The organism is Polaromonas sp. (assembly GCF_039932935.1).
Lineage (GTDB): Bacteria > Pseudomonadota > Gammaproteobacteria > Burkholderiales > Burkholderiaceae_C > Polaromonas.
The window spans coordinates 1-55,749 of sequence record NZ_JBDTPB010000047.1 but is presented as its reverse complement, the minus strand read 5'-3'; the positions used below and the strand labels follow the sequence as shown (position 1 = coordinate 55,749).

Annotated in this window: 53 protein-coding genes (1 of these 53 only partly in view); 27 read left to right on the top strand and 26 right to left on the bottom strand. The window is 62.7% G+C overall.

Going from position 1 to position 55,749, the window contains the following annotated elements:
• The 4 genes from ABI546_RS08475 to ABI546_RS08460 all read right to left on the bottom strand — a co-directional run.
• Positions 1–888, bottom strand: the 5' portion of a protein-coding gene (locus ABI546_RS08475) for an FAD-binding oxidoreductase (protein WP_348046009.1). It extends 438 nt beyond the left edge of the window; only the first 888 of its 1,326 coding nucleotides appear in the window; its start codon is at positions 886–888; the stop codon falls past the left edge of the window.
• Positions 889–997: 109 nt separating this feature from the next.
• Positions 998–2,425 carry an aldehyde dehydrogenase family protein gene (locus ABI546_RS08470; RefSeq protein ID WP_348046007.1) on the bottom strand — a complete coding sequence of 476 codons (1,428 nt, stop codon included), beginning with the start codon at positions 2,423–2,425 and terminating at the stop codon, positions 998–1,000.
• Positions 2,426–2,445: 20 nt separating this feature from the next.
• Entirely contained in the window at positions 2,446–2,799 is a 354-nt protein-coding gene (locus ABI546_RS08465) for a cupin domain-containing protein (RefSeq protein WP_348046005.1), read from the bottom strand.
• A gap of 375 nt (positions 2,800–3,174) precedes the next feature.
• Positions 3,175–3,972: a sigma-70 family RNA polymerase sigma factor gene (locus ABI546_RS08460; protein WP_348046003.1), complete on the bottom strand. Its 798-nt coding sequence runs from the start codon at positions 3,970–3,972 to the stop codon at positions 3,175–3,177.
• A gap of 68 nt (positions 3,973–4,040) precedes the next feature.
• Between ABI546_RS08460 and ABI546_RS08455 the strand changes: the two genes are divergently transcribed.
• Positions 4,041–4,622, top strand: a complete 582-nt coding sequence (locus ABI546_RS08455; RefSeq protein WP_348046002.1) for an ATP-dependent Clp protease proteolytic subunit — start codon at positions 4,041–4,043, stop codon at positions 4,620–4,622.
• Positions 4,623–5,021: 399 nt separating this feature from the next.
• Here the strand turns inward: ABI546_RS08455 and ABI546_RS08450 are convergent, their stop codons facing one another.
• From ABI546_RS08450 to ABI546_RS08435, 4 genes are all read right to left on the bottom strand, one after another.
• Entirely contained in the window at positions 5,022–5,504 is a 483-nt protein-coding gene (locus ABI546_RS08450; protein WP_348046000.1) for an SRPBCC family protein, read from the bottom strand.
• A 76-nt stretch (positions 5,505–5,580) separates the two neighbouring features.
• Positions 5,581–6,249: an SDR family oxidoreductase gene (locus tag ABI546_RS08445; RefSeq protein WP_348045998.1), complete on the bottom strand. Its 669-nt coding sequence runs from the start codon at positions 6,247–6,249 to the stop codon at positions 5,581–5,583.
• Positions 6,246–6,734 carry an SRPBCC family protein gene (locus ABI546_RS08440; RefSeq protein WP_348045996.1) on the bottom strand — a complete coding sequence of 163 codons (489 nt, stop codon included), beginning with the start codon at positions 6,732–6,734 and terminating at the stop codon, positions 6,246–6,248. Before ABI546_RS08440 ends, ABI546_RS08445 begins: the two co-directional genes overlap by 4 nt.
• A 39-nt stretch (positions 6,735–6,773) precedes the next feature.
• Positions 6,774–7,643: an NmrA/HSCARG family protein gene (locus ABI546_RS08435; RefSeq protein ID WP_348045994.1), complete on the bottom strand. Its 870-nt coding sequence runs from the start codon at positions 7,641–7,643 to the stop codon at positions 6,774–6,776.
• A 101-nt stretch (positions 7,644–7,744) separates the two neighbouring features.
• On the opposite strand from ABI546_RS08435, the gene ABI546_RS08430 reads away from it, so the two are divergent.
• Positions 7,745–8,638, top strand: coding sequence for a LysR family transcriptional regulator (locus ABI546_RS08430; protein ID WP_348045992.1), 894 nt, complete (start codon positions 7,745–7,747; stop codon positions 8,636–8,638).
• A gap of 194 nt (positions 8,639–8,832) precedes the next feature.
• Here the strand turns inward: ABI546_RS08430 and ABI546_RS08425 are convergent, their stop codons facing one another.
• Entirely contained in the window at positions 8,833–9,237 is a 405-nt protein-coding gene (locus ABI546_RS08425) for a RidA family protein (RefSeq protein ID WP_348045990.1), read from the bottom strand.
• A 155-nt stretch (positions 9,238–9,392) separates the two neighbouring features.
• Between ABI546_RS08425 and ABI546_RS08420 the strand changes: the two genes are divergently transcribed.
• On the top strand, positions 9,393–10,313 hold the full coding sequence (locus ABI546_RS08420) for a LysR substrate-binding domain-containing protein (protein ID WP_348045989.1): 921 nt from the start codon (positions 9,393–9,395) through the stop codon (positions 10,311–10,313).
• A gap of 56 nt (positions 10,314–10,369) precedes the next feature.
• On the opposite strand, the gene ABI546_RS08415 is transcribed toward ABI546_RS08420, so the two are convergent.
• Both ABI546_RS08415 and ABI546_RS08410 read right to left on the bottom strand, forming a co-directional pair.
• Positions 10,370–11,311, bottom strand: a complete 942-nt coding sequence (locus ABI546_RS08415; protein ID WP_348045988.1) for a lytic transglycosylase domain-containing protein — start codon at positions 11,309–11,311, stop codon at positions 10,370–10,372.
• A 376-nt stretch (positions 11,312–11,687) separates the two neighbouring features.
• Positions 11,688–12,254 (bottom strand): TetR/AcrR family transcriptional regulator, encoded by a 567-nt coding sequence (locus ABI546_RS08410; protein ID WP_348045987.1) that lies wholly within the window; start codon positions 12,252–12,254, stop codon positions 11,688–11,690.
• A 111-nt stretch (positions 12,255–12,365) separates the two neighbouring features.
• Between ABI546_RS08410 and ABI546_RS08405 the strand changes: the two genes are divergently transcribed.
• Together ABI546_RS08405 and ABI546_RS08400 are read left to right on the top strand one after the other, a co-directional pair.
• Positions 12,366–13,406 carry a saccharopine dehydrogenase NADP-binding domain-containing protein gene (locus ABI546_RS08405; protein ID WP_348045985.1) on the top strand — a complete coding sequence of 347 codons (1,041 nt, stop codon included), beginning with the start codon at positions 12,366–12,368 and terminating at the stop codon, positions 13,404–13,406.
• Between the two features lie 264 nt (positions 13,407–13,670).
• A complete protein-coding gene (locus ABI546_RS08400; RefSeq protein ID WP_348045983.1) occupies positions 13,671–14,426 on the top strand; it encodes an SDR family oxidoreductase in 756 nt (251 codons plus the stop codon).
• Between the two features lie 93 nt (positions 14,427–14,519).
• Here ABI546_RS08400 and ABI546_RS08395 read toward each other — a convergent pair whose 3' ends face one another.
• A complete protein-coding gene (locus ABI546_RS08395; protein WP_348045981.1) occupies positions 14,520–14,882 on the bottom strand; it encodes an antibiotic biosynthesis monooxygenase in 363 nt (120 codons plus the stop codon).
• Between the two features lie 155 nt (positions 14,883–15,037).
• On the opposite strand from ABI546_RS08395, the gene soxR reads away from it, so the two are divergent.
• Positions 15,038–15,517 (top strand): redox-sensitive transcriptional activator SoxR, encoded by a 480-nt coding sequence (gene soxR, locus ABI546_RS08390; protein WP_348045980.1) that lies wholly within the window; start codon positions 15,038–15,040, stop codon positions 15,515–15,517.
• Here the strand turns inward: soxR and ABI546_RS08385 are convergent.
• Positions 15,514–16,776, bottom strand: coding sequence for an Nramp family divalent metal transporter (locus ABI546_RS08385; protein WP_348045979.1), 1,263 nt, complete (start codon positions 16,774–16,776; stop codon positions 15,514–15,516). The two genes, soxR and ABI546_RS08385, sit on opposite strands and share 4 nt — an antisense overlap.
• 276 nt (positions 16,777–17,052) lie before the next feature.
• Here ABI546_RS08385 and ABI546_RS08380 point away from each other — a divergent pair, with 276 nt between their 5' ends.
• Genes ABI546_RS08380 through ABI546_RS08355 form a run of 6 tightly spaced genes read left to right on the top strand, consistent with a single transcriptional unit; the run spans position 17,053 to position 21,374 of the window.
• Positions 17,053–17,184 carry a hypothetical protein gene (locus ABI546_RS08380; RefSeq protein ID WP_348045978.1) on the top strand — a complete coding sequence of 44 codons (132 nt, stop codon included), beginning with the start codon at positions 17,053–17,055 and terminating at the stop codon, positions 17,182–17,184.
• The gene (locus ABI546_RS08375) at positions 17,184–18,848 is read left to right on the top strand and encodes a cbb3-type cytochrome c oxidase subunit I (protein ID WP_348045976.1); all 1,665 of its coding nucleotides are present in this window, start codon (positions 17,184–17,186) and stop codon (positions 18,846–18,848) included. Before ABI546_RS08380 ends, ABI546_RS08375 begins: the two co-directional genes overlap by 1 nt.
• A complete protein-coding gene (locus tag ABI546_RS08370) occupies positions 18,838–19,440 on the top strand; it encodes a cbb3-type cytochrome c oxidase subunit II (protein WP_348045974.1) in 603 nt (200 codons plus the stop codon). Before ABI546_RS08375 ends, ABI546_RS08370 begins: the two co-directional genes overlap by 11 nt.
• Before the next feature lie 18 nt (positions 19,441–19,458).
• Entirely contained in the window at positions 19,459–20,058 is a 600-nt protein-coding gene (locus ABI546_RS08365) for a cytochrome c (RefSeq protein ID WP_348045972.1), read from the top strand.
• A gap of 36 nt (positions 20,059–20,094) precedes the next feature.
• Positions 20,095–20,718, top strand: a complete 624-nt coding sequence (locus ABI546_RS08360; RefSeq protein WP_348045970.1) for an SCO family protein — start codon at positions 20,095–20,097, stop codon at positions 20,716–20,718.
• Entirely contained in the window at positions 20,715–21,374 is a 660-nt protein-coding gene (locus tag ABI546_RS08355; RefSeq protein WP_348045968.1) for a hypothetical protein, read from the top strand. Before ABI546_RS08360 ends, ABI546_RS08355 begins: the two co-directional genes overlap by 4 nt.
• 30 nt (positions 21,375–21,404) lie before the next feature.
• Here ABI546_RS08355 and rtcA read toward each other — a convergent pair whose 3' ends face one another.
• Genes rtcA through ABI546_RS08335 form a run of 4 tightly spaced genes read right to left on the bottom strand, consistent with a single transcriptional unit; the run spans position 21,405 to position 25,142 of the window.
• The gene (gene rtcA, locus ABI546_RS08350; RefSeq protein ID WP_348045966.1) at positions 21,405–22,463 is read right to left on the bottom strand and encodes an RNA 3'-terminal phosphate cyclase; all 1,059 of its coding nucleotides are present in this window, start codon (positions 22,461–22,463) and stop codon (positions 21,405–21,407) included.
• Between the two features lie 12 nt (positions 22,464–22,475).
• A complete protein-coding gene (locus ABI546_RS08345; RefSeq protein ID WP_348045964.1) occupies positions 22,476–23,096 on the bottom strand; it encodes a hypothetical protein in 621 nt (206 codons plus the stop codon).
• A gap of 3 nt (positions 23,097–23,099) precedes the next feature.
• On the bottom strand, positions 23,100–24,332 hold the full coding sequence (locus tag ABI546_RS08340; protein WP_348045962.1) for an RtcB family protein: 1,233 nt from the start codon (positions 24,330–24,332) through the stop codon (positions 23,100–23,102).
• 9 nt (positions 24,333–24,341) lie between these two features.
• A complete protein-coding gene (locus ABI546_RS08335; protein WP_348045960.1) occupies positions 24,342–25,142 on the bottom strand; it encodes a hypothetical protein in 801 nt (266 codons plus the stop codon).
• A gap of 646 nt (positions 25,143–25,788) precedes the next feature.
• Between ABI546_RS08335 and rtcR the strand changes: the two genes are divergently transcribed.
• The gene (rtcR, locus tag ABI546_RS08330) at positions 25,789–27,387 is read left to right on the top strand and encodes an RNA repair transcriptional activator RtcR (RefSeq protein WP_348045958.1); all 1,599 of its coding nucleotides are present in this window, start codon (positions 25,789–25,791) and stop codon (positions 27,385–27,387) included.
• A gap of 34 nt (positions 27,388–27,421) precedes the next feature.
• Here rtcR and ABI546_RS08325 read toward each other — a convergent pair whose 3' ends face one another.
• Positions 27,422–28,030: an XRE family transcriptional regulator gene (locus ABI546_RS08325; protein ID WP_348045956.1), complete on the bottom strand. Its 609-nt coding sequence runs from the start codon at positions 28,028–28,030 to the stop codon at positions 27,422–27,424.
• A 76-nt stretch (positions 28,031–28,106) separates the two neighbouring features.
• Here ABI546_RS08325 and ABI546_RS08320 point away from each other — a divergent pair, with 76 nt between their 5' ends.
• The 3 genes from ABI546_RS08320 (at position 28,107) to ABI546_RS08310 (ending at position 31,836) form a co-directional block, all read left to right on the top strand.
• Positions 28,107–29,240: an FAD-binding oxidoreductase gene (locus ABI546_RS08320; protein ID WP_348045954.1), complete on the top strand. Its 1,134-nt coding sequence runs from the start codon at positions 28,107–28,109 to the stop codon at positions 29,238–29,240.
• A 75-nt stretch (positions 29,241–29,315) separates the two neighbouring features.
• The gene (locus ABI546_RS08315; RefSeq protein ID WP_348045952.1) at positions 29,316–30,305 is read left to right on the top strand and encodes a tripartite tricarboxylate transporter substrate binding protein; all 990 of its coding nucleotides are present in this window, start codon (positions 29,316–29,318) and stop codon (positions 30,303–30,305) included.
• A 13-nt stretch (positions 30,306–30,318) separates the two neighbouring features.
• Entirely contained in the window at positions 30,319–31,836 is a 1,518-nt protein-coding gene (locus tag ABI546_RS08310; protein ID WP_348045950.1) for an amidase, read from the top strand.
• A gap of 113 nt (positions 31,837–31,949) precedes the next feature.
• Here ABI546_RS08310 and ABI546_RS08305 read toward each other — a convergent pair whose 3' ends face one another.
• Both ABI546_RS08305 and ABI546_RS08300 read right to left on the bottom strand, forming a co-directional pair.
• Positions 31,950–32,978, bottom strand: coding sequence for a hypothetical protein (locus ABI546_RS08305; RefSeq protein ID WP_348045948.1), 1,029 nt, complete (start codon positions 32,976–32,978; stop codon positions 31,950–31,952).
• 156 nt (positions 32,979–33,134) lie between these two features.
• Entirely contained in the window at positions 33,135–34,490 is a 1,356-nt protein-coding gene (locus ABI546_RS08300) for a glycerate kinase (RefSeq protein ID WP_348045946.1), read from the bottom strand.
• Between the two features lie 127 nt (positions 34,491–34,617).
• On the opposite strand from ABI546_RS08300, the gene ABI546_RS08295 reads away from it, so the two are divergent.
• On the top strand, positions 34,618–34,950 hold the full coding sequence (locus ABI546_RS08295; protein ID WP_348045944.1) for an SMR family transporter: 333 nt from the start codon (positions 34,618–34,620) through the stop codon (positions 34,948–34,950).
• Between the two features lie 12 nt (positions 34,951–34,962).
• Here ABI546_RS08295 and ABI546_RS08290 read toward each other — a convergent pair whose 3' ends face one another.
• Both ABI546_RS08290 and xdhC read right to left on the bottom strand, forming a co-directional pair.
• Positions 34,963–36,198: a urate hydroxylase PuuD gene (locus tag ABI546_RS08290; protein WP_348045942.1), complete on the bottom strand. Its 1,236-nt coding sequence runs from the start codon at positions 36,196–36,198 to the stop codon at positions 34,963–34,965.
• Positions 36,199–36,343: 145 nt separating this feature from the next.
• On the bottom strand, positions 36,344–37,210 hold the full coding sequence (gene xdhC / locus ABI546_RS08285) for a xanthine dehydrogenase accessory protein XdhC (protein WP_348045940.1): 867 nt from the start codon (positions 37,208–37,210) through the stop codon (positions 36,344–36,346).
• 194 nt (positions 37,211–37,404) lie between these two features.
• Between xdhC and ABI546_RS08280 the strand changes: the two genes are divergently transcribed.
• Positions 37,405–37,929 (top strand): hypothetical protein, encoded by a 525-nt coding sequence (locus ABI546_RS08280; protein WP_348045938.1) that lies wholly within the window; start codon positions 37,405–37,407, stop codon positions 37,927–37,929.
• A gap of 306 nt (positions 37,930–38,235) precedes the next feature.
• Here the strand turns inward: ABI546_RS08280 and ABI546_RS08275 are convergent, their stop codons facing one another.
• Positions 38,236–39,288 (bottom strand): tripartite tricarboxylate transporter substrate binding protein, encoded by a 1,053-nt coding sequence (locus ABI546_RS08275; RefSeq protein ID WP_348045936.1) that lies wholly within the window; start codon positions 39,286–39,288, stop codon positions 38,236–38,238.
• 69 nt (positions 39,289–39,357) lie between these two features.
• Positions 39,358–39,711 (bottom strand): hydroxyisourate hydrolase, encoded by a 354-nt coding sequence (gene uraH / locus ABI546_RS08270; RefSeq protein ID WP_348045934.1) that lies wholly within the window; start codon positions 39,709–39,711, stop codon positions 39,358–39,360.
• A gap of 96 nt (positions 39,712–39,807) precedes the next feature.
• On the opposite strand from uraH, the gene ABI546_RS08265 reads away from it, so the two are divergent.
• From ABI546_RS08265 to ABI546_RS08235, 7 genes are all read left to right on the top strand, one after another.
• Positions 39,808–40,473 carry a GntR family transcriptional regulator gene (locus ABI546_RS08265; protein WP_348045932.1) on the top strand — a complete coding sequence of 222 codons (666 nt, stop codon included), beginning with the start codon at positions 39,808–39,810 and terminating at the stop codon, positions 40,471–40,473.
• Positions 40,470–41,411 carry an allantoinase PuuE gene (gene puuE / locus ABI546_RS08260; RefSeq protein WP_348045930.1) on the top strand — a complete coding sequence of 314 codons (942 nt, stop codon included), beginning with the start codon at positions 40,470–40,472 and terminating at the stop codon, positions 41,409–41,411. The genes ABI546_RS08265 and puuE overlap by 4 nt, the downstream gene beginning before the upstream one ends.
• On the top strand, positions 41,408–43,183 hold the full coding sequence (uraD, locus tag ABI546_RS08255) for a 2-oxo-4-hydroxy-4-carboxy-5-ureidoimidazoline decarboxylase (RefSeq protein ID WP_348045928.1): 1,776 nt from the start codon (positions 41,408–41,410) through the stop codon (positions 43,181–43,183). Before puuE ends, uraD begins: the two co-directional genes overlap by 4 nt.
• Positions 43,180–44,421 (top strand): ArgE/DapE family deacylase, encoded by a 1,242-nt coding sequence (locus ABI546_RS08250; protein ID WP_348045926.1) that lies wholly within the window; start codon positions 43,180–43,182, stop codon positions 44,419–44,421. The genes uraD and ABI546_RS08250 overlap by 4 nt, the downstream gene beginning before the upstream one ends.
• A 223-nt stretch (positions 44,422–44,644) precedes the next feature.
• Positions 44,645–45,700: an ABC transporter substrate-binding protein gene (locus ABI546_RS08245; RefSeq protein ID WP_348045924.1), complete on the top strand. Its 1,056-nt coding sequence runs from the start codon at positions 44,645–44,647 to the stop codon at positions 45,698–45,700.
• A complete protein-coding gene (locus ABI546_RS08240) occupies positions 45,697–46,587 on the top strand; it encodes an ABC transporter ATP-binding protein (RefSeq protein WP_348045922.1) in 891 nt (296 codons plus the stop codon). The genes ABI546_RS08245 and ABI546_RS08240 overlap by 4 nt, the downstream gene beginning before the upstream one ends.
• Before the next feature lie 2 nt (positions 46,588–46,589).
• On the top strand, positions 46,590–47,357 hold the full coding sequence (locus tag ABI546_RS08235; protein WP_348046072.1) for an ABC transporter permease: 768 nt from the start codon (positions 46,590–46,592) through the stop codon (positions 47,355–47,357).
• Positions 47,358–47,999: 642 nt separating this feature from the next.
• Here the strand turns inward: ABI546_RS08235 and ABI546_RS08230 are convergent.
• Both ABI546_RS08230 and ABI546_RS08225 read right to left on the bottom strand, forming a co-directional pair.
• Entirely contained in the window at positions 48,000–48,473 is a 474-nt protein-coding gene (locus ABI546_RS08230) for a DUF1854 domain-containing protein (protein WP_348045920.1), read from the bottom strand.
• 14 nt (positions 48,474–48,487) lie between these two features.
• Positions 48,488–50,848: an ABC transporter ATP-binding protein gene (locus tag ABI546_RS08225; RefSeq protein ID WP_348045918.1), complete on the bottom strand. Its 2,361-nt coding sequence runs from the start codon at positions 50,846–50,848 to the stop codon at positions 48,488–48,490.
• Positions 50,849–51,159: 311 nt separating this feature from the next.
• Between ABI546_RS08225 and cphA (ABI546_RS08220) the strand changes: the two genes are divergently transcribed.
• Together cphA (ABI546_RS08220) and cphA (ABI546_RS08215) are read left to right on the top strand one after the other, a co-directional pair.
• A complete protein-coding gene (cphA, locus tag ABI546_RS08220; RefSeq protein ID WP_348045916.1) occupies positions 51,160–53,367 on the top strand; it encodes a cyanophycin synthetase in 2,208 nt (735 codons plus the stop codon).
• Positions 53,367–55,749: cyanophycin synthetase (gene cphA, locus ABI546_RS08215; RefSeq protein WP_348045914.1), on the top strand; the 2,383-nt coding region annotated here is incomplete at its 3' end. The genes cphA (ABI546_RS08220) and cphA (ABI546_RS08215), both read left to right, overlap by 1 nt.

Here is a 55,749-nt window from a genome sequence, read left to right as displayed (position 1 = left end):
CCGCTGGAACATGGGCAGAAACTGTGTGGAGAAACGAAGCAGTTGCAGTGTGGGGTCGACCCGCCCCCGACCGCTGATGGCCAGCGTGTAGCCGCCATTGCCGCGCCGGGTCATGGACACGGCGGTGGTATGCAGTACGGGCGGCAGCTCGTTGGCGCCCGGCGACACCGCCAGCACCGTCTGCCGGATAGCGGCCTGCGGAAACCGGATGCCGTACTGGCGGCAGAAAGAGGAGGCCCAGGCGCCGCCAGCCAGCACGGCGATCCTGGTACGTATCGTGCCCTTCTCGGTGACCACACCCGATAACCGGCCGCCCTCCATCTCGATACCACGCGCTGCGCAGCCCTGATGCACGCTGCCACCGAGCTTCATGACGGCCTGTGCCACCGCCGGGGCGGCACGAGAAGGGTCTGCCGTGCCATCGGTAGGCGAGAAAACGCCTCCTTTCCATGGCTTGCCGGTCACGCGTCCGCGCTGGGCCGCCTCTTCGGCTGTCAGCATCTGCGTTTTCACATCGACGGTGCGGGCGAACTCGCCCCAGCGCGCCCAGCCTGCCAGTTCCGCCTCGTTGTTGCTGAGGTAGAGCAGGCCGCAGCGTTTAAAGCCCGTCTCTTCACCGGATTCGGCGGTGAACTGTTCCCAGAGGTCCAGGCTTTTTGTAGCCAATGGCAATTCACGGGCATCGCGGTTCTGCTGGCGGCACCAGCCCCAGTTGCGGCTCGATTGCTCCGCACCGATGCGTCCTTTCTCGACCAGCGCGACCTTCAGGCCGCGTTTGCTCAGGTAATAAGCGGTGAAGCACCCAATAATGCCCCCGCCGATGATGACCACGTCGGCGTGTGTCGGCAGGTCTGGTGTGGTCTCTACGGTTGCTAATGGAGCTGGCATGGTCAAGGTGTCCGGTCAGGTAGATGATTATTAAAAAGAGGGTCGGCTGTCACAGCCGCCGAACCGTGGCCATTCGGCTTTGACTGTACTGTCGACGCCATCAGCAACATCAGTAGCCGACGATCGCTTTGGTCTCGAGGTATTCCTCCAGACCGTGGACGCCATACTCGCGACCATTGCCCGAGCGCTTGTAACCGCCGAACGGCGCGTGGCCGTCCCATGCCGGGTAGTTGATATGCACCTGTCCGGCGCGAATACGGCCTGCCACGCGCCGTGCCCGTTCCGGGTCGCTCGACTGCAGGTGTGCACCCAGGCCGTAGACCGTGTCGTTGGCCATGGCGATGGCCTCCGCCTCATCCTGGTAGGGCATGATCACCAGCACCGGACCGAAAATTTCTTCCTGCGCTATTCGCATACGAGACGTCACGTTGGAGAAAATCGTTGGCCGCACGAAGAAGCCGTTCTCCAGCCCCGCCGGCAGGCCTGGCCCGCCACAGAGCAGCTTGGCGCCTTCGTCAAGGCCGGCCTCGATCATGCGCTTTACCCGGGCGAACTGCGCGGCGTTGGCGACCGGGCCCATGGTGGTCTTTTCATCGCGTGGATCGCCCACTTCGATACCTGCCACCGCCGTCAGCGCCAGGGCTTCCACTTCGGCCAGCCGCGACGCCGGCACCAGCATCCGCGTCGGGGCGCTGCATGACTGGCCCGCGTTGCGCATGCCTGCCAGCACGCCCTTGGCAACGCCGTTTTCAAAGTCGGCATCATCGAGAAAAACGTTCGGCGACTTGCCGCCCAGTTCCTGCAGCACGCGTTTGACTGTCACCGCGGCCGCCTGCGCCACCAGCACGCCCGCGCGGGTCGACCCGGTGATGGAGATCATGTCGACCTCCGGGTGCGCCGCCAGCGCCGCACCCACGACCTCGCCGGTGCCTCCCACCAGATTGAACACGCCGGGCGGCACGCCGGCATCGTGCATCACCTGTGCGAAGAGTTGCGCGCTATAGGGCGAAAGCTCGCTCGGCTTGAGTACCACGGTGCACCCGGCCGCAATTGCTGGCGCGACCTTGGCGGTGATCTGGTAGAGCGGCCAGTTCCATGGGGTGATGAGCGCGCAGACACCGATGGGCTCTTTCGCCGTAGCGGTGCCGTCGTCGTGCGAAAGAAAGGCGTAGCGCCGCAATACCTCCATCTGCACACGGACATGCGCGATGGCAAAAGGCACATGTGAAGCCCGGGCGAATCCGATCGCGGCGCCCATCTCGCTGACGATGGCCTGCGCGAACAACTCCGAACGCTCTTCCAGCAGCGCCAGGATGCGGCCGAGCAGGGCGAGCCGCTCTTCCACCGTGCTGCGTGAGAACCCGTCAAATGCACGCCGGGCAGCGGCCACGGCGAGATCGACATCCGCCGCTGAACCGGCAGCGACATGCCCGACGACGCGCTCCGAGAATGGATCAATCACCGCGATTTTCGGTGCGTCAGGGCGGTCCTGCCACTGACCGTCGATGTAGAACCGGGTGTCGTTGTTAGCTGTCATGGTCAAGCCCTGCCGCCGCCTCAGGCGATGACCCAGACCTTGCGCACGGTTTCGATGGTGCGCCAGGTGCCGATGTAGCCCGGCTTCATGATGAAACAGTCGCCGGCCTTGTAGATGATCGGCGCCTGTCCGGCCTCGGTGATCTCCACCACGCCAGACAAGATCAGGCAGAACTCCCAGGCCTCACCCTTGATCGAGTGGTTGACTCCGACCGTTGCCTCGTACACACCGGCACGCACTGCGCCGTCCTTGGCGCTGTCCACATCCCAGTTGCGGCAGACGATGTCGCCTTCGATAACGCGGTCTGCCGGCGGCCGGTATTCACGCGGTTCGCCAAGCTGGTCGAAGTTGAAGGAGACAAGAAGATTTGACATGAAAGAGACCCATCCAAGGTTGGTGATTTGGTCTCTATGCTATTTGTGAGTGCCGCTGCGTTGGTGCTGAAGCGGGTACCGACAACAGCTGGAAATGTGCGATTCATGGGGGTCCGCAGCGTAATCTGCCAGTTCAAGCGGCTACCCGCGTCACGGCAACCTTCAAGATCCCCCGCTACCGACGATATGCCCAAACACTTAGGGATCGACCGAGGCCCGAGGCGAACCCGCGCGGTGTATGGCGGCCTGGTTTACTATCAAATTCATAGCTGCTTGCGCACGCTCGGTAATGGCTAGAGGCCTATTTTGCATATAAACTCCTCTAAAACGCCCAAACCCGGTTCGTACCGAGGCGTGCCTGTAAACACTCAAGCTTCAGGCGTGTTCCGCGACCGTGTTGCAGCCTAAGGGGAGAACGCACAGAAGCACGCCTCCAAGGCAAACCGCGAGTGCCAGTCGACCCTGTACCAGCATCAGGCGTGTGCTTGTGCCGGCCTCTCCTGCTCCGCTTCCCAAGGTTTCAGGGTTGTATGCGCCCGAGGCAGCGAGCGCCATGAGTCGGGCAGCCTGCAGCAGTGCAATGAGCCCGCTCGCGTTGCGCTCAAGCATGGCGAGCCGGCACAGTGTTAACAACGCGTCGTTTTCCGCGTCGAGCCGCTCCTTGGCTTGGCGATCGGTGCCGCCTGCCTCGAACCTCAGCCGGCGCAGCACGCGGTGCATATGTTGGCGTGAAGCGGCCTCGCTGCGCCCCGAGATCTCGCCCAGTTCGGCATGCCCCAGCTCAAACACCTCGTAGAGCAATACGGCAGCCACATCTTCAGGCGCAAGGCGCTGCACCAGATGCAACAAGGCTTTCAGTACATGCTGGTCCTGTTCGGTCAAACGTTCTGGCGAGGCAACTTCCTGCGGGTCGTCTGCCGCGTGGGCGAGTACGCCCTCATACCGCACCTGCCTTCGAACGGCATCGATGCAGAGGTGATGCACCACCGTGGTCAGCCAGGCTTGTTGTCCGGCCTCGCTGCTGGGCAACCCACCCAGCGCAGTCCGCAGATAAGCTTCCTGCACCATGTCTTCCGCGTCATTGCCCTGCCCCATCCAGCGCCGGGCCAACGCCGTAAGACGGCGACGCAGGGCGGTGTCGGTTGCCAGCGGGTGGGAAGGAGTTGGGGTCATGGACGCGGGTGTCACGTTTTGGCGTGCTCATTCGTATTGCATTTGAATCTATCACAGGAGCCCTTCAAATGAACACCGAAAACCCAGTCACCAACCCCACCGACCTGCGCAATACCTTCCTGGAAGAAAAGGCCTTTCGCTCTCGCACCGTACTGGTCTTTGGCGCCATTACAGACAGCACCGCGGCAGATACGGTTCGCCGGCTGCTGGCGCTCGACGCCGAATCGTCCGAGCCTATCCAGATGCTGGTCTCGTCCCCGGGCGGGCACCTTGAATCCGGCGACGCGATTCATGACGTGGTTCGCTTTATTTCAGCGCCGGTGAACATGATCGGTACCGGCTGGGTCGGGAGCGCAGCGACGCATCTCTACCTGGCTGCGCCCAAAGAGCGGCGGTTTTGCCTGCCGCAAACCCGTTTTCTGATTCATCAACCCAGCGGCGGCGCAGGCGGACCCGCCACAGACATTTCCATCCAGGCACAGGAGATCATCAAGGCCAGGGAGCGTATCGCCCGGATGATCGCCCGGGAGACCGGGCAAGCGCTGGAGACCGTGATGCTCGACATCGAGCGCGACCGCTGGCTGTCTGCCGAGCAAGCGGTGGCTTATGGCCTGGTGTCACGCATCGTCGAACGGCGAAGCGATGTGTAGTCAGGTGTTAACGGACACATCGCACTGCGACGGGCCAACTCAGGTTTACTATTAAATTCATAGCTGCTCGCGCAGGTTCAGCAAGGGCTGGAGGCCGATTTGGCTTGTAAAACCTTTGAAAACGGCTATGCAGCTGGGTTGAAGAGGGGCAAACGAAGCGCCTGCTCGACGTCACCATCGATGCTTGCCTTCATCTGACATGGCAGCTTTGCCGACTTCGACCTGTGGTTAAGCACACCGCGTCACACGCAACCATTTCCTGGACGTGAAAGTGTGGTTTGCTTTGGGCGAGAGAGCCGCATCGCTCTCAATCCCCATCTGCCCAAGTCCAGTTCAACGTGCATGCCAAACACAGGAGCTTCGAAATGTCAGAACGGCTCGACCACACCAGCTCGAAGCTCAGGCCTGCGCTTCAACCTGTGCCTTGGATAAACGCAACGCTTTGCCCATATAGCCACGCCACAAGCTCCGCGTGAAAAGGCTGACCAAAGGCTTCAAGATTTTTGATCGGCTGATGAACTCGTAGCGCCAGCGAACGGACGTGGCGGAACGGCCCGGCACGCTTTCGAACCACCACTCACCGCGGGCTTCGCTGGCGAGAAGCCGCAGCACCCCTGTGAACTCTGTAATGCGGTAAGTGAAACGGTTCGGGTACTCGTAGCTTGTAAGAGTCTCCTCGGCCGAACTCCCGTCGGAAAAGACCACGGTCCGGCTCCGACCTGCTGCGTCCCATGGACCGGTCTGTTTCAGCGTTTCCGTTACCGACGGTAGCGGTCCATATCCGGTGAAGATTGAGGCGAGGTCGATGGGCACGATGTGGAGGAACGCTTTTTCCTTGGGTGCTTCGATCGTCGTGATGACTCTTGCTGCGGCAGATTGCATGATTACCTACTTGCCTGGAGTTGATTTCGAGGATGCAATCACGACGATCGCATCCCCGGGTAGTGAGAAGTGCAGTTCACCAGGAAATGAGAGGTGAACGCCGCAGCCAGGTGTTGGTTTGCACCTGTTCAAGGACGAAGCCCGCCACGTCTGCCCTCGCGATGGTTCCGCCATGGAAACCAGAGAGGTCTGTCAACGCGCGAATCTCTTTCTGCGGCGGCTTGTCGTTCAGCACGGATGGCCGCACCAGTACCCAGTCCAACCCGCTGCTCCTGACGATCGCTTCCTGTCTATCCTTGTCGGCGTACACCTTGCGCAGTAGGGCTGGGAGAATCAATCGGTCGAAAACGAACCCTCCATGACCGGCGCTGTCGCCTGCGCCCATGCCGGTGATGCACACGAGGCGCGAGACCCCGGCATCCTTCATGGCGCTGACAAGTGCTTTCGTTGCCGAGGACAGGAGGGTCACCTCACGAAACGGGCTAACCGGTGTGCCCAGGGCACTGACGACGGCATCCCTGCCCTCCAGCGCCTTGCGCAACGCCGCTTCGTCGCGGGCGTCGCCGATAAAGATTTCCGCGCCCTCCAGGCCGCTCGCCTTTTCGGGGGAGCGCACCATCGCGCGAACCTGGTACCCGCGCGAGAGGGCCTCCTTCACGATCAGTCGGCCTGTGCCGCCTGTCGCGCCGAGCACCAGAAGCTTTGGGCGTGCCAGATCGGCTTGCCCAGGCTGGACCGGGTTCATTGCACACCTCCTGACAACTTGCCTTGAGAAAGCAGTTCGCGCGTGCGTTTCAGCGTTGACAGCAGGGCTGCCTTGTAACCTTTGTCGCTGTCGAATTGCGCCTGTTCGGACTGCTCTTCAAGCCCATTCGGCTCCTTTCCGCGCAGGCCGATGTAGCAATAGAAACGGAGCTGAAGCTGGCCGGATGCGTCTTCAAACAGCTCATTGATGATGGCGCCTTCGCGTGGACCGGTGGCCTGGAAGAAGGTCACCTTGCTTTGCGGCTCAAAACAGATGATCTCGCGCAGGTCCTGGCCTGCGATGGTGGCTTCGCGAACGATATGCGTAGCGCTTTCCTCGACGACGTCGCACTTCGTGCACAGGTTAGGCGGCAGGAACTCTCGCGCGTCACGCGCCTTGAGGACCAGGCCGGCCCATGCCTGGGCACGGGTGAGAGGAGCCTCGCCTGCAGGATTGACCGCAACGGTCGCTGTTGAATAAATCATGATGGAACTCCTTGTGTGGGTTGAGAGGGTGGACTCGGTTCAGGCCGATGCCGAGGTCTCGGCGGCAAACTCGCGGTACGAGCGTAGCGGGCGGCCCAGCAGTGCCGTCAGGCGCTCTACATCACCCGCATCCGGGTTCATGCCCTCGGTGAGGAAGCGTTCGCTCATGAGGCGCATGTCGTACGCCATCCAGCTCGGCATGAAATTCAGCAGGTTCTTCTCGAATCCGGCGGTGTCGTCACCGCCGTAGTTGATCGGGCGACCCAAGACCTGCGACCAGATGCCCGCGACGTCGGTCCCGGTCAACGCGTCGGGACCGACGAGATTGATCCGGCTCAGGGGAAGCGATGCTGGTGCCTGTTCCCGGCGGAGCAGCTCGATGGCGGCAATCTCTGCGATGTCGCGCGTGTCGATCATGGCGAGGCCCTTGCTGCCGATGGGCATCGGATAGACGCCATACCCTGTCACGACGTCCTTGACGGTCAGGTCGTTCTGCATGAAGTACGCCGGCCGCAGGATCGTGGCGCCGAAGCCCATCTGCTCGAGCATCCGCTCCACACCGAACTTGCCCGCGAAGTGGGGGACGTTCAGGTACTTGTCGCTGTGGATCACCGACAGGTAGACGATCCGGTCGATACCGGCATCACGCGCCAGATTGAGGGTGACCAGGGCCTGCGTGAACTCGTCCGGGACGACGCCGTTGAGAAGGAACAGCGTGGACACACCGGCCACGGCTCGGCGCAGGGACTCGACGTCTAGCAGGTCACCCTGAACGACTTCGACCCCAGCCGGGAACTTGGTCTTTGCCGGGTCGCGGACCAGTGCCCGTACTGCGGCTCCGCGGTCGACGAGTTGCTGGACGACTTGGCGGCCGATGGCGCCGGAGGCGCCGGTGATGAGGATGGTCATGAAAATTACTCCGTTTGGTTTGAAAGAGCCTTGATCATCAATGTTTCACAGTAAGACCGATAGACGTTATATTTGGACCATCTGTCTCACTGGTGGAACACATGGACTTATTGGCACTTGCTGACTTCACGCTTGTCGCCCGGCATGGCGGCTTCGGGCGGGCCTCCCGCGAATCAGGTCGCCCCAAGGCAACCCTTTCCCGACGGGTGGCTGACCTGGAAAGCGGTCTCAACCTGCGGCTCTTCGAAAGGGGAGCGCGCGCATTGAAGCTCACTGAAGAAGGGCGGGCGCTGTTCGAGAAGACTTCCGTGCTCCTTGCCGAAATCGACGAAACGACCGCGGCGATCGCCTCCGGCGGACAGGAACCCCGGGGGAAATTGAAGGTGAGCGCGCCACTGCTCTTCTCGCAGGCCGCGATGGGAAAGCTTGCAGCCCAATTCGCCATGAAGCATCGGGAGGTACGGCTCGAGGTCACGACCGAAGATCGCCCCGTCGACATGGTGGAAGAGGGATACGACCTGGTGATCCGTGTCAACCCGAACCCAGACGCAAGTCTGGTAGGCCGGATCTTCCTGAGAGATCGAATCGTGATGGTGGCGAACCCCGAGCTTCACAGACCCGCGGGTGGAGCGCCCGTTCCCGTCGTGGTGCGGGGAGGTGGAGGCGGCGATCAGACGGCTGTATGGGAAATGACGGACAAGGGAGCGAAGAAGCGCCTGACGGTCCAACCTGTCTTACGCTTGGCATCGCTGTTCATGGTCCGCGATGCGGTCCGTGCAAATGTCGGCGCGGCGTGCCTGCCCTTGTCGCTGGTCGCCCACGACCTCGCCGCCGGAACGCTCGTGCATTGGGGCGATGTGGCGGGAGAGGTTGCGCTATGGGCGCTCTATCCCTCTCGCCGCCTGCTGAACGCTCGGGTGTCTGCCTTCCTCGATTTTCTCAAGGAGGCCTTCCCTGAAGGGACCCCGGATGAGTTGGCAGCTTACATTAGGTGATGCAATGTCCGGCTTTTACCTTGGCGCATTTTGGGGAATGCCCAATGCGCACTGTCGAGTCGGCTAGCGCGGGCAGCACCATTCGCAGCAAACAGTTCAGTTATCGACAATCGAACATTGTCGACAGTGAAACTGAGTTATCGGGGTGAAACTGGCTGCTTTCCGCCAACTCCAAAGTTCGCTCTACGTAGTGCTCAGTTATTGCTGGACTCTGGCAACTTCGCAATCACCTTGATCTCAAACTGAAAGCCATAAAGCCAGGTCACGCCAATCCCCGTTAGCGTCGGGTGCGGCGCCTCGCCCCAATACTCGGGCACGATCTTCCAGGCTTTCTCGAAGTTCTTTTCGGGGTCGACGATGAACACTGTGACGTCCACCACATCGTCGAACGTGCAGCCTGCCGCTTTCAGAATTGCATTCAGGTTGTCAAACGCCAGCCGCACCTGCGCTTCCAGCTCGGGCTCGGGTGATCCGTCTTCACGGCTGCCGACCTGGCCTGACACGAACAAAAAGCCGTTAGAGCGAACCGCCGGGGAATAGCGGTTGTGTTCATAAAGAGCCTGACGGCCGGGGGGAAATACAACGTCGCGCTTGGTCATGAAGAGTCCTTTCTGGGGGCCGATGCCGGCCCGTGGTTTGCTGTGGTGATGGGTGATGAATCAAATTTAAGGCACCCTGCCCTGCAGATAAACAGGCAAGGCTGGCCATCACTGTTCGTAAAATCCAAACAATCTTCAACAGACGTGGAGCAGAGATGGACCGCTTTGATGCAATGCAGGCCTTTGCCCGCGTGGTGGAAACAGGCAGCTTCACCAAGGCGGCCGAAACACTGCACATGAGCAAGACCAGTGTGACGCAGCTGGTGCAGCAACTGGAGGCACGCCTGCGCGTGCGGCTGCTGAACCGCACCACGCGCAAAGTGAATGTGACGGCCGAGGGTGCGGCCTACTACGAACGTGTGCTGCGCGTGCTGGCTGACGTGGACGATGCCGAGACCAGCTTGTCTGGCGCCTCAACATCACCCCGCGGGCGGCTGCGAGTGGATGTGCCCAGCCCGCTGGCCACCCTGATTTTGGTACCGGCATTGCCGGCCTTTCATGCGCGTTACCCCGACATACAGCTCGACCTGGGCGTGAGCGACCGCAGGGTGGACATCATTGGCGAGAACGTGGATTGCGTGGTACGCGGCGGCGAGCTGACCGACCAATCACTGATGGCACGCCACGTGGGCGACCTGCAGCTTGGGGTGTATGCGGCGCCCAGCTATCTGAAGCGCGCCGGCACGCCCTTGCACCCCAAGGAGCTGGAAGACACGCATCACCGCACCGTGGGCTTTCATTGGGCGCGCAGCGGCAAGGCTTTTCCATATGCGATGCACAGGGATGGCGAGGCTATCAAGGTGCATGGCCGCTACGTGGTGGCGGTGGATGACGGCAATGCCCTCCTTGCGGCCGGCCTGGCCGGCGTGGGTGTGCTTTGGCTGCCCCACTACATGGCCAGGGCCCACGTAATTCGCGGTGACCTGGTGCCGCTGTTCAAAAGCTGGCGGCTGGACGTCATGCCGCTGTACCTGGCGTTTCCGCCCAACCGGCATGTGAGCGCCAAGCTGCGCGTGTTCATTGACTGGATCGTTGAGCTGATGGCGCAGCACGCGCCTTTGGCTGAGCGGCGCTGATAAAGGGTGGCATGGTTCAACCCGCTATCGATCAGAGCGCAGCCTGCAGCGGAGAATCAGCGCGAGCGGGAAGACACAGGCTCTGCCAGCTGTGCCACAGGTTTTCGTCCTGTCGTGCTGCCGCCTCCTAATTCCACACGCACCCGCCCGTTTGACGCGAGCTCGGTGGAGGGCGCTAGTCCGTTGTACAGCTGCATGACGGTCTTCACATACCTCTGGGTTTCGGGGTAGTTGGGGACTTTGTTTCCGGCGCGTTGTACCGCACCTTCTCCGGCGTTGTAGGCAGCCAGCGCCAGTTCCAGCTGGCCCGGAAACATCTTGATCAGGTCGGCCAGGTACCTTGCACCAGTCTTGATGTTGAGCTTTGGGTTGGTGAGCTTTTTGGCGACCGTGCTGTTTTTGCCGGCAGTCACGCCGTAGCGCTCCGCGGTAGGAGGCATCACCTGCATCAAGCCGACCGCACCTTTCGGCGAAACGGCGTCGGCATTGAAGCCCGATTCGGTGTTGATCAAGGCCTGCAGCAACGAATAGTCAATGCCGTGGGTCTTGGATGCCTCGCGCAGCAGCGGGCTGAGCGCCTTGTAATTGCCGGACTGCTCAAAAAATTCCAGCAGCCGGGGCGAGACGGCACGCGCACTGCCAGTGCTGGCAACAACCGGAGCAACTTCGGGCGCCTCCACCCCGGTTGCCTTCGGCACCTCACTCCGCGCCGGAGCTGCAGCAGCGATGGGCCGATACGGTTCTACCTCTTCGCTGTCCTTGAGAAGAAGTCCATACCGTTCATCGAGACGGCTGGAAGCAAAATGCGGCATCCGGTCCGAGTCTAGGTAACCCCAGATGTCGGCCTTAGCGGGCGATGCATGCAGGCACAACAGGGCCAGCACACCGAATACCGCATTGGACCGGGCTGGTACTTTAGAAGGCTTGACCTTGTGCGATGCGGGCCGTGCGCGGCCGGCATTGAAGGTCCATTGATAACCGGGTGCGGCCATCCTCATGCCGGAACGTGACCCACGGTCTCAATTCGAACAAGGAGACTTGCCATAGTAAACATAGAAAAACCCTTGTTCTGCTGATCGTTGCAACTCTAGGCAAGCCGAACAACACACCCTGTAGGACAAGGCCACCGGCCATTGTGGAACGAGCTTTCATATCGCAACTTGCAAACCACAGAAAATCAAATTCGATAGCAAGCTCTCCAGCCTTCATAAGGGGATGCAGGTGTTTTGGCCTCGCGAAACAACTTCAAACACTCTAGCCAGGATGGTCACATTACTGCCAGCCCACGGGCCTACTGCTCGCTCATGACCACCACTATCTGCGCATCGGCGCGGCCGCGCAGTTTGTGACCGCTCCTGTTGACCTCAACAACGACTAAGCCTGCCCCGCGCCAATCAGCGCCTCTGCAGCGCCCGCAAACAATTGTGCCGGCCCGCGCTTGCCAAACAGCTGGCCATTGACATAAGCCCCGTCAATCAGCAACACCAGTTGGGCTGCCAATACTTGCGGCCGCTTGACCTTCATGCGCTTGGTCAGGGCTTCCATGCGGCGGGCCAGTTCTTTTTTGTGCCGCAGGGCCACCTGCCGGGCCGGGTGGTCTGGCGCAGGGAACTCGGTGGCGACGTTGAGAAAAGCGCAGCCGCGGTAGTCGGGCTTGCAAACATATTTGCCAATCCACTCGACATGGGCGGCCAGCTCGGCGGCGGGGTCTTGGGCGTGTGCCTGCTCCAGACTTTCCCAGTCGCGCCAGTAGGCGGCGTCCTCGCGCTCCAGAAAGGCCACGACCAGCTCGTCTTTTGAAGGGAAGTGCCGGTACAGGCTGGTCTTGGCCACGCCTGACCGCTCGACCACCAGGTCAACGCCGATGGCGCGAACGCCTTCGCGGTAGAACAGCTCGGCTGCGGTGTCGAGCAGGCGGTCTCTTGCCGATGCTTTTTCCATGTTTTCCTCAATTTTTAATGCCTGACTTGACGCGCTACAGATCTGTACTCTATCATCGCTAAAACGATACAGATCTGTATCGTTTTGCAAAATGACAAAACAAGGAAATTCATGTCATCGAAACAAACTGTGGTCGTCTTCGGCGCTTACGGGCATACGGGCCGCTTCATCGTGGCAGAGCTGCTGCGCCAAGGGCTCACTCCCATCCTGGTGGGGCGCGACGCGCAGAAGCTGGCTGCACTGCAGACCCAATGGCCGGGCCTGGAGATGCGCGCAGCCGGGCTCGACCAGCCGCAGGCGCTGGACGCAGCGCTGAAGGGTGCAGGAGCCGTCATCAACGCGGCAGGGCCTTTCTCTCTGACTGCATCGCCCTTGATTGAGGCGGCCACGCGCACGGGCACGCACTACCTCGACATCGTCGCCGAACCTGACATTGCAGAAGACATCATTCACCGCTATGCGGAGCCGGCGTGTCTGGCGGGCATGGTGCTGGCGCCGGCCATCGGCTTTTACGGCGGGCTGGGTGACTTGCTGGCCACTGCGGCCACGGGCGACTGGACGCAGGCGGATGAAGTCACACTGGCCTATTCGCTAAGCAGCTGGAAGCCCACGCGCGGCACGCGTGAAACGATTTCAGTGGCCGAAGAACGGCGAGGCGGCAAACGGCTGGTGTGGAATGGCGAACGCCTGGCGTTGACGGCTGAGCCCTCGCCCCAGACTGAATGGACCTTTCCCGAGCCCATCGGCCGCCAGCCGGCGGTGGGTGAGTTCACCACAGCCGACAGCGTGATGTTGTTGCAGCACATCAAGGTCGGCCGCATCCACCAGTACATGACAACCGCGCCGCTCAATGACCTGTCTGATCCCGACGAGTCGCCCCCCGCGGCGGTGGACGACGCCGGACGCTCGGCACAGATATTTTTGCTTGAAGCCGTGGTGCGGCGCGGCACCACCCAACGCCGCGCCGTGGCGCGCGGACAAGACATTTATGCGCTGACAGCCCCGCTGGTGGTGCAGGCAGCGCTGCGCGTCTTGTCAGGCACAAGCCAGAAGCGAGGCCTTGTGACGGCTGGCGGGCTGGGCAATGCGGGCGGGTTTCTGCAGTCACTGGCTCCTGAGCATCTGCAGCTTGAAGGCGATATTGGCGGCTGAAGGAGGTTTCAAGCCAAGCCACAGAGGCTGCCGCCAAAGAGCAGCGGCACGGCTTCTGACAAGAGGACAAGAGGGCGTTGCACTACCATGGCGGCCACACGCGATTGTTGGCTCACCCGCAACAGTGCATTCTGAAAGTGCGGGCTTATCGGGTTGCGGTACGCCCCCACCTCATTGGTACGGCAAGCCAGCCGTGCCTCTTGGGGCAGGCCGGCGTCCGATTTGACGAGCCCTAACAAAACTTCTGAAAGCATTGACACAAGCATGACCACCCCTCTGAACACACAAATCGCCTTCGTGACCGGCGGCAACCGCGGCCTGGGTTTTGAAACCGCCAGGCAACTGGGCAAGCTGGGCATCTTGCCCGTGATCGGCACGCGCAGCGAGAAGGCCGGCGTTGAAGCCGTGGCCAAGCTGAAGGCCGAAGGCGTGACGGCCGAGTTCATCGTGTTTGATGCCACCAAGCCCGCCGACCGGAAAAAAGCGGTCGACTACTTTCAGGCCAAGGCCGGCCGCCTCGACATTCTGGTGAACAACGCAGGCGTTTACCTGGAAGGCGAACCCGGCGTGAGCCACCCATACACCACGTCTGCCCTGCCCGAGAAGGTGCTACGCGACACCATGGAAACGAATTTCTTCGGCCCCGTGGCGCTAACGCAGGCGCTGCTGCCGCTACTGAAAAAAGCGACGGCCGGCCGCATCGTCAATCTGGCCAGCATTTTGGGCTCGCTGACCTTGCATTCAGATCCAACGTCGCCGATTTACGAAATGAAGTCGCTGGCGTACGACACCTCTAAAGCAGCACTGAACTCATTCACCGTGCAGCTGGCCTTTGAGCTCAAGGGCAGCAGCGTGAAAGTCAACTCGGCCCACCCCGGCTGGGTACTCACCGAAATGGGCGGCCCATCGGCTCCCATGAACGTGGAAGACGGCGCCAAGACCAGCGTACAGCTGGCCACCTTGCCGGCAGACGGCCCCAACGGCGGCTTCTTTCACATGGGTGATGCATTGCCTTGGTAAGCAGGGGCCTGCCCAGCCGACAGGGAGCGGGCCAGCGAATCAAACAAAAGCGACCTTGGGTCGCTTTTTTTTATGGCGCCGCAAGGGGCGGGCTCAGGCCTTACGGTACATGCCCGAGTCGCCGCGCACGCCCAGCTTTTTGCGGAAGGCCTGAATATCAAAGCCTTCGCTGGCGAGTTGCTTTTGCATGACGGCCTGGGCGGCGGCAACGGCGTCGGCGCTGGCCCATTCGACCACGGTCACCACATCGAACTCGCTGCTGTCGCCCTTTTGCGTCAGCACGTGCTTCTGCAGGCAACCCGGCTGGCGGCCCAGCGTTTGCTGGACCTGCTGGATCCGTTCGACAAAGGCCCAGAGTGACTGCGATGGCACCACAAACTTGTCGATGCGGAACAGGGAGGTGGAGGTAGAGGTGGCTGAAGGAGTGGAAGTGGCGGTTGATGATTCATGTGACATGAAAAAACTCCTTTGAACTTTGAGGTGGAAAGCCGGATCGGTTTGCGAAGCAGAAGCGTAAAACCTCAAGTAAAGTTGAGGTCAAGCACTATTTGAGTTTTTGACTGTTTAGCTGTTTAGCTGCTTGACGATTTGTCTATTCGCAAGGAGTTCGCATGAGCACGGAACTGGAACAGGCCGGCATCTTCCCCACGCTCTCGGTGGGCGACATGGCGCGCCGCAGCGGCGTGGCGGTTTCGACGCTGCATTTTTACGAGACCAAAGGGCTGATCAGCAGCAGCCGCACCGAAGGCAACCAGCGCCGCTACGCACGCGAGATGCTGCGGCGCGTGGCCTTTGTGCGCGTGGCGCAGCGGGTGGGCATTGCGCTGGCCGACATTAAAGCGGCCTTGGCTACCCTGCCGAAAAACGCCGCCCCCAGCCGCACGGACTGGGCGCGTCTGTCGGCCGCCTGGCGCGCCGACCTGGACGAGCGCATGGCGCAGCTCAAAAAACTGCGCGACACGTTGGATGACTGCATTGGCTGCGGTTGCCTGTCGATTGACAAATGCCGGCTGCGCAACCCGTATGACAAGCTGGGCGATGAGGGCGCCGGCCCGCGTCGCCTGTGGGTAAAACTCAAAGCCGCAGCCTAGAACAGGGGCCTGAACAAATCCAGCAACATCATCAGCACCGCAAAGCCCATCACCACCACACCGCCCCAGCCAAACCAGGTCGTCTTCAAGCCCGAAGTGAAGTTGCCCATTACCGCTTTCTTGCTGGCCAGCAGCATCAACCCCGCCATGATGGGCACGGCCACAACACCGTTGATCACAGCGCTCCAGTACAGCGCCTTCATCGGGTCGATGGTGGTGAAGTCCATGCCGGTGCCCACGATGGTGGCGATGATGATGATGGCGTAAAAGCGCTTGGCCTCATACCAGCGACGCTCCAGGCCTTCGGGCCAGCCAAAGGCTTCGGCCACGGCGTAGGCAGCCGACGAGGCCAGCACGGGCACGGCCAGCAGGCCGGTGGCGATGATGCCGCCAGCAAACAGCGTGAAGGCAAAATCACCGGCCAGCGGGCGCAGCGCCTGCGCCGCCTGCGCGGCCGAGGTCACGTCGTGGATGCCGGCGGAATACAGCACCGCGCCGCCCAGCACCATGATGAAGAAGGCGATGGCGTTGGAGAAGAACATGCCGATGTAGGTGTCGCGCTTGACGCGGCGCAGGTCGCGGCGGATTTTCTTTTCAGAGCCCAGCTGACCGCCCTTCAAGCGCAGCTCTTCGACTTCCTGTGAGGCCTGCCAGAAAAAAAGGTAGGGCGAAATCGTGGTGCCCAGCAGCGCGACGATCATCATCCAGTAGCCCGAGGTCCATTGCAGCCTGGGAACAACCAGGTCATGCAGCACCTGGGCCCATTGCACCTGCACCAAAAACACGGCGATCACATAGGCAAACAGGAAGAGCGTGAGCCACTTGAGGATGGGCGCCAGCTTGCGATAAGGCACAAAGACCTGCAGCAGCACGGTGATGACACCAAAGGCCACGGCATGAAAGTGCTCGCCGCCGCCCACGGCCAACTGCAGCGCCTCGCCCATGGCGGCAATGTCGGCGGCGATGTTGATGGTGTTGGCAATCACCAGCAGGAACACCATGCTCATCAAAAAGGCAGGCGGCGTGTGCTCACGCAGGTTGGCGGCCACGCCCTTGCCGGTGACACGGCCTATGCGGGCGCTGACGAGCTGGATGGCGATCATGAAAGGCAGCGACAAAAACACCGTCCACAGCAGCCCGGTGCCAAACTGCGCCCCGGCCTGCGTGTAAGTGGCGATGCCGGAGGGGTCGTCATCGGCAGCGCCGGTGACAACGCCCGGGCCGACATGGCGCAGGAAAGAGGGGATGCGGTTCAACATGGCCGCGAGGCTACCACCCACCGATGAGCCCAGGCTTAAACCGGCTGACGGACGGCTTGCAAGCGTAAATTATTTGCAAATAGTGCCTCTAGCCCAATGGGAACGAGCGCGAGCAGCTATTAAATCAATAGCATCTGACTGAATCACAGATTCACGAAATAGCCTGCCGCCAGCAAAGGCGTACCATGGTCAGTCTGCGGCAAGCCTCCACCGCCCCTCCTCACGCCGGTCTCAACCGGAACAGGGTGTCAGCAGGCTTTCAGTACCGGAGAAATCATGACAGCTGCCTCATGCACGCAGGGCGAAGTCGCCCCTGCCCTCCACCGCAAGGCGCCCGATTTCCAGGAAAGCCACGAAATGCCTGGCCTGCAATGCCTGCCACCCGTGTTGCCTGAGGCAAGCGCGTAATGGACAGCGCCGTCATCAGCCTGCTGGGGGCATTTCTGCTCTCAATCATCGGCCTCTTTGTTTTTATCTGGTCGCTGCGCAAAGGACTGCTGGTAGAAAACCCTGTCGCTGCTTCCGTCATCTTCGCGCACGGCGAGATCGGCCAGGTAGATGACCCTGCGCTGCAGGACGCCGCACAGGAGTCGATGCAAAAGGCCGTGAAGGAAGGCGGCATCAAGACACACGCCGCCGATGCCGCCGAGCTGCTGGACCGCATCACGTCCGACCGCTCCACCGCGTTTCCGGTGTTCATGTTCATCACCTTTGCCTGCATGTGGCTGGTCGTGGGTTCGATGGCCGGGCTGGTTTCTTCCATCAAGCTGCATGAGCCCGACTGGCTCACCAACTACGCCTGGCTGACGTTTGGCCGGATACGCACAGTGCACCTGACCGCCGTGCTCTATGGCTGGATTACCAACGCCGCGCTGGGCATGATCGTCTGGCTGCTGCCGCGCCTGCTGCGCACCAATCTGTACGGCGCCATTTGGGTCATGCTGGGCGGCGCGCTGATCAACATGGGTATCGCCGGCGGCATAGGCGCCATTTCGACCGGCTGGAACGACGGCATGGAGTACCTGGAGATTCCCTGGCAGATCGCGATCTTCATGTTCGTCGGTTTTGCGCTGGTGATACTGCCGGTGCTCTACACCCTGGTGAACCGCAAGGTCAGCCACCTCTACGTCAGCGTCTGGTACATGACGGCGGCACTGCTGTGGATTGCCCTGCTCTTTCTGGTCGGCAAGATGCCCGGCGTGCATACCGGCGTGCAGCAGGCCACCACCAACTGGTGGTACGGGCACAACGTGCTGGGCCTGTGGTTTACCCCGGTGAGTGTGGGCGCCATCTACTATTTCTTGCCCAAAATCATCGGCCGGCCGATACGCTCCTACAACCTGTCGTTGTTGGGTTTCTGGACGCTGGCATTTTTCTACGGGCAGGTCGGCGGCCACCACCTGATTGGCGGTCCGGTGCCCGGCTGGCTCATCACGCTGTCGATTGTGCAGAGCGTCATGATGGTGATCCCGGTGATCGCCTTCAGCATCAACATGGGCGCCACCCTGCAGGGGCGCATGCACCTGGCGCGTTATTCGCCGACGCTGCGCTTCATGATGTTCGGCGGGCTGATGTACCTGGCCTCGTCGCTGCAGGGCTCGCTGGAGGCGCTGCGCAGCGTCAACCAGATCACCCACTTCACCCATTTCACGGTGGCCCACGCCCACCTGGGCGCCTATGCCTTCGTCACCATGGTGCTGTTCGGCGCCATCTATTTCATGATGCCGCGGGTGTTGAACTGGGAGTGGCCTTATCCCAAGCTGATCACCCTGCATTTCTGGCTGGCGGCCGTGGGCGTGTCGATCTACTTCGTCGGGCTCACGATAGGCGGCTGGCTGCAAGGCGTGGCGATGCTGGACGCCGCGCAACCCTTCATGGCCTCGGTCGAGCTGACGCTGCCCTACCTGAAATGGCGCTCCATCGGCGGCGGCTTGATGGTGCTCAGCCACCTGGTGTTCGTCGGCCATTTCCTGGCGATGGCGCTTCGCTTCGGGCCGACCCGCGCGGGCGCCGCGCTCTTCTGGCAGAACGCCTCGCAAAGCAAAGACATGGTGGCCGCTCATGGAAAATGAAGTCAAGCTGGCCTCGGGCGCCATGGTGGCATTGGGCATTGCCACGGCGGCTCTGGTGGTGATGCCCTACATGCAGGTGCGCGACCTCAAGCCGCCACCGGAACTCAAAAATTACACCAGCGCCCAGCTGCGCGGGCGCGAGGTCTACATCGCCAACGGCTGCGTGTACTGCCACAGCCAGCAGCCGCGTGACCGCAACTTCGGCCCCGACGCGGAACGCGGCTGGGGCCGCGCTTCGGTGCCGGGCGACTATTACTACGACAAGCCCCACCTGCTGGGCAGCATGCGCACCGGGCCCGACCTGTTCAACATCGGGGCGCGCCAGCCGAGCAAGGACTGGCACCTGGGGCACCTGTACCAGCCGCGCGCCTATGTGCCCGGCTCCATCATGCCGTCGTATCCCTATCTGTTTGCCGTCAAGGATGCGAAGGAGGCTGAAAGCGAGGGCGAAACACCTTTGGCCCTGCCGCCGGCCTACGGGCCCAACGTGGGCCAGGTGGTGGTGCCGTCGCCCGAGGCGCAGGACCTGGTCAAGTACCTGCAGGGCCTGAACCACACCTACCCCGTCTTGCCGCCTGCCCCCAAGCCCTGAGCCACACAAGGTGACCCCATGTTGAACGACAAGACATCCGAAAGCCGGGCGCAGGAGCGGGAACAGGCCGAGCCCTCCGAAAGAAGCCAGCCCATTCCGTTGATTTTTTTGATCGGAGCATTGGCCCTGGTGCTGTGGGGCGCGGGTTATATCCTGCTGTCCGGCTCCTTTGGTCGGGCCGACCTGGGGGACAAGCGCACGGTGGCGGATCTCTCGGGCCCTGCCCCCGGCGCAGCCGCCAACGGCAAGCAGCTGTTCACCGCCAACTGCGTGGCCTGCCACCAGGCCACCGGCAAGGGGCTGCCGGGCGTGTTCCCGCCGCTGGACGGCTCCGAATGGGTGGCCGGCGACGAACGCATCGTGGCCAACATCCTGCTGCACGGCGTTACCGGAGAGATCAGCGTCATGGGCAACACCTTCAAGGGCGCCATGCCGGCATTCGGGCAGCTCAGCGATGCCGAGCTGGCCGCGGTCGCCAGCTACATTCGCGCCGAGTGGTCCAACAAGGCGGGCGCCATCAAGCCTGAACTGTTTGAGGCTGAACGCAAGGCCGCAACGCGCACCGCACCCTTCAACGGCGGCGCCGAGCTCAAGGCGCTGGCGGCCAAGGCCTCCTGAACCGGCAGCCCCGGCAAGCGTGGTGAGTTCTTCCTGATGTTTCGCACCGCCTTGCTCAGCGCCATGCTGGCCCTGGCGGGCTATGCCGCCGCCGCGTGGCTGACGCACGACTTCCAGGTCTGGACCGCCGAGGGCGCCCGCAGGCTCGAAGTCGCACTGCAACCTGTCGCAACCCCTGCAGTCAGCATCGATGGGCCCGGCATCGCCCCCCAGGCGCTGTCGCTGTGGCTCGCCGACGGTCAGTCCGTCACGCTGGTGGATTTCATCTATACACGTTGCCAGACCGTCTGCCTGGCGATGGGCAGCAGTTTTCAACAAATGCAACGCGTGCTGCAGGAGCGCGGGGGCAAGGTGAAACTGCTGTCGATCAGCTTCGACGGCCGGCACGACAGCCCCGGCGTGTTGCAGGCCTATGCGGCGCGCTTGAGCGCCGACCCAGCGCTGTGGCGTTTTGTGCGTGTGCAGGACCCACGCGACACCCAGCATCTGCTGGCGGGCTTCCAGGTCGTGGTGGTCCCCGACGGGCGCGGCGATTTTGAGCACAACGCGGCGCTCCTGGTCATAGACCAGAAAGGCCGCCTGGTCCGCATCTTCGATTATGCGGAGCAGCAGCTCGCGCTCGACTACGCGCAGCACCTTGCGCGGGCCACCTCGCCATGAAGAGACCGGCGCTTCCTTCGCGCGGCACCTTGACGGTTATGGCCATCGCCTTGCTGTGCCTGCTGGCATGGCCCGGCCTGCGGCATGGGCTGGAAGCCAGCATGACACGTCACATGCTGGTGCAATACCCCTTGCTGTCGCTGACCGGCTATTTGCTCGCCGCAGCAATGCCGGACCACTGGCGGGTACACCTGGGTCGATGGAATGCCCACGGCATCAGTGGCCTGTTCGCGACTGCGGTGATTCTTGCGATCCTGATGATCCCCCGCGTGCTGGACCTGGCGCTGGTGGACGGCCGTATCGAAATCCTGAAATGGCTGGCCCTGCTGGCCTGCGGCGCAGCCATCCGCCTGTCGTGGCAGGCGGCAGGCCTGCTGGTGCAGGGTTTCTTTCTGGGCAACGTGCTGCCGATGACGGCCGTCGTGGGCAACCTGTATGAGACCTCACCGGTGCGCGTCTGCAACGCCTACCTGCTGGACGACCAGGCACGGCTGGGGCAAATGATGGTGTGGATATCTGCAACGATTGCCGCAGCATGGTTCGCCGGGCTGGTGCGTGCCTTGATGCGAAAAGATGCCGCCATGCTGCCCGACGCGCAGGACGACACGGTCGCAACGGCCGTAACGGCCGTAACGGCGAAACCCGTGGCACGCTGACAGCATGCGCGACGGGGGCGTCCTCATAGATCAGGCGGTTACCGAAATCACAGTACCGCCCCCCAGCGGTTCACAAGAAAACCTCACCGGCAGAAAGGCTTCAATGGTCCGGGCATTGGTGCGGGTGTGCTCAGTCAGCTCTGTCGCCCAGTAGCGGCCCATCCTTCCCTGCAGGGCCGCCATCGCCACGGGAATCATCAGCTGGTCAGCCAGGTGCGGACCCACCGGCGCCTGGTGCGCCTGGTAGTCCCTCACCTCCTGCAGCAGGCGGCGAGCCACCTGCTCGGCACTCACGCTCTTTTCACCGTAGGCGGCAAAGACCTCGGTGATGTGCTCATAGCGCAGCACGGCCAGCAGCGCATTGCCCGGGCCTTCATTGCTGCGCAGTCCGCGGTTACGCAGGCAGCTTTCTTCCCAACCCAGCCCTTGCTGCAGCACGGCCAGCTCGCGCTCGGCCACGCCCCGGGGCAGACCGGCATGCAGGCATTCGGCATAAGCCTCCAGCAGCGCGCCGCGCTGCATGAGCTCGATGGCAGCAAAGCCCTGAGCGGGTGGATGCAGGCGCACTCGCGCCTCTCCCCCGCCTGCGGGGTAAAAACCGTGGCGGCGAAGTTCAATGTCAAACAGCGCTTCACCGTTACCGGAAAAATAAGGCGCCAGCAGCGTCAGGAAGGCGCACGACGGAGCCATGGGGTTGTGCGTTCCGCCGCTGAGTAACAGCGTCGAGGCCTCTTTGGCCTGCAGCAGCGGCCACAGCACAGTTTGCAGCACCAGCATGCAGCTACCTGCCGAGCCGACCGCAAATTCGTAGTCGCCCGCACGTACTTCGCCCGGGGTGAACAACAGCGTGGTTTCGCCAATCTGCACGGGCTGGCCGGCAGCGTTGACTGCGAAGGTGTGCCCCGCACCGCCGCCCACGGCCACAGCCGCGTTCACACAGGCCAGGTGCTGGCGCATCAGGCCGGGCTTGGGCCGTTTGGCACGAATGTTGTCCATGCGAAACGGCTTGCCCGTCGCCAGGCTCAGCGCCAGCGCCGTGCGCAGAATCTGCCCGCCGCCTTCGCCTTGCGAGCCATCGAGTTCAATCATTGTTTTTCTTCTTTACTTTTTTACCTCACCATTGGCACTGAATTCACTGTCGATCACATGCATCTTTTTATGCGCACTTTCAGCTATGGTTTGGTTATTTTTTGTTAAAGCCGTTTGTCCTAAAGCGGCGAGCGCCAGTGTGTTTGCTCGTAGGAGCAAGATTCGAATTTCATCATCGCTCAACCGAGCTTGCATCGCCCCATCGGAAAATTGACTTACTAATTGCGAAATCCCCGTATGGGTGAAATCGCAAAGTGTTCTGAACTGCAACTTGTGCAAAGAGAGCATTAGTCCAGGTTCCAGGCCTTGCTTAGACTCGATCCCTTCCAACAGTTGTTGATGGTTCGGCGGGTCGCCGCCTTGCTTGAAGGAAAGCAACTGTTCTGGCGTGGCCACTTCATATAGCCACATACCTCGCACCCAAGACTCCCACGCGCATCTCAAAAGCGCTTGCGCTGGAGCGAATAGGCCGACCTCGCACAATCGGGTAATAGCTGCTTGGTGCTGCCAAGTCACATAAAAGCACGCAATCGCAAGTTCACTTCGCCCATTTACTGTCACCTGGATCTTTTCAAATTCAGATATGACCCAGTCCGATAGCTCCAGGCTTTTGTCGATAAATATGTTCCGCATTGCTTACCCCTTGACGCACACCACCTGCTTGAGCGTGTAAACCACCTCCACCAGGTCGCTCTGCGCCGCCATCACGGCGTCGATGTTCTTGTAGGCCATCGGGATCTCGTCGATCACGTCGGCGTCCTTGCGGCATTCGACGCCTTCGGTGGCCTTGATCTGGTCGTCTACCGTGAACAGCTTCTTCGCCTGGGTGCGGCTCATGGTGCGGCCGGCACCGTGGCTGCAGCTCATGAAGCTGTCGGGGTTGCCCTTGCCGCGCACGATGAAGCTCTTGGCGCCCATGCTCCCGGGAATGATCCCGAGCTCTCCCGCCTTGGCGCTCACCGCGCCCTTGCGGGTCACGAACACCTCTTGCCCAAAGTGCGTTTCTTTCTGCACATAGTTGTGGTGACAGTTCACCGCCTCCAGATGCGTCTCAAACGGCTTGCTGATCACCTTGCGCAGCGCGCCAATGGCGGCCTGCATCATCACCTCGCGGTTCAGGCGCGCGAACTTCTGCGCCCAGCCCACGCCGCGCACATAGTCGCCAAAGTACTGCGAACCTTCTTCAAGGTAGGCCAGGTCTTTGTCCGGCAGGTTGCGCTGGTGCAGCTCGGCATCTTTCTTCGCAAGTTCGATGAAGTGGGTGCCGATGGCATTACCCACCCCACGCGACCCGCTGTGCAGCATGATCCACACCCCACCAGTTTCATCAAGGCAAACCTCGACAAAGTGGTTACCGCCGCCCAGGGTTCCCATGTGGCGATGGTTGTTGGTGTTTTTCAGGCGCGGATAGTCCAGGCAGATCGCCTCGAATTCATCGGCCAGCTGACCCCAGGCTGCATCGGCCGCACTGGGCGGGTTGGTCCAGGCGCCCACTTCGCGGACCGAGCCGTTCCTGCGATAGGTCTTGGGCGCAGAGCCGTGCGGCACGGCCTTTTCGATTTCCGAGCGTAGCGGGCCGAGGTTGTCGGGCAGGTCTTCAGCGCGCAGCGTGGTCTTGCAGGCCATCATGCCGCAGCCGATGTCCACGCCAACCGCCGCCGGAATGATCGCCTTGAAAGTCGGGATCACGCTGCCGATGGTGGCGCCCAGGCCATAGTGCACGTCTGGCATCACGGCCACGTGCTTGAACACGATGGGCAGGCGCGCGGAATTTTCAAGCTGCTTGAGCGCCTGGGCTTCCACCGGAACGCCGTTAGTCCACATCTTTACCGGCACACCGCCGGTGACTTCGTGTTGTTGATAGGTCATTTTTTTATCCTAATACGTTATCAAGTCAAATACGGTTTCCGCCATGTCCTGCGGGGTGATCCGGCTGCCGTAGTAGCAGGTAGGCGTCTGGTCGAGATTGTTCATCTCCAGTTTCAAAATCCGGCGCGCAAAGGTCTGGCGATGGCTTTCATCGGTCAACCAGGTTTGCATCACTTCCTGAAACTCGGGTCGATCTTCTGCGAATGCATTCCGGATACGTTGGTCTTTCCAGAATTCATAAAACCCGGCGCTCACGTAGTACAAAGTCGCGGCAGTGGATTCGTCCTTCAGCCAGTAGTCCAGCAGGGGCTTCAAGTCGATGCCGCCGATGGCGAACATCAAAAGGAACTCAAAGGCCGCATCACCACCATAACCCTCCCCTGACTGCCATGGATGCCGACTCAAGCAGTCGGCAAAGTAGGCCAGCGCAAAAGCATCAATGGCCGCATACTCCTCTGCCGAGAAAGCACCTGCCTCGCAATTTCCCAACCGGTCCAAATACAGTTCCGTGGAGTGATGCACCTCGGCACCGTTGGCCAGAAGTTCCAGCATGCGCGGCAACAGGTACTTGAGTTCATCCGGAGGTTGCGGAGCATCTTTCGCCGAGCCGTTGTACTCATAAAAATGCTTGGCGCTGATCTGCCGCAAAGGCAGTCGCCGCATTTCCTTTTCCAGCGCCTCGTCCATACAGCATGCCAAACATACATCCAGGCAATAGGATGGCGCCCGGTAGCCGCTGAAAACCGCATACAGACGGTCAACAGCCTGCTTCACCCCCGGTGAAAGCTCACGCTTTAAAGTGTTTTCCATTTTTATTCTCGTTTTCTGGTGGACGCGGCGGGATTCGAACCCGCATCAATACGGCGACCACGGTGTTTGAGGCCTGTGGCCCAGCTGACGGTTGGAAACGCGCGCCAGTGGCAGACCCGTCATCGGAGCCAGCACCTGCATCCTCAACCTTGCCCGTCAACCGGCTTTCCCGCCGCACCCGGTGTTACCCGGCCTGCCGGCAATACAACATTTTTGGCAGTGGCGCTCCCTTCTGTGCCAGCGCGCCCGTTATTCGTTCTTCATCTGCTTTCACAAACCCAACGCAGCTTCACCACCCGTTGAGCACCTAACCTAACCTGACGGGGCGGCTCCTCTACCCGAGCCGCCCCTTCCCACATGCCTTGCGCCAGGTGCATCCGTTGCCGCGGTGTACAGAAATTCAGGACATCCTGGGTTTCTGCATCAGTGGAGCCCGGCTTACCCGAACAACCCCTGTTGCGCGAACAACTTTCTCATCTGACATCTTCTTTATTGCAGGGTCCATGCCAGAGCCAGCTCATCTGTGCAAGATTTTCAAAAAACGATTGATTTCATTGGATTTTTTCTCTATTTCACATACCACGCGAGCTTAGTGATTCATTCGATAGCCAATAGTTTTTAGCTTTAAAGCTAGTACATTAGAAATATGAAGAAAAAAGTGGTGATGGGTTTCCTGGGCACCCAGCTTGATTCGGGCCTGAGTGCTGCCCGCTGGGAGAAATGGCGGCCGACAGTATCGATTGCGCAGCATGAAGACCTGGTCGTCGACCGGCTTGAACTGATGCACGACCCGCGCAACAAGGTGCTGGCCGAGCGGGTTCGCGACGACGTTATCCAGCTTTCGCCCGGCACCGAGGTTCGCCTGGTCGAAATGAGCCTGGCCAATCCCTGGGATTTCGGCGAAGTCTATGGCGCGCTGTATGACTGGATGCGCGCTTACGCCTTCGACACCGAGCGCGAGGAGTATTGGGCCCACATCACGACGGGCACCCACGTCGCGCAGATCTGCCTGTTTTTGCTGGTCGAGGCGCGCTTTATTCCCGGTGTGCTGCTACAGACGGCGCCGCCCCGGGGCCGGCAGCAAGGCCATGGCATAGGCAGCTACGAGCTGATCGACCTGGACCTCTCGCGCTACGACGCGATCAATGCGCGGCTTGCGGTGGCGCAGCAGGACGCGGTGTCTTTCCTCAAAAGCGGGATCGCCACGCGCAACCCACGCTTCAACACGATGATCGAGGAAATTGAGCGCATCGCCGTGCAAAGCAAGGCGCCCATGCTCTTGACCGGACCCACCGGCGCGGGCAAATCGATGCTGGCGCGGCGCGTCTTCGAACTCAAGAAGTCGCGCCACCAGGTCAGTGGTGGCTTTGTGGACGTGAACTGCGCAACCCTGCATGGCGACGGCGCAGCCTCCACCTTGTTCGGCCACAAAAAGGGCGCCTTCACGGGCGCGGCAAGCGACCGGCCCGGCTTGCTGCGCACCGCCGACAAGGGCGTGTTGTTTCTCGACGAGATCGGCGAGCTGGGCCTGGACGAGCAAGCCATGCTGCTCAAGGCGGTGGAAGAAAAACGCTTTCTGCCTGTGGGTGCCGACATAGAGGTTGAAAGCAGTTTCCAGCTGATCGCCGGTACCAACAAGGATCTGCGCGCTGAAGTCGCGCGCGGGCGCTTTCGCGAAGACCTGTTTGCACGTATCAACCTGTGGACCTACACCTTGCCGGGCCTCAGCCAGCGCCGGGAAGACATTGAGCCCAACATGGACCACCAACTCATGCTGGCGTCTGAAGACCTGGGCCGAAAAACCCGTATGACGACCGAGGCCCGCGTGGCCTACTTGCGATTCGCACAATCGGTTGAAGCCGTCTGGACCGGCAATTTCCGCGACTTGAGCGCATCCATCACGCGGCTTGCCACGCTGGGCGACAACGGCCGCATCGGTGTGAGCCTGGTGGAGGCAGAGATAGCGCGGCTGCGCTGGCAATGGCAGGAAACGACCCAGGAAACCAATTCTCCCGTCGTATCGCTGGTCGAATTGATGGGGAGCGCTGCGGACGCGCTCGACTACTTTGATCAGCTGCAGTTGCAAGCCGTAATCGACGTGTGCCGCAAAAGCGCCTCGCTAAGCGACGCCGGGCGGGCGCTTTTTAATGTGTCGCGCGCGCAGCGCAGCGTGGTAAACGACGCAGACCGGCTGCGCAAGTATTTGCTGAAGTTCGACCTGACATGGGAGAAGCTGTCGACCTGAGGCCTTGCCGGAAAGTTTAAGTAGCCAAGCCACGCTACTCGCTCATCACCACCAGTATCTGCGCATCGCTACGGCCCAGCGAGAGATAGATATGGCCAACGCCGCTGTTGAAATAGGCGGACTCATGGCGGCCGACTTCGATGATTTCGCCGGTTTCAAATTCAATGCGCACCCGGCCTGACAGCACCGTCACGAACTCCTGCCCGGGGTGGCGGATGAAGTCGGGAAACTGGTCGCGCTGCCGCACCATGATGCGGCCGTGCATCGGTGTCATGCGTTTGCCCGGAAACCCGTTGGCCAGCACGCGGTAGTCGTAGTGGCCCGAGCTGTAGGTGGCCTCGCCGCCCGCTTCGGACCACACCACGACGGGTGCTACAGCGCCGGGAGGCGCGGCGCCGCGCGCATCCATGAGCTGGCCCACGTCGAGCGCCAGTGCGCGGGCCACGGCGGCGAGCTTTTCATAGCTGACGGAGATCTGGCCCAGCTCCATCTTGGACAGCGTGGACAGCGCCACGCCCGAACGGCCCGACAACTCTTTCAGCGTCAACCGCTGCGCCTTTCGATGTTCGCGCAGGCTTTGGCCCAGTTGCTCGCGGTTGGCTTCCGGGGCGCTGGCGGGGGTTCGGGCTGGGCGTGCGGGCATGGTGTTTTCCCTTTGTTTGGGCCAAATCGGGTAAATCGGCTAGACAGGCATGATTCTCGCATGTGAGAATTCTCAAATGAGAGAATTTGACATCCTGATCTTTGGCGCCGGCATTGCGGGCGCTTCTTTGGCCTGGCGCCTGGCGGGGCAGCGCAGCGTTGCGCTGGTTGAGCGAGAGGCCCAACCGGGGTACCACTCCACCGGACGGTCTGCGGCCATGTTTATGGAAACCTACGGCCCGCCCATGGTGCGTGCGCTGACGCGCGCCAGCCGTGCCTTTTACGAGCGGCCGCCTGAAGGCTTTTCGCCTGCGCTGATGCAGCCGCGCGGCGTGCTGTACCTGGCCACGCACGGGCAGGAAAAAGAGCTCGCCGACACTCGCCGCGAGCTGTCGGTGAACTGCCCGGGGCTGGTCACTATGGATGCCCACACCACGCTGGCACATGTGCCCTGCCTGCGGCCGGAGCTGGTGCATGGCGCGCTGTATGACTCGGGCGCACAAGACATGGACGTGCATGCACTGCACCAGGGCTTTTTGCGCGGTTTTCGGCACAAGGCCGGTGCCGACGGAGAGCTGCGCACCGCCACCACACTGACACAGGCCACACACGACGGACAGCGCTGGACCCTGCAGTTCAGCGATGGCGAAGTGCTGCGCGCAAAGACCGTGGTGAATGCCGCGGGCGCTTGGGCCGACGCGCTGGCTGCCGTGTTTGGTGCGCAGCCCATCGGCCTGGTGCCGCACCGGCGCAGCGCCTTTACCTTCAAGGCGCCCGATGGCGTAGACCCTTCACCCTGGCCGGCCGTGGTGGGTGTGGATGAAAGCTATTACTTCAAGCCCGATGCGGGGCAGTTGCTGGGTTCACCGGCCAATGCAGACCCGACGGTGCCGCACGATGTGGTGCCTGAAGAACTCGACATCGCCATGGGCATTCACCAGATCGAGAGCGTTTCGACACTGACCATTCGCCGCCCTTCGAGCACATGGGCCGGCCTGCGTTCATTTGTGCCCGACGGAGAAATGGTCATAGGCCATGACGGCGCCTGCCCCGGATTTTTCTGGCTTGCAGCGCAGGGTGGCTATGGCATTCAGAGCGCGGCAGGCGCGAGCGCGCTGGCCGATGCGCTGATCCGCGAGACGGCACTGCCCGAAGAACTGGTTCAGCAAGGCGTTGAGGCCTCCAGGCTGTCGCCTGCCCGGTTGCGTTAACCCTTGAGTTCCCACCCGCCCTGACCGCCCCCCTTCCGATTGATCAAACTTTCAACGAGGCCTACCATGCACCCCATGTCTTTTAAAGCAATGCGCCGCACGCTGATCGCCAGTGGCATCTTCTTTTGCGGACTTGCAGCCGTGGGTGGAACCGCCCATGCCGCCGAGTTTCCGGATCGGCCCATCACGCTGGTCGCGCCCTTCCCGGCCGGCGGCGCGGCCGATGTGCTGGCGCGCATCCTGGGCAAGGCCCTGGGCGACCAGCTAGGCCAGTCGGTGGTGGTAGAGAACAAGCCCGGCGCCGGCACGGCCATAGGCGCGACCGCGGTGGCCAACGCCAAGCCCGACGGCTACACGCTGCTGGTGAGTTCGAACTCCACCTTCACACTGAACCCGGCACTGCAGCCCAAGCTGACGTACGACCCGGTCAGGAGTTTTGACGCGATCGGCATGGTCGGCTCCGTGGCGCTGGCAATGCTGGTGAATGCGTCGGTAACCGCAGCAGACGTGCACCAGTTCGTGGCGGCCGCCAAGGCCAACCCGGACAAGTACCTCTACGGCAGCTTCGGCAACGGCACCAGTTCCAATTTCGCCGGTGCGATGTTCAATGCGGCCACGGGCCTGAAGATGACGCATGTGCCCTACAAAGGATCCGGCCCGCTGATGACCGACCTGATGGGCGGGCAGATTCCAGTGTCTTTTGACACCGTGGTGGCCGCATCGCCGCAGCTCAAGACGGGCAAGGTGCGCGTGCTGGCTGTGGCCATGAACAAGCGTTCGGCGCTGCTGCCGAATGTGCCGACCATGGCCGAAGCCGGTTACCCAGCCGTTGATATGAACGCCTGGCTGGCGGTGGTGGCGCCCAAGGGCCTGCCCGCTCCCGTGAAGGCCAGGCTGGATAAGGCGCTTGCCACGGTGATGGCCAACCCTGAAATTATTGAGAAGCTCAAGGCCGCGGGGTTTGAGCCCGGCTACAGCGCCATCGCTGACTGGTCGGGCATGGTCACGTCCGAGATCGCGCGCATGAAGACTCTGGCCGAGCGATCGCAAATCAAGACGGACTAAACAGAACTCGACCATGCATTCCACGTTGCCCGACATCTCCGCCGTTGAACTCCGCCGACTGATCGGCAGTCGCCAGCTTTCTCCGGTAGAGCTGATGGACGCCTGCATAGACCGTATCGAAAGCCTGAACCCTGCGATCAACGCCATCTGCGCGACCGACTACGAGCGTGCGCGCCAGACTGCACGCGAGGCCGAGGCACAGGTCATGCGCGGCGGGCCATTGGGGCCGTTGCATGGACTGCCGCTGGGCGTGAAGGACCTGCAGGACACCGCGGGCCTGCTGACCACTTACGGCAACGTGGGGCTGCGCGGCAACGTGCCGGCCAAAGACAACGCACTCGTGGCAAAGCTGCGCGCGGCGGGTGCCATCGTCACGGCCAAGACCAACGTACCCGACATGGGCGCGGGCGCCAACTCACGCAACCCGGTGTGGGGCGCGACGGGCAATCCGTTCAACCCGGCACTCAATGCCGGCGGCTCTTCCGGCGGCTCGGCGGCGGCGCTGGCAGCCGGCATGCTGCCGATCTGCACCGGCTCCGACACGGGCGGCTCGCTGCGCATTCCCGCATCGCTCTGCGGCGTGGTCGGCCTGCGGCCCTCACCCGGGCTGGTGGCCAACGACGCGCGGCCGCTGGGCTGGTCTGTCATTTCCGTGCTCGGGCCCATGGGGCGCAATGTGGCCGATACGGCCTTGCTGTTTGCCGCCAGCGTGGGGGCGGACGCACGCGACCCGATTTCCTACCCTGTGGATGCCTCCACCTTCTGGCCTTTGAAGCAGGCAGACCTTTCCACCTTGCGTGTGGGCACCACGGAAGACTTTGGCATGTGCATCGTGGACCCGGAAATCCGGCGCGTGTTCCGCCAGCGCGTGGAAGCCGTCCGGCCGCTGGTGGCGAGCTGCGAGCCTGTCGACCTGCAGCTGGGCGATGCCGACCGTGCCTTTGACACGCTGCGCGCAGAAAGTTTTGTGGCCGCTTTCGCAGACACCTACCGCAACACCCCCGAAACGCTGGGGCCGAACGTACGTGCCAACATGGAAATCGCCGCCGCCATCACGCTGGCAGACCGCGCCTGGGCACACCTGGAACAGACACGTATTTCGCGCCGCTTTGCCAAGGCTTTCGAGCAGTACGACATCATCCTGGCGCCCGTCACGCCGGTCACGCCCTTCCCCTGGACGGAGCTGTATGCCGGCAACATCGACGGCCAGGCCATGCGCAACTACTACCACTGGCTGGGCCTGACCTATGTGGTGACGCTGGCAACCAACCCGGCGCTGGCGCTGCCTTGCGGCAAGGACGAGCATGGCATGCCTTTCGGGCTGCAAGTGATTGGGCGCCTGCATGCTGATGCGCAACTGCTGGCTGCAGGCCAGGCGCTGGAGCAGGCTTTTGCGGGCAGCGACACATTGCGCCGGCCGACGCCGGATCTGGTTGCACTGCAAATGGCACGGCCAGACCTCAAGTCCATCGTCACGCATCCGCCGGAATTGGCGGCGGACGCAAGCACCGGCGGCATCACGGCTGTTTAATGCCTCGCCGCTGTTTTATGCATCAAATCGCGTCGCAGTCTATACAGGGCGGGCGCAAGCAGCTATAAAATTCATAGCGTAAACGCATCGCCCCGGGCACGGTGCCACAACCCTCACATGGCGCGGTTCAGGTCTACCTCCAGGCCGGTCCGTTTCATCTCGCGTGCCAGTAGAAGCCGCCACAAGCCCGCGTCGTCGACTGTGACGCATGTCGTGCCCTTCAGCACATCCGGCAAAGCGCCCTCTTCGGACATCAGGCAGGCAAGGCGGTTGCGGCCCAGCACGGCAAGCATGAATCCGATGGCGAGCATGGCCTCAGGCGCATCGGACTTGTTGCCCGGCAAGACCAGCAAAAACGCTACGTTGCGCAAACCTTCAAGCTGCTCGACGGAAACGGTGTCGAGTATGGCCGCCTCCAGCCCGAGCTGCTCCATGAACTCGCACGCTTCGCCCGCGGCATCGCCACCCAGGCCAAGAATGGCCACGCGGGAGCCGGGCGCGGCTTGCGGCGCAGCACCAAAAGAGGAAGAAGCGGAGTCGGGCTTGGGCATGGTCATCCTCGTTGTGGTGAAAGGCGATGGCGATGGCGATGGCGATGGCGCGGGGGTGGGTGCTGGTGCTGGTGAGGGCGCAGGAGGCGGTTCTGGTTCTGGTTCTGGTTCTGGTTCTGGTTCTGGTTCTGGCGCAGGAGGCAGAGCCTTTGCGGGCGGCGGAGGCGACACCGGTTTAGCCTCCACAACCGGGGCCGCTACTGGCTCTGCAGTGTCCTCCCCATTGAGGCGATCAGTCAGCAGTTTCTTGGCCGCATTTGTTCGGGTGATGGCCAGCTCTATCCCTTGCTTGACTTTCTCGTGACGCTCGTCGTCCGTGAAACGGTCGCCAAAGGTTTTATCCAGCAGGAAGTCCTGCGTGACAACGGCACACTGCCGGTACTCGGGCGTGCTCGCGCCAAATGCGTCGGCAAAGGTGGCATTGGTTTTCTTTTGCAAGGCCTCCATGCCCGAATCCCAGCCATGCTGGGCGCTCGAGACATCGAAGGCCCGCAACATCTTGATTTGCCGGTTGAGCTTTTCGATCGCATTCTCGATCGATGCCTTATCGCGGACACCTGTCGATGACGGCGTATTTTTGCTGTTGGACATGCAGATTCCTCATGCGACCAGGCCACACTGTAACGGCTTCCCCGTCCGGGCCGCGGCACGGGCCCCAGGCCAAAGGCCGTTCCGCAAAAAAATTGCCAGCCTGCCGGGTTTAAAGATCAAACAGGCCCGCAGCCCAAACAGAATAAGCGCAAGCAGCTACAAAATCAATAGCGCGCGGAAATCGTTGACGTTGGTGTGCGTGGGCCCGGTGACGACGAGGCCGCCCAGCGGATCGAAGTAGCCATACGCATCGTTGCGGTCCAGGTACTGGTCCAGCTTCATGCTCTTGGCCAGTGCGCGCTTCAATGTGTCCGGCGCGACGAAAGCACCTGCGTTGTCTTCCACGCCGTCAATGCCGTCGGTGTCGGCCGCCAGCGCATACACGCCAGGCTGGCCTTGCAGTGCCAGTGCCAAGCCCATGCAGAATTCGCCGGCGCGGCCGCCTCTGCCGCGAGGTGTTCCTTCCGCTTGCTTACGAATGGTCACTGTGGTTTCGCCACCGCTCAAGATCACACAGGGCTTGCTGAAAGGCTGGCCTTTCAGTGCCACGGCACGGGCCAGTGCCGCATGCACCCTGCCGACTTCGCGCGACTCGCCTTCCATCTCGTCACTCAGGATGTAGGCCTGCAGGCCGGCTTCGCGCGCCACGGCGGCAGCGGCTTCCAGGCTTTGCTGCGGCGTGGCGATCATGTGCACTTCGTGGCCTTTGAAGGCCGCATCACCGGGCTTGGGCGTTTCGAGCGCGCCCTGCTCCAGCAGGCTCATGATGGCGCCGGGCACTTCAATGCCGTAACGTTGCAAGATGGCTACCGCCTCCACACAACTCGTGGCATCAGGCACCGTGGGGCCGCTGGCGATGATGGACGGGTCGTCGCCCGGCACATCGCTGATGGTGAGCGTCACCACGCGCGCCGGCGCGCAGGCCGCAGCCAGGCGCCCGCCCTTGATGCGGGAGAGGTGCTTGCGCACGCAGTTCATCTCCGAAATGTTGGCGCCGCTGTTGAGCAGCGCCTTGTTGATGCGCTGCTTGTCTTCCAGCGTCAGGCCTTCGGCGGGCAAGGTCAGCAACGCGGAACCGCCGCCAGAGATGAGGCACAGCACCAAATCGTTTTCAGTCAACCCCTGCACCATGGCCAGGATGCGCTGGGCGGCTTCGAGGCCGGCTGCGTCGGGCACCGGGTGCGCGGCTTCGACGATCTCGATGCGCTGCTTCAGGCCTTCGGGCCGCGGCGGAATATGGTGGTAACGCGTAACAACCAGGCCTTCCAGTGGCGCATCAGCCGGCCACAGCGCTTCAACCGCCTGCGCCATGGAGCCGCCGGCCTTGCCTGCGCCGATGACGATGGTGCGGCCGCCGCTGGCGGGCGTGGGCGGCTTGGGCAGAAAGCGTGCGGTGTTTTCCAACGGCAGGGCGCGCCTGACGGCGGCCTGGTAAAGATGCTCCAGGAATTCGCGCGGCTGCTTTGCCGGGTCTGGCGTGACGTTGACTTCGGGGGTTTTGGCTGCGGTCATTGAAATGTCTCCAACCCCGGATTGTGCCGTGGTAACCGGGCAGTAACCCGACGGAACGGGAGGTTTTAAGAGGCGGCGCGCGGGAAGCCCTGCCTAGAATGATTCATCACCACCCGAGAGACCCCGCATGAACTCCTACCTCGCCCTGGGCATCGCCATCGTTGCCGAAGTCATCGCCACCACGGCATTGAAGTCCAGCGACAGCTTCACGCGGCTCGTGCCTTCGCTGATCACCGTGGCCGGCTACGGCACGGCGCTTTACTTCCTGACGGTGACGATGAAGTCCATCCCCACGGGCGTGACGTATGCAATCTGGTCAGGTCTGGGCATCGTGCTGATCAGTATCACCAGCTTTTTTGTTCACAACCAGAAGATCGACCTGTGGGGCATGGTCGGTATGGCGCTGATCATCGCGGGCGTGGTGGTGCTGAATTTGTTTTCGAATTCGACCATGGCGTGAGTTGCCGGGGCGTCAATCCGTTTTCGCGCCCGCCTCAAACCAGCTTTTGACGGCCAGCCGCTCGGCGTCGGTAATGCCGGTGGCGTTGTTCATGGGCATGAGTTTGCTGACCACGACTTGCTGGTAGACCTGCTGCGCGTGGCTCTTCAGCGTCGCAGGTGAATCAAGCCGTACGTTCTTCATCTGCACCTGGGCGCCGTGGCACAAGTAGCAGCGCTGGGCCATGATGGCCTGCACGTTTTGGTAGTCATTTTGGCCTGCAGCCCGCACAGCGACTGGACTAGAAGCTCCTGAATTTATAGCAATTGGAGCCATCGCAGGCGCCGGCTTCATCCACACGATCACGCCAATGATGACGGCCAGGCCCACCAGCGCATACGCCAGCGGGTGCCGGTTGCGACCCAGCTTGTAGCCGTGGCGCAGCACAAAGAACTGGCGTATGGCGGCGCCGGCCAGCATCATCAGAATCAGCACCAGCCAGTTCTGCGGATGGCTCCAGGTAAAGCTGTAGTGGTTGCTGAGCATGGCAAACAGCACCGGCAGCGTGAAGTAGGTGTTGTGCACGCTGCGCTGCTTGCCGCGCTGGCCGTGCACCGCATCGACCGGCTCGCCGGCCTTGATGGCGGCCACGACCTTGCGCTGGCCGGGGATGATCCAGAAGAACACATTGGCGCTCATGGCGGTGGCCATCATCGCGCCCACCAGCAAAAAGGCCGCGCGCCCGGCAAACCAGTGGCAGGCCAGCCAGGAGGCGGCGCACACCAGCACCGCGACCAGCGCGCCGACAATCGCGTCCCCATTTTTCTTTTGACCGAACCACTGGCAGATGCCGTCGTACAGCATCCAGAACACCACAAAGAAGGACAGCGCCACAGCGCCGGCCGCGCCGGGCGACCAGTTCATCAGCGATTTGTCGACCAGGTAGGTGCCGGCGTTCCACAGATAAGAAATCGTGAAGAGCGCAAAGCCCGACAGCCAGGTGCTGTAGCTTTCCCAGTAAAACCAGTGCAGGTGGGCCGGCAGTTGCGGCGGCTTGACGGCGAATTTGACAGGGTGGTAAAAACCGCCGCCGTGCACGGCCCAGAGCTCGCCGCTGACGCCCTGCTTTTTGAGGTCTTCATCTTCGGGCGGCGTGAGGCTGCTGTCGAGAAAGACAAAATAAAACGAGGAGCCCACCCAGGCGATGGCGGTGATGACATGGACCCAGCGCAGCAGCAGGTTGGCCCAGTCGAGTAGGTAGTTTTCCATAGCGCTCAACTTATGCAAGGGCTGCTCACCACTGCGGGCGCTGTAAGCAGAAAACGTGGTCACGAACAAAAGAACGCTGTGGGCTTGCCACCTGCCTTCCCGGCTCCGCTGCGACCTGGTGATGCAAGTCTATCGGCTTTGACGCTTATCGCAAAATCCTCGCGGCCTCCCCTATCGTCGCATCGACGGTCTGCAGCAACTGGGCAGCGACAGCCACCGCAATCACTTCGGGCTCCTTGCCGGCAATGCCGGGCACGCCGATCGGGCTGGTCACATGCGCCAGCTCGTCGGGCGTAAAACCCCTGGCTTCGAGCCGATGGCGGAAGGCGGCCCATTTGGTTTTGCTGCCGATCAGGCCGATGTAGGGCAAGTCAGATTTCTCACGGTGGCGCTGAAGGCACGCAGCCACGATGTCGAGGTCTTCGGCATGGCTGAAGCTCATGATGAGCACGCGGGACTGCGGCGCAAGGCCGGGCACGGCGGCTTGCACCGGATCGGAATGCTCGGCCTCCACGCGCGGCGGCAAGGCAGCGGGGAACACGCCGTCGCGGCTGTCTATCCAGGTCAGGGAAAACGGCAAGGGCGCCAGCACCCGCACCAGCGCATGGCCGACATGACCGCCGCCAAACAAAGCCACCGGCGTCACCAGGACCTGGTCCAACCGCAAGGCCAGCGCCGGCACATCGGCCGCGGTGACGCGCTCCAAGCGCAGCTCCACCACACCGCCGCAACACTGGCCCAGCGAAGGACCGAGCGCTATGCGCAACGTCGCGATGTCGCCTTGGCCTCCTCCTTCACTTTTGAGCAGCGCACACGCCCTGGCAATGGCGTCATATTCCAGATGGCCGCCGCCTATCGTGCCCACCAGCGCGTCGGCAAATACCGCCATCCAGGTGCCGGCCTCGCGCGGCACGGAGCCCTGCGTGTGCACGACTTCCACCAGCACCGCCGGCGCCGAAGCCAGGCGGATCAGGAGATCTTCAAGTTGTGGGCTGGAGACACTGGAAACCATTGGTGACGAGTTGGCGGGTAAGTGCTTGAATGAGCGACTGAAATATTCGGCAAAATGACCTGAGCGCCCAGGTGGCGCCACCTGGGCAATACCTTAGCACCGCCCCGGTGCCGGGCAGTGCTCAGGCATGATGGCAGGTATATCAGGAATCCAATGAGCCGGCCGAGCCGACCAAGCAGGTAAAGGCAGACACCATGAGACAAGAAGACACCTCCGACTCCGCACCGCGCCGCTTCTGGCTGGTCGCCCTGATCTCAGCGGCCGCAGCCGCCGTGGTGAGCGCCTGCAAGAATGCGCCAGAACCAGCGCCCACACCCAAAGCGCCAGAACCCTCCCCGGTCGTCGGGCCAATCGCCGGCCCGCAAGGTTCGGCCAGAAGCTCGGCGGCGAACACGCCACGCGCTTATCGGCAAGATGGCGCCACGCATCTCTACGGCCTCAATTCCGACCGCATCTACAAAGGCCGCATGCCGCCACTGCTGTATGCCGTGGGTGTGCTGAATGTAGAGATCGACAGGGTCGGCCGCGTGACCCGCCTGGACTGGATGCGTGCGCCGCGCCATGCGCCCGAGGTGATGGCGGAGATCGCGAAAATGATTCAGGCGGCTTCGCCTTTCCCGGCCCCCACGCGCATGGGCAAGGTGGTCTACACCGACACCTGGCTGTGGCACAAGAGCGGGAAGTTTCAGCTGGACACGCTCACAGAAGGGCAGGACTGACTAGCCCCCACGCTTTTCACTGCGTCTTCGACTTCGTGTAATGCGCTGCCCCCCGAGGGGGCCGCCCGCCATGCAGCCCGGCAAAGCCGGTTCCGCGGCTCATGCTGGGTTGGGGAGATGTGATCGACCGCTGCGTGTAACTCACCGCGCCACAAGGCCTGCCGACGACGTTGGCCCTGCGGCCTGAGCCCGCACTCAGGGCTCCTCTTCATCAGCAGGGGCCGTGGAACCGGCTTTGCCGGGCCACAGGCGCAGCGGCCCCCTCGGGGGGCAGGGAGCTACACGAAGTGAGCGACCGTGGGGGCCTTACTCAATTTTGAGGTTTTGGGTTTTGACGACGTTGCGCCAGGCGCGGTAGTCGGCTTCTATGAAGTGGCCCAGCAATGCGGGTGAGCCGGGTGCGGCTTCTACGGCGTCTGCCTTGAAGCGTGCCAGTACGTCGGGCTGTGCGACTACTTTGTTGATGGCTGCGTTGAGGGTGTTAACGATGGCCGGAGGTGTACCGGTGGGCGCCATCAGGGCGAAGTAGTTGACGACGTCAATGCCTGCCAGGCCGGCTTCGGTCATGCTGGGCACGTCGGGCAAGGCGCTGGAGCGTTTGGCACTGGTCACCGCCAGCGGCTTGATGCTGCCGTTTTTGATGAAGGGCAGCAGGGCCGGGATGGTGCCGGTGATGAGCTGGATCTGGCCGCCGATCATGTCCATGGTGGCGGGCGCCACTCCGCGGTAGGGAATGTGCGTGATGAACGTACCGGTGCGCGCCTTCAACAGTTCCAGCACCAGATGGTTGACACCGCCCGAGCCGGCCGAACCGTAGTTGAGCGCGCCGGGCTTTTGTTTGGCCAGAGTGACCAGCTCTTTCATGTTGCTGGCGGGCAGCTTGGTATTGGCCGCCCAGACCAGCGGCCCGCTGGCGATCATGCCGACCGGCGTGAACTGGCGCAGCGGGTCGTAATTGGCGCTGGGCAGCGAAGCGGCCACCGTGGTGAAAGGCGAGGCCACCAGCAGCAGCGTGTAGCCGTCTGCCGGCGACTGGGCCACATACTGGGTGCCGATGGCGCCTGAGGCACCAGCGCGGTTATCAACCACAAACGTGGCGTTCAGGGTCTCGCCGAGTTTTTGTGCAATGAGCCGCGCCATGGCGTCGGTGCCGGCGCCAGGCGCAAAGGGCACGACGATCTTGACCGAACGCTCCGGGTAGCTGCCTGCGGGTGCGGATGCGGCCGTGGCCGCGCCGCTGGTTGAGCCTGCGGAAGGCCCTTGCGCCAGAACGGCTGGCGCCACCAGGCTGGCGGCAGTGCCCGCGGACAACAACAGGGCTTGGCGGCGGCTCAGCGCGCGCAGTGGCTTGACATTCATGGCGGGAAGAAAGTTGTACAAACCGCTGATTGTCGCCGCCCCCGATGACGGCTCCATGACACGGCGGGCTCAACTACCACGGTACGTCGAATAGCTCCAGGGGCTGACCAGCAGCGGCACATGGTAATTCTGCTGAGGTTCGGCCACACCAAAGTCGAGGCTCACATGGTCCAGAAAAGCCGGCTCGGGCAACGCCACCCCGCGCGATTTGAAATAGGCCGCCACCTCAAACACCAGGCGGTAAGTGCCCGCTTTCAGGCTGGCGCTGTCATACAGCGGCCCCTCGGGGCTGCGCCCGTCGTCATTGAGGGCGAAGCTCTTGACCAGCGCGGCCTGCCCGCCTTCGGTGGTGTACAGCGACACCCGCATGCCGCCCGCCGGCGTGCCGTGCATGGTGTCCAAGACATGTGTGCTTAAGCCCATGGCATTCCTTGAAGGGTTAACCGGCGAAGGGAAGCCGGCGGTTTCGGTTTACTAAAAGTGTATACAGTTTTTGGGAAACCCGGCTATCATGGCCAGATGGAATCATCGACCACCCACGCCATTGTCGAGGCCCTCACCAAGGCCATTGTGGAGCACCGGCTCCACCCCGGAACCAAATTGGCCGAACAAAAACTGGCCGACCACTTCGGCGTGTCGCGCACCCTGGTGCGGCAGGCGTTGTTTCAGCTGTCGCAAAACCGGCTGATTCGCCTGGAGCCCGCGCGCGGCGCATTTGTGGCCGCCCCTTCGGTTATGGAAGCACGCCAGGTGTTTGCGGTACGCCGCATGCTGGAGGCTGAAATGACACGCGCCTTTGTGCGCGAGGTCACACCCGCCAAGATCAAGGCCCTGAAAGAACACGTGGCGCGGGAGAAATCGGCGGTAGACCAGGGCGACGTGCCTGGCCGCACCGAGCTGCTGGGCGACTTCCATGTGCGCATGGCCGAACTGATGGGCAATGAAGTGCTGGCGCAGTTGCTGGGCGAGCTGATTTCGCGCTGCGCCCTGATCACCCTGATGTACCAGACCACCAGCGCCGCAGAGCACTCGAACGACGAACACGCCGAAATCGTCAAGGCACTGGCCGCCAAAGATGAAGCCCTGGCCGTGCACCTCATGAACGAACACCTGCTGCACGTCGAGGAAAACCTCGCCTTCGATCGCAAGGTGCCTACCAACGATATTTCGATGGCGCTGTCATGAATTCACCCTACAGCAGAGATCTAGTCGGCTACGGCCGCAACCCGCCGCAGGCCAATTGGCCAGGCCGCGCTCGCATCGCGGTGCAGTTCGTCCTGAATTACGAAGAAGGCGGCGAGAACTGCGTGCTGCACGGCGACGCCGGCTCCGAGCAGTTTTTGTCTGAAATGGCCAACCCGCCCAGTTTTGCCGACCGGCACCTGAGCATGGAAGGCATTTACGAATACGGCTCACGCGCGGGCGTGTGGCGCATCTTGCGCGAGTTTGAGAAGCGCCGCTTGCCGCTGACCGTCTTTGGCGTGGGCATGGCACTGCAGCGCCACCCCGACGTCGCCGCAGCGTTCACCGAACTCGGCCACGAAATCGCCTGTCATGGCTGGCGCTGGATCAACTACCAGCAAATCGACGAAGCGACCGAACGCGAGCACATGCGCCTGGGCCTGGACGCGATCGAGAAGCTCACAGGAAACCGGCCGCTGGGCTGGTACACCGGCCGCGACAGCCCCAACACCCGCCGCCTCGTGGCCGACGACGGCGGACTGGAATACGACAGCGACTACTACGGCGACGACCTGCCCTTCTGGACCGAGGTGAAACGCACCGACGGCCAGGTGGTGCCGCGCCTTGTCGTGCCCTACACGCTGGACACCAACGACATGCGCTTTGCCTTGCCGCAAGGCTTCTCCCAGGCTGAAGATTTTTTCATTTACCTGCGCGACAGCTTTGACGCGCTGTATGCCGAAGGCAATGCGGCCCCCAAGATGCTCAGCATCGGCATGCACTGCCGCCTGCTGGGCCGCCCGGGCCGCATCGTGGCATTGCAGCGCTTCCTCGATCATGTGCAAAAGCATGAACGTGTCTGGATCTGCCGGCGCATCGACATTGCCCGCCACTGGCAAAAGCAGCACCCTTACGCTGCCCCACAGGACATTTCCGCATGACCACCACACTGGAACAAGTTAACCAGGCGCCACGCGCACAAGCCCTGCAGCTGCTGGAGGGTCTGTACGAGCATTCCCCCTGGATTGCCGAGAAAGCGCTGGACGCACGGCCCTTCCAGTCGCTTGCCCACCTGAAGCACACCATGGCACGCGTGCTGCGCGAAGCCGGCAAGGACGCGCAGGTCAAGCTCATCCAGGCCCACCCCGAGCTGGCGGGCAAGGCGATGGTCAGCAAAAGCCTGACCGCGGAATCCACTCACGAGCAAGGCAAGGTCGGCCTCACGGATTGCACGCAAGAAGAGTTCGCCATCTTGCAAAAACTTAACGCCGACTACAACGCGAAGTTCGGCTTCCCTTTCATCCTGGCAGTGCGCGGCCCGCGCGGCGACGGCTTGAACAAGCAGCAGATCATCGAGACCTTCACCCGGCGCCTGCAGAACCACCCCGATTTCGAACTGCAGGAAAACCTGCGCAACATCCACCGCGTGGTGGAACTGCGGCTTAACGACAAGTTCGCCGCCACGCCCGCGCTGGGCAACGAGGTGTGGGACTGGCATGAAGATCTGTCCCAGTACAGCGACCCGGGCTACCTTGAAAAGGGCCAGCTCACGGTGACCTACCTCACCGACGCGCACCGCGCCTGCGCGGCCTACATCAGCAAAACCATGCGTGAGTGCGGCTTTGACGAGGTGAAGATCGACCCCGTCGGCAATGTGGTGGGCATCTACAAAGCCGCCACCCCGAATGCCAAAACGCTGCTCACCGGCAGCCACTACGACACCGTGCGTAACGGCGGCAAGTACGACGGCCGGCTCGGCATTTTTGTGCCCATGGCCTGCGTGCGTGAGCTGCACCGCCAGGGCAAGCGCCTGCCTTTCAACTTCGAAGTAGTCGGTTTTGCCGAGGAAGAAGGCCAGCGCTACAAGGCCACCTTTTTAGGCTCGGGTGCGCTGATCGGTGACTTCAAACCCGAGTGGCTGGACCAGAAAGACGCCGACGGCGTCACCATGCGCGAAGCCATGCGCAATGCGGGCTTGAAGCCTGACGACATCGCCAGCATCCAGCGAGACGCGAACAACTACCTCGGCTTTATAGAGTTGCATATCGAACAAGGCCCGGTGCTCAACGAACTCGACCTTCCGCTGGGCATCGTCACCTCCATCAATGGCAATGTTCGCTACCTGTGCGAGATCACCGGCATGGCCAGCCACGCCGGCACCACGCCCATGAACCGTCGCCGCGACGCCGCAGCGGCTGCCGCAGAACTGCTGCTGTATGTAGAACGCCGCGCGGCGCAAGACGGCGACTCTGTCGGCACCGTCGGCATGCTGCAGGTACCCAGCGGCTCCATCAATGTGGTCCCGGGCCGCTGCCTCTTTTCACTCGACTTGCGCGCGCCCATCGATGCGCAGCGCGACGCGCTGGTGGCCGACGTACTGGCCGAACTCAAAAGCATTTGCGAACGCCGCGGTGTGCACTTCACAACCGAGTTGACCGAGCGCGCCGCCGCCGCGCCCAGCGCGCCCGCGTGGCAACAGCGCTGGGAAGCCGCCGTGCAAAGCCTGGGGGTGCCCCTTTACGCCATGCCCAGCGGCGCCGGCCACGACGCCATGAAACTGCACAAGGTGATGCCGCAAGCCATGCTCTTCGTGCGTGGCCAAAACTCAGGCATAAGCCACAACCCGCTGGAAAGCACGACCAGCGACGACATCGAACTTGCGATCCAGGCACTGGCGCATCTGCTCACTCACCTTGCCCCCGAAAAACAATGACCCTCACCACCGACTACGCCCAGCTCGACAGCTGGATCGATGCCCATTTCGACGAGGAAACCACTTTCCTCCAGCAGCTCATCCGCGTGCCCACCGACACGCCGCCGGGCAACAACGCGCCGCATGCCGACCGCACGGCCGAACTCATCAAGGCCTTTGGCTTTGACGCTGAAAAGCACCCGGTGCCCGAAGCCGAAGTGCGCGGCTACGGCATGGAGTCCATCACCAACCTGATCGTGCGCCGCCACTACGGAAACAAGGGCGAAGGCAGAACCATTGCCCTCAACGCCCACGGCGACGTGGTGCCGCCCGGCGAAGGCTGGACCAAAGACCCCTACGGCGGCGAGATCGAAGGCGGCAAGATGTACGGCCGCGCTACGGCCGTCAGCAAATGCGATTTCGCCAGCTTCACCTTCGCCGTGCGCGCGCTGGAGTCGCTGGGCGCGCCGCTCAAGGGCAGCGTTGAATTGCACTTCACCTACGACGAAGAGTTTGGCGGCGAGATGGGCCCAGGCTGGCTGCTCAAAAAAGGCCTCACCAAACCGGACCTGCTCATCGCGGCAGGCTTTTCGTATGAAGTGGTCACCGCGCACAACGGCTGCCTGCAGATGGAAGTCACGGTGCACGGCAAGATGGCGCACGCCGCCATTCCTGACACCGGCATTGACGCCTTGCAAGGCGCGGTGCACATTCTCAACGCGCTCTATGCGCAGAACGCGCTGTACCAGCAGGTGACGTCCAAGGTCGAAGGCATCCAGCACCCCTATCTGAACGTGGGCCGCATTGAAGGCGGCACCAACACCAACGTCGTGCCCGGCAAGGTGATGTTCAAGCTGGACCGCCGCATGATCCCCGAAGAGAGCCCTGCCGAGGTCGAGGCCAACATCCGCAAGGTGATCGCCGATGCGGCCGCGGGCTGCAAGGGCATCACCGTCGACATCAAGCGGCTGCTGCTGGCCAACTCGATGCGGCCGCTGCCGGGCAACAAGCCCCTGGTCGATGCCATCCAGAAGCACGGCGAGGCGCTCTTCGGCCAAGCCATTCCGGCCATGGGCACACCGCTGTACACCGACGTGCGGCTGTACGCCGAAGCCGGTATCCCCGGCGTGATCTACGGGGCCGGGCCGCGCACCGTGCTGGAGTCGCATGCCAAACGCGCCGACGAACGCCTGGACCTGGAAGACCTGCGCCGCGCGACCAAAGTGATTGCGCGCACCTTGCGGGACCTGCTGGCCTGAAGGGGCGCGGCAGTTGTGCCGCGCCGGCCCTGGAAACACGCTTCGGGGTAATCACGGGGTTAAAAACCGGCGAATGCCGAGGCACTTCGCCGAAAATAGGCTGCAGACGTGGTCGCGGCATTGTTTTTGCTTCGCCTTCGCGTACTTTCCCTCAGCGTTTTTCCTTTTTCAGACCCTGTCATTCGGCGGCACGCCGCCTTGTGACGCACGACCCAGGACTCCCATGACATCGCACCCGCCTTCGTTTTTCCTCGCGCCCCTTGTCAAGGCCGCCGGTCTGCTGGCAGCCACTGCGGTGTTGACCACCGCCCATGCGCAAAACACACCCATCAAGTTCCAGCTCGACTGGCGCTTTGAAGGCCCGGCCGCCCTCTTCCTCACACCGGTGGCCAAAGGCTACTTCAAGGCCAACAAGCTGGACGTGACGGTGGACGCCGGCAATGGCTCCGGCGGCGCAGTCACACGCGTGGCTTCGGGCACCTACGACATGGGTTTTGCCGACCTGGCCTCGGTGATGGAGTTTCACGCCAACAACCCGGACGCCCCCAACAAGCCGGTGGCCGTGATGATGGTCTACAACAACACACCGGCCTCCGTCATGGCGCTGAAGAAATCCGGCATCAAGACCCCTGCCGACCTGAATGGCAAGAAGATGGGCGCCCCGGTATTTGACGCCGGCCGACGCGCCTTCCCGATTTTTGCCAAGGCCAACAACATCACCGGCTTCCAGTGGACGGCCATGGACCCGCCGCTGCGCGAGACCATGCTGGCCCGCGGCGACGTGGACGCCATCACCGGCTTTACCTTCACCTCGCTGCTCAACCTGGAAGCGCGCGGCGTGAAGGCAGAAGACGTGGTCGTGCTGCCCTACGCCGACTTCGGCGTGAAGCATTACGGCAACGTCGTCATCGCCTCGCCCAAACTCATCAAGGAGAACCCGGCCGCGATCAAGGCGTTTTTGCAGGCTTTTACCAAAGGCGTGAAAGACGTGGTCGCCGACCCGGTCGCCGCGATTGAATTTGTGAAGGCGCGCGACGGCATCATCAACGTGCCGCTGGAAGTGCGCCGCCTGCGATTGGCCATCGACACCGTCATCAACAGCCCCGACGCGCGCGCCGAAGGCTTTGGTCAGGTCAAGGCGCCGCGTCTGACGCTGATGGCTTCGCAGGTGTCGGATGCCTTCGGCACCAAGACGCGGGTGAATCCGGACCTGGTGTGGAACGGTTCTTTCCTGCCGACGGCGGCCGAACTCAACGTGTTGCCAACCCCGAAAAAATGAGCAAAGCCCTGAGCGCCGCCGGGCCGCCCCAAGGCGCGAGCGCCTCCTCGGGGGGCAGCGACCCACACGCAGTGGGAGAGCGTGGGGGCCATTTCGTAGACTTTCGCGATGTCTGGCTCGCCTACAACGACGAGTTGCTGGCGCGCAAGCAGTTTTCCGTTGAAGCGATTGACCTGCAGGTGCGGCAAGGCGAGTTCATCGCCATCGTCGGGCCTTCGGGTTGCGGCAAGTCCACCTTCATGAAGCTCGCCACCGGGCTGAAGATGCCCTCTAGCGGTCAGATCCTGATTGACGGCCAACCGGTGACCGGCCCGCTGAAGATCTCCGGCATGGCGTTTCAGGCGCCCTCGCTGCTGCCCTGGCGCACCACGGTCGGCAATGTGCTGCTGCCGCTCGAGATTGTTGAGCCCTACCGCAGCCAGTTCAAGGCCAAGCGCAAAGAGTTTGAAGAGCGCGCACGCCGGCTGCTGCAGAAGGTGGGCCTGGCGGGTTATGAAGACAAATTCCCCTGGCAGCTTTCGGGCGGCATGCAGCAGCGCGTGAGCATTTGCCGGGCCCTCATCCACGAGCCCAAGATGCTGTTGCTGGACGAGCCCTTTGGCGCGCTGGACGCCTTCACGCGTGAAGAGCTCTGGTGCATCCTGCGCGACCTCTGGACCGAGCAGCGCTTTAACGTGATTCTGGTGACGCACGATTTGCGTGAGTCGGTGTTCCTGGCCGACACGGTGTATGTGATGAGCAAAAGCCCGGGCCGCTTCGTCGTGCGGCGAGAGATTGAGCTGCCACGCCCGCGCGACCTGGAAGTGACCTACACCCGCGAATTCAGCGACATCGTGCACGAGCTGCGCGGCCACATCGGCGCGATGCGCGGCGGGGCGCAATCATGAACATGAACAACAAACAACTCGAGCGCTGGGCGCCGTGGGTGCTGCTGGCAGCCGTGGTGGCGCTATGGCAGGCGGTGTGCGCCGGCTTCTCGGTGCCCGAGTTCATCTTCCCCGCGCCGCTGGCCATCGCCCAGGCCATGGCCGAATTTGTCGGCCCGATTGCCGAGGCCGCCTGGAAAACCTTCTGGGTCACGATGATCGGCTTTGGTCTTTCCATCGTGGTCGGTGTGCTGCTGGGCTTTCTGGTCGGCTCATCGCGGTTGGCCTATGCGGCGGTCTACCCGCTGCTGGTGGCCTTTAACGCCGTGCCCAAGGCAGCGATTGTTCCCATCCTCATCGTCTGGTTCGGTATCGGCGTGGGGCCGGGAATCCTGACGGCTTTCCTGATTTCATTTTTCCCCATCACCGTGAACATGGCCACCGGCCTGGCCACGCTGGAGCCCGAGCTTGAAGACGTGCTGCGCGTGCTCGGCGCCAAGCGCCGGGATGTGTTGGTCAAGGTGGGCCTGCCGCGCTCCATGCCCTACTTTTTTGCCTCGCTCAAGGTGGCGATTACGCTGGCTTTTGTGGGCACGGTACTGGCCGAAATGACAGCTGGCGACTCGGGCATTGGCTACCTCATGCAAAGCGCCGGCTCGCAGCAGCGGCTGGCGCTGGCCTTTGCCGGGCTGGTGGTGATTGGCGCGATGGCCATGGCTATGTATGAGCTTTTTAGCTATGTGGAGAAGCACACCACGGGGTGGGCGCACCGGGGGTCGCAGGGGGCCTGAGGTCTCAGGCCGGGTCTTGCTTCGGCCTTTGCGCTTTGTTCTTGGGGTTGCTGGCCGGGGGTTGCCCGGCGGCAACTCACTTTTCTTTGTTTCGCCAAAGAAAAGTAAGCAAAAGAAAGGCGACCCCGCTGTCAGCGTCCCTTCGCTTCGCTACGGGCAACCTGCGGTGCTCGGTCCAGGCGGGGTCTCGCTCGAACTCGCTTCGCTCAGACAATCGCGATCCCTGATCCGCCTGGACCTGCGCTCCTCGGCGCAGACAGAAGGGGTGGGGGAAGGAACACAGAACAGCCAACAGCCGAAGACAAGAACCCGAATACTGAAGAAACAAGGACACGCCATGGCGTGTCCTTGTAGGTATTGGTTTTGGTATCCGAATTCGGACTTCCCCGTCCTGGCTGGGCCGAGCAGCGCAGATGGAGGCGGGATCAGGGCCGCAGTTGTTTGACCCGCAGGCGAGTTCTGCGGACCCCCGCCGCAGTCGAGCAGCGCAGGTTGCCCGAAGCGAAGCGTAGGGACCCAGACTGCGGGTCGCCTTTTCTTTGGTGACTTGCTTTTGGCGAAGCAAAAGAAAGTTACTTGCCGCCGGGCAACCCCCGGCCAGCAATCCTCAGAAAAAAGCGCTCAGGCCGGAGCAAAACAGGCCTAAAGAAACCGCTCCAACAACCGCCGCGATCCCCGATCCAGCGCAGTCATATCCCGCACGCTGTACTGCACCCCCTGGCTGCCGGCAATCAGCAAGCCCACACGCCCAAGACGGCGAATATCTTCTTCACCCTTGAGCACAAAAGAGGTCTCCCCCCTGTCGGTCTCCACCGTCCATACGCTCGGGGTGGAAAAAGTCGACACACCTTTGAGCCGTGTGATTTCAGGCACAAAGTCGCGCAGGGCGAGCTCCTCTTGCAGAAGCGTGCGTGCTTCTGCCGGCAAAGCCCCTAAGTCTTCGACCCAGGCGACTTCGCGCCCTTCGGCGTTCACCAGTGAAATGCCTTCGTCGGGCGCGGCAAGGGGAAAGGCCCGCACCGGCACCACGCCGGCATGCAACTGGCCGTCGGCGCCGGTAAACACCAGCCGGCCCGACTGTGTGCGTTGCAGGGAAAAAGAAAGATCGTTTGTCATGTGCAGTCCTTGGCTCAAGGGTTGCCGGCGTGCTGCGCGGTGTGGGCCAGTTGTGAAGTGGCCAGCGCGATGCGGCTTTGCTCGGCTTCTCCGCCGCCTTCTTCGCCGCCCTCTTCGCTGTCAACCTGCCGCGCCTGGGCTTCATACAGGCGCCAATAGGCCCCTTGCTTCGCCATCAATTCGTCGTGCGGTCCCACTTCCACTACCTGGCCGCGGTCCATCACGACCAGGCGGTCGGCCTTGCGCAGCGTGGAGAGGCGGTGAGCGATGGCAATGGTGGTGCGGCCCTGCACGAGGTTGTCGAGGGCACGCTGGATTTCTTTTTCGGTCTCGGTGTCCACCGACGAAGTCGCTTCGTCCAGGATGAGGATGCGCGGGTCAATCAGCAGCGCGCGCGCAATCGAAATGCGCTGGCGTTCGCCGCCCGACAGCCCCTGCCCGCGTTCGCCCACCAGCGAATCGTAGCCCTGCGGAAGGCGCAGGATGAATTCGTGCGCATGGGCGGCACGCGCGGCCGCGACGATTTCAGCGCGTGTGGCGCCTGGCTTGCCATAGGCGATGTTTTCGGCAATGGTGCCGAAGAAAAGAAACGGTTCCTGCAACACCAGGCCGATGTTGCGGCGGTAGTCAGCCACGCCAAAGCGCCGGATGTCGGTGCCGTCCACACTGATGGAGCCATCGCTCACGTCGTAAAAGCGGCAGATCAAATTGACCAGCGTGCTTTTGCCGGAGCCGCTGTGACCCACCAGGCCGATCATCTCGCCGGGCCGTATCTGCAAATCGAGTCCGCGGATCACCGAACGGTTGCCGTAGCGGAACCCGAGGTTCTTCATGTCGATGCAGCCCTCCAGCGTGCCAATCTTCACCGGATTGGCCGTTTCGGGCACGTTGGAGACGTGGTCCAGGATGTCAAAAATGCGCTTGGCGCCGGCCGCCGCTTTCTGCGTGACCGACACGATGCGGCTCATCGAATCAAGCCGGCCGTAAAACCGGCCGATGTAGGCGATAAAGGCCGTCAGCACACCGACGGTGATCTGCTGTTTGGACACCAGCCAGATGCCGAACGCCCAGACCACCAGCAGGCCGACTTCGGTCAGCAGCGAGACGGTCGGCGTGAATAGCGACCAGGTCTTGTTGAGCTTGTCGTTGACCGCCAGGTTGTGCTGGTTGACCTCGCGAAAACGCTGGGCTTCGCGCTTTTCCTGGGCAAAGGCCTTGACCACGCGGATGCCGGGAATCGTGTCGGCCAGCACATTGGTCACGTCCGACCAGACACGGTCGATTTTTTCAAAACCGGTGCGCAGCTTGTCGCGAACCACGTGGATCATCCAGCCGATGAAGGGCAGCGGCAGCAAGGTGATCACCGCCAGCCACGGATTGATGGACACCAGGATCACAGCGGTCATCACGATCATCAGCACATCGGTGGCAAAGTCGAGTGCGTGCAGCGACAAAAACACGCAGATGCGATCGGTTTCCGAGCCGATGCGCGACATCAGGTCGCCGGTGCGCTTGCCGCCGAAGTAGTCCAGCGAGAGCTCCAGCAGGTGGTCGAAAGTGGCGGTGCGCAGGTCGGCGCCTATGCGCTCGGACACCAGCGCCAGCAGATAGGTGCGCGCCCAGTTCAGCGCCCAGCCCAGCACGGCCGCGCCCAGCAGGCCGCCCAGCAGCATGCCCACCTTCGAGGGCTCGATCTGCTGACCGTTCTGGAACGGAATCAGGATGTCGTCCATCAGCGGGATCGTGAGGTAGGGCGGTACCAGCGTGGCGGCGGTGGACGCCAAGGTCAGCAAAAACCCCGCCAGCAGCTGGTAGCGGTAGGGGTCGGCAAACCGCCACAGCCGCAGCAGCACCCAGGTGGAAGGCGGCGTGTGCAGCTCACGGGCGCAGGCCGGGCATTCCTCGCTGTCGGGTGGCAGCGGCAGGTCGCATTCGGGGCACAGCGCGGCGTCCTCGGCGGGCGCCTCGGTCCCGGCACCCACAGTGGTTCGCGCCTGCTGCTGGGCAAACAGCCGCACCAGGCGCAAGGCCTGCACATTGGCGCCCAGGGTAAAACGCCAGCTGGCCAGCCGCTGGTTCGTGTCGTGCAGCTCCAGGGTGCCGACGCCGGCATGGTCGAAATGGCGCAGTGAGAGCTCCTGCAAGGCAATGCCGGCACCGTCGGCCGTCGGCCAGCTTTCCCACGCACCTTCAGGGCTGCGGGCCAGCAAACGCCGGTCCGTCAGGGCCAGCAATCCCCGGGCGAAATGAAGTTGGCTGTTCAGGTCAACCACCAGCGTGCACAAAACGTTTTCTTGGGTTGCAAGTTGTAAGCGGAGTCCCGCCAACGCGGGGTCGGTGAGGCCGGAGTCGTCTGCCGGGTGGTTGTGTTGCATCGTGTTGTGAAATCTTGGCGTTCCGCATCTGGCGCGGCAGGGTATTCGCAGGTTCTTCGTAGTTGCGCGAATAGGCCCGAAACAGGGATTTTCGCCGAATGCGGCCCGGCGCACGGAGTTTGACCCTTTCAATCCCCTGAAAATGATGAAACCAGCAAAATCGACCCTTGGCGGCCGCAGCTACGACCAGAACAACTACAAGAGACACAGGGAATCACCGAGGCCTTGACCGGCCTCACACTGAAATCCATCGGCCAGGCCGAGCCTTGGCACCGGACCGAGGCCACGTCCTGCCGACAAATTTGCGAAACATGAGCCCACAGGACGACATCAAGCTGCTGCGCATCAACTACCTGCGCGGTCCGAACATCTGGACCTACCGGCCCGTGCTGGAAGTCTGGCTGGACCTTGGCACACTGGAAGATTTCCCCTCCAACCTGCTGCCGGGCTTTAATGACCGCCTGGTTGCCCTGCTGCCGGCCTTGCTCGAACACCACTGCGGCGTGGGCGAGCGCGGCGGCTTCATCCAGCGCCTTCAGGAAGGCACCTGGTCCGGCCATGTGCTGGAGCATGTGGTCATTGAACTGCTGAACCTGGCCGACATGCCCACCGGTTTCGGCCAGACCCGCAGCACCTCACAGCGCGGTGTTTACCGCATGGTGTTCCGGGCGCGCGACGAGCAGGTCGCCCGCACCGCCTTGGCCGAAGGCCATCAACTGTTGATGGCCGCCATCAACGGGGCAGCTTACGGCGCGGCCGAAGTGCAGGCCGCCGTCGCCAAAATACGCGCCAAGGTCGACGACTGCTACCTCGGACCCAGCACCGCGTCCATCGTGGCCGCCGCCACCGACCGCCGCATTCCGCATATCCGATTGAACGACGGCAACCTGGTGCAACTGGGTTATGGCGCCAGCCAGCGCCGCATCTGGACAGCCGAAACCGACCTCACCAGCGCGATCGCTGAAGGCATTGCCCATGACAAGGACCTGACCAAAAGCCTGCTGGCCACCTGCGGTGTGCCTGTGCCCGAAGGCCAGATCGTCGGCACGGCCGCAGAAGCCTGGGAAGCGGCCGAAGACATTGGCCTGCCGGTGGTCGTCAAACCCTCTGACGGCAACCATGGCCGTGGCGTGTCGCTGGACCTCAAAACGCAGGCCGAAGTCGAAGGCGCATTCGAGGTTGCGGCCAGGCATGGCAGCGAAGTCATGGTTGAACACTTTGTGCGCGGCAATGAACACCGCCTGCTGGTGGTCGGTGGCCGTGTGGTCGCCGCCGCGCGCGGCGAGGCCGCCTGGGTCACGGGCGACGGCAGCTCGACCGTCTCGCAGCTCGTGGACGCCCACCTCAACACCGACCCGCGGCGCGGCGTCGGTGAGGACTTCCCGCTGGGCCGCATCAACACCGCCAGTGACGGCGCCATCATTCTTGATTTGCAGCGCCAAGGTTTAAGCCCCGAAGCCATACCTGCCGCCGGCCGCGAAGTGCTGATTCAGCGCAACGGCAATGTGGCCATCGACTGCACCGACCAGGTACACCCCGACGTCGACCACATCGTGTCGCTGGCCGCTCGCGTGGTGGGCCTGGACATTGCCGGGGTCGATGTGGTGGCGCAAGACATCTCGCGCCCCTTGCACGAACAGGGCGGCGCTATCGTGGAAGTGAACGCCGGCCCCGGTCTTTTGATGCACCTCAAGCCCGCGGAGGGCGCGCCCCGCCCCGTAGGCCGTGCGATTTGCGACCATCTTTTCCCCGCCACCGACTCTGACGGCCCCGACGGCCGCATTCCGATCGTTGGCATTGCCGGCTCCAGCGGCAACCAGCGCGTGGCGCGGCTGGTGGCATGGCTGCTGCACCTGTCGGGCCGTCACACCGGCCTGGCCTGCCGCGATGGCCTTTTCCTCGACCAGCGCTGCGTCGACGCAGGCGACTGCACCGACTGGGAAGCCGGGCAGCGCCTTCTGATCAACGGCGCCGTGCAGGCCGCCGTGTTTGAAAACGGTGCCGACACAATTTTGCGCACCGGCCTGCCCTATGACAAATGCCAGGTGGGTGTGGTCACCGATTTGGATGGCGCCGAAGGCCTGGCCGAATTCGACATCACCGAAGCCGACCAGATGGTCAAAGTGATGCGCTCGCAGGTCGACGTGGTGCTGCCCGGCGGTGCCGCCGTGCTCAATGCCGCCGACCCCCGCATTGCCGAAATGGAAGCGCTGTGCGACGGTGAAGTCATTTTTTACAGCGTCGATCCGAATGCTACAGCCATTGCGCCACATTGCGCCAAGGGCGGCCGCGCGCTCTACCTGCGCCAGGACCAGGTGGTGCTGGCCACCGGCGCCAGCGAAGCATTTTTACCGGGCCTCGGAAAATTGACGGCCTGGCGCGAACGCCGCGGCCTGAGCGAAAGCGCGCTGCTGGCCGCCGTGGGCGCCGCCTGGGCGCTGGGCATACCGCTCAACCTGATAGGCGCCGGCATGGAAGCCTTTGAAACCACCCCTAAGACCGCCGGGAGTGCCGAATAATGGAAGTGTCCCGTATCCGCGCCCTGCGCGGGCCCAATCTCTGGAGCCGCCACACGGCGCTCGAAGCCATCGTGGCGTGCACTGCAGCCGAATGCAATATCACCGCCCTGCCCGGCTTTGAGGCACGTGTGCGTGCGCTGTTCCCCGGCATGGGTGCGCTGCGCCAGACCGGCCACGCCGGCCCGGTGTCACTGGCCCATGTGCTCGAAGCCGCAGCACTTGAGTTGCAGGCCGCCGCAGGCTGCCCCATCACCTTCAGCCATACCGCCGCCACGGTGGAGGCCGGCACTTACCAGGTCGTCGTTGAGTACAGCGAAGAAGCGGTCGGCCGGCTGGCATTTGAACTCGCCCAGGCGCTGATCCACGCGGGCCTGCGCGACACGGCGTTTGACCTGGATGCCGCCATTGCCCAGCTGCGCGAGCTGGATGAAGACGAGCGCCTGGGCCCAAGTACCGGCGCCATCGTCGATGCCGCCGTGGCGCGCGGTATTCCTTACCGCCGCCTCACCAAGGGCAGCATGGTGCAGTTCGGCTGGGGCTCCAAACAGCGGCGCATCCAGGCGGCCGAAATCGACACCACCAGCGCCGTCGCCGAATCCATCGCACAAGACAAAGACCTCACCAAAAAGCTGCTGCGTGCGGCCGGCGTGCCGGTGCCGCTGGGCCGGCCGGCCACCGATCCTGACGATGCCTGGGCCGCCGCCCTGGCAGTGGGTTTGCCGGTGGTCGTGAAACCGCTGGACGGCAACCAGGGCAAAGGCGTCACAGTGAACATCGTCACGCGTGATCACCTGGAAATTGCCTACAAGGCTGCCGCCGAACATGGCGAAGTCATGGTCGAAAAGTTTTTGCCCGGCAGCGACTTCCGCTTGCTGGTGGTCGGCAACAAGCTGGTGGCGGCCTCACGGCGCGAGCCGCCGCAGGTGGTGGGCGACGGCCTGCACACGGTGCGCGAGCTGGTCGACATCGTCAACCAGGACCCCAAGCGCGGTGAAGGCCATGCCACTTCGCTCACCAAGATCCGCTTTGACGACATCGCCGTGGCACGGCTGGAGGTGCAGGAGCTCACGCCCGACTCCATTCCCGCCAAAGGCCGGCGCGTCATCCTGCGCAACAACGCCAACCTGAGCACAGGCGGCACCGCCACCGACGTGACCGACGACGTGCACCCGGCCGTGGCCGCCCGTGCTGTGGCCGCGGCGCAAATGATCGGCTTGCACATCTGCGGCGTCGACGTGGTGTGTGAAAGCATGCTGCGCCCGCTGGAATCGCAAAACGGCGGCGTTGTTGAAGTCAACGCCGCGCCCGGCTTGCGCATGCACCTATCGCCTTCCTACGGCAAGGGCCGCGCCGTGGGTGTGGCCATGATTGACGAGCTGTTCGCCTCCGGCGACAACGGCCGCGTGCCGGTGATCGCCGTGACCGGCACCAACGGCAAGACCACCACCACCCGCCTGATCGCCCACCTGCTGGCTGCCGACGGCCTGCGCACCGGCATGACCAACACCGACGGCGTCTACATCAACGGCCGGCAAACCGACAGCGGCGACTGCAGCGGCCCCAAGAGCGCGCGCAACGTGCTGATGCACCCCGACGTCGATGCGGCCGTGTTTGAAATCGCGCGCGGCGGCGTGCTGCGCGAAGGCCTGGGCTTTGACCGCTGCGAAGTCGCCGTTGTCACCAACATCGGCAGCGGCGACCACCTGGGCCTGAACTACATCACTACGGTAGAAGACCTCGCGGTGCTCAAGCGCGTGATCGTGCAGAACGTCTCGACTACCGGCTATGCGGTGCTCAATGCCGCCGACCCCATCGTCGCCGACATGGCCGCCACCTGCCCCGGCAAGATCATCTTTTTTGCCGCGGACCGGCACCACCCGCTCATGGCCACGCACCGCGCGCAAGGCAAACGCACCGTGTACGTCGACGGGCCGATGCTGGTGGCCGCCGAAGGCGCGTGGGTTGAACGCATTGCACTGCAAGGCGTTCCCGTCACACGCGGCGGCACCATCAACTTCCAGGTTGAAAACGTCATGGCCGCCGTGGCCGCAGCCTGGGGCGCGGGCCGCAACTGGGACACCATCAGGCGCGGCCTCTCCAGCTTTGTGAACGACGCACATAACGCGCCTGGACGCTTTAACGTGATGGACTACAAGGGCGCCACCGTGATTGCCGACTACGGCCACAACCCCGACGCCATGCGTGCACTGGTGGCTGCGGTGGAAGCCATGCCCGCCACGCCTTCGCAGCGCCGCAGTGTGGTGATCAGCGGCGCCGGTGACCGGCGCGACAGCGACATCCGCGACCAGACCATCATCCTCGGCGCGGCATTTGACAACGTCATCCTCTACCAGGACGCCGCCCAGCGCGGCCGCGCCGACG

Bases quoted from the DNA above. Each gene is read 5' to 3' on its own strand.
- ABI546_RS08470 (WP_348046007.1), bottom strand. From the start codon at position 2,425: ATGACAGCTAACAACGACACCCGGTTCTACATCGACGGTCAGTGGCAG.
- ABI546_RS08465 (WP_348046005.1), bottom strand. From the start codon at position 2,799: ATGTCAAATCTTCTTGTCTCCTTCAACTTCGACCAGCTTGGCGAACCG.
- ABI546_RS08460 (WP_348046003.1), bottom strand. From the start codon at position 3,972: ATGACCCCAACTCCTTCCCACCCGCTGGCAACCGACACCGCCCTGCGT.
- ABI546_RS08455 (WP_348046002.1), top strand. From the start codon at position 4,041: ATGAACACCGAAAACCCAGTCACCAACCCCACCGACCTGCGCAATACC.
- ABI546_RS08450 (WP_348046000.1), bottom strand. From the start codon at position 5,504: ATGCAATCTGCCGCAGCAAGAGTCATCACGACGATCGAAGCACCCAAG.
- ABI546_RS08445 (WP_348045998.1), bottom strand. From the start codon at position 6,249: ATGAACCCGGTCCAGCCTGGGCAAGCCGATCTGGCACGCCCAAAGCTT.
- ABI546_RS08440 (WP_348045996.1), bottom strand. From the start codon at position 6,734: ATGATTTATTCAACAGCGACCGTTGCGGTCAATCCTGCAGGCGAGGCT.
- ABI546_RS08435 (WP_348045994.1), bottom strand. From the start codon at position 7,643: ATGACCATCCTCATCACCGGCGCCTCCGGCGCCATCGGCCGCCAAGTC.
- ABI546_RS08430 (WP_348045992.1), top strand. From the start codon at position 7,745: ATGGACTTATTGGCACTTGCTGACTTCACGCTTGTCGCCCGGCATGGC.
- ABI546_RS08425 (WP_348045990.1), bottom strand. From the start codon at position 9,237: ATGACCAAGCGCGACGTTGTATTTCCCCCCGGCCGTCAGGCTCTTTAT.
- ABI546_RS08420 (WP_348045989.1), top strand. From the start codon at position 9,393: ATGGACCGCTTTGATGCAATGCAGGCCTTTGCCCGCGTGGTGGAAACA.
- ABI546_RS08415 (WP_348045988.1), bottom strand. From the start codon at position 11,311: ATGAGGATGGCCGCACCCGGTTATCAATGGACCTTCAATGCCGGCCGC.
- ABI546_RS08410 (WP_348045987.1), bottom strand. From the start codon at position 12,254: ATGGAAAAAGCATCGGCAAGAGACCGCCTGCTCGACACCGCAGCCGAG.
- ABI546_RS08405 (WP_348045985.1), top strand. From the start codon at position 12,366: ATGTCATCGAAACAAACTGTGGTCGTCTTCGGCGCTTACGGGCATACG.
- ABI546_RS08400 (WP_348045983.1), top strand. From the start codon at position 13,671: ATGACCACCCCTCTGAACACACAAATCGCCTTCGTGACCGGCGGCAAC.
- ABI546_RS08395 (WP_348045981.1), bottom strand. From the start codon at position 14,882: ATGTCACATGAATCATCAACCGCCACTTCCACTCCTTCAGCCACCTCT.
- soxR (WP_348045980.1), top strand. From the start codon at position 15,038: ATGAGCACGGAACTGGAACAGGCCGGCATCTTCCCCACGCTCTCGGTG.
- ABI546_RS08385 (WP_348045979.1), bottom strand. From the start codon at position 16,776: ATGTTGAACCGCATCCCCTCTTTCCTGCGCCATGTCGGCCCGGGCGTT.
- ABI546_RS08380 (WP_348045978.1), top strand. From the start codon at position 17,053: ATGACAGCTGCCTCATGCACGCAGGGCGAAGTCGCCCCTGCCCTCCAC.
- ABI546_RS08375 (WP_348045976.1), top strand. From the start codon at position 17,184: ATGGACAGCGCCGTCATCAGCCTGCTGGGGGCATTTCTGCTCTCAATC.
- ABI546_RS08370 (WP_348045974.1), top strand. From the start codon at position 18,838: ATGGAAAATGAAGTCAAGCTGGCCTCGGGCGCCATGGTGGCATTGGGC.
- ABI546_RS08365 (WP_348045972.1), top strand. From the start codon at position 19,459: ATGTTGAACGACAAGACATCCGAAAGCCGGGCGCAGGAGCGGGAACAG.
- ABI546_RS08360 (WP_348045970.1), top strand. From the start codon at position 20,095: ATGTTTCGCACCGCCTTGCTCAGCGCCATGCTGGCCCTGGCGGGCTAT.
- ABI546_RS08355 (WP_348045968.1), top strand. From the start codon at position 20,715: ATGAAGAGACCGGCGCTTCCTTCGCGCGGCACCTTGACGGTTATGGCC.
- rtcA (WP_348045966.1), bottom strand. From the start codon at position 22,463: ATGATTGAACTCGATGGCTCGCAAGGCGAAGGCGGCGGGCAGATTCTG.
- ABI546_RS08345 (WP_348045964.1), bottom strand. From the start codon at position 23,096: ATGCGGAACATATTTATCGACAAAAGCCTGGAGCTATCGGACTGGGTC.
- ABI546_RS08340 (WP_348045962.1), bottom strand. From the start codon at position 24,332: ATGACCTATCAACAACACGAAGTCACCGGCGGTGTGCCGGTAAAGATG.
- ABI546_RS08335 (WP_348045960.1), bottom strand. From the start codon at position 25,142: ATGGAAAACACTTTAAAGCGTGAGCTTTCACCGGGGGTGAAGCAGGCT.
- rtcR (WP_348045958.1), top strand. From the start codon at position 25,789: ATGAAGAAAAAAGTGGTGATGGGTTTCCTGGGCACCCAGCTTGATTCG.
- ABI546_RS08325 (WP_348045956.1), bottom strand. From the start codon at position 28,030: ATGCCCGCACGCCCAGCCCGAACCCCCGCCAGCGCCCCGGAAGCCAAC.
- ABI546_RS08320 (WP_348045954.1), top strand. From the start codon at position 28,107: ATGAGAGAATTTGACATCCTGATCTTTGGCGCCGGCATTGCGGGCGCT.
- ABI546_RS08315 (WP_348045952.1), top strand. From the start codon at position 29,316: ATGTCTTTTAAAGCAATGCGCCGCACGCTGATCGCCAGTGGCATCTTC.
- ABI546_RS08310 (WP_348045950.1), top strand. From the start codon at position 30,319: ATGCATTCCACGTTGCCCGACATCTCCGCCGTTGAACTCCGCCGACTG.
- ABI546_RS08305 (WP_348045948.1), bottom strand. From the start codon at position 32,978: ATGTCCAACAGCAAAAATACGCCGTCATCGACAGGTGTCCGCGATAAG.
- ABI546_RS08300 (WP_348045946.1), bottom strand. From the start codon at position 34,490: ATGACCGCAGCCAAAACCCCCGAAGTCAACGTCACGCCAGACCCGGCA.
- ABI546_RS08295 (WP_348045944.1), top strand. From the start codon at position 34,618: ATGAACTCCTACCTCGCCCTGGGCATCGCCATCGTTGCCGAAGTCATC.
- ABI546_RS08290 (WP_348045942.1), bottom strand. From the start codon at position 36,198: ATGGAAAACTACCTACTCGACTGGGCCAACCTGCTGCTGCGCTGGGTC.
- xdhC (WP_348045940.1), bottom strand. From the start codon at position 37,210: ATGGTTTCCAGTGTCTCCAGCCCACAACTTGAAGATCTCCTGATCCGC.
- ABI546_RS08280 (WP_348045938.1), top strand. From the start codon at position 37,405: ATGAGACAAGAAGACACCTCCGACTCCGCACCGCGCCGCTTCTGGCTG.
- ABI546_RS08275 (WP_348045936.1), bottom strand. From the start codon at position 39,288: ATGAATGTCAAGCCACTGCGCGCGCTGAGCCGCCGCCAAGCCCTGTTG.
- uraH (WP_348045934.1), bottom strand. From the start codon at position 39,711: ATGGGCTTAAGCACACATGTCTTGGACACCATGCACGGCACGCCGGCG.
- ABI546_RS08265 (WP_348045932.1), top strand. From the start codon at position 39,808: ATGGAATCATCGACCACCCACGCCATTGTCGAGGCCCTCACCAAGGCC.
- puuE (WP_348045930.1), top strand. From the start codon at position 40,470: ATGAATTCACCCTACAGCAGAGATCTAGTCGGCTACGGCCGCAACCCG.
- uraD (WP_348045928.1), top strand. From the start codon at position 41,408: ATGACCACCACACTGGAACAAGTTAACCAGGCGCCACGCGCACAAGCC.
- ABI546_RS08250 (WP_348045926.1), top strand. From the start codon at position 43,180: ATGACCCTCACCACCGACTACGCCCAGCTCGACAGCTGGATCGATGCC.
- ABI546_RS08245 (WP_348045924.1), top strand. From the start codon at position 44,645: ATGACATCGCACCCGCCTTCGTTTTTCCTCGCGCCCCTTGTCAAGGCC.
- ABI546_RS08240 (WP_348045922.1), top strand. From the start codon at position 45,697: ATGAGCAAAGCCCTGAGCGCCGCCGGGCCGCCCCAAGGCGCGAGCGCC.
- ABI546_RS08235 (WP_348046072.1), top strand. From the start codon at position 46,590: ATGAACAACAAACAACTCGAGCGCTGGGCGCCGTGGGTGCTGCTGGCA.
- ABI546_RS08230 (WP_348045920.1), bottom strand. From the start codon at position 48,473: ATGACAAACGATCTTTCTTTTTCCCTGCAACGCACACAGTCGGGCCGG.
- ABI546_RS08225 (WP_348045918.1), bottom strand. From the start codon at position 50,848: ATGCAACACAACCACCCGGCAGACGACTCCGGCCTCACCGACCCCGCG.
- cphA (WP_348045916.1), top strand. From the start codon at position 51,160: ATGAGCCCACAGGACGACATCAAGCTGCTGCGCATCAACTACCTGCGC.